At 58.2% G+C, this 43,922-nt stretch carries 40 protein-coding genes (1 of these 40 only partly in view); 22 read left to right on the plus strand and 18 right to left on the minus strand.

Features of this window, described 5'->3' with window-relative positions:
- The 5 genes from pepN to G5182_RS13680 form a co-directional block, all read right to left on the minus strand.
- Positions 1-2,042, minus strand: the 5' portion of a protein-coding gene (gene pepN, locus G5182_RS13660; RefSeq protein WP_421254441.1) for an aminopeptidase N. Its footprint begins 583 nt before the window's first position; 2,042 of the gene's 2,625 nt are visible here — the first part of the coding sequence; its start codon is at positions 2,040-2,042; its stop codon lies beyond the left edge, outside the window.
- A 144-nt stretch (positions 2,043-2,186) separates the two neighbouring features.
- Positions 2,187-4,202 carry a carboxy terminal-processing peptidase gene (gene prc, locus G5182_RS13665; RefSeq protein WP_005351922.1) on the minus strand — a complete coding sequence of 672 codons (2,016 nt, stop codon included), beginning with the start codon at positions 4,200-4,202 and terminating at the stop codon, positions 2,187-2,189.
- 8 nt (positions 4,203-4,210) lie between these two features.
- Positions 4,211-4,849, minus strand: coding sequence for an RNA chaperone ProQ (proQ, locus tag G5182_RS13670; RefSeq protein WP_005351923.1), 639 nt, complete (start codon positions 4,847-4,849; stop codon positions 4,211-4,213).
- A gap of 102 nt (positions 4,850-4,951) precedes the next feature.
- Entirely contained in the window at positions 4,952-5,410 is a 459-nt protein-coding gene (locus G5182_RS13675) for a GAF domain-containing protein (protein ID WP_005336610.1), read from the minus strand.
- A gap of 93 nt (positions 5,411-5,503) precedes the next feature.
- Complete coding sequence (locus tag G5182_RS13680) at positions 5,504-5,965, minus strand: hypothetical protein (RefSeq protein ID WP_216953567.1); 462 nt, start codon at positions 5,963-5,965, stop codon at positions 5,504-5,506.
- 281 nt (positions 5,966-6,246) lie between these two features.
- Here G5182_RS13680 and ccoN point away from each other — a divergent pair, with 281 nt between their 5' ends.
- The 11 genes from ccoN (at position 6,247) to ttcA (ending at position 16,490) form a co-directional block, all read left to right on the plus strand.
- Entirely contained in the window at positions 6,247-7,671 is a 1,425-nt protein-coding gene (ccoN, locus tag G5182_RS13685; protein WP_005336616.1) for a cytochrome-c oxidase, cbb3-type subunit I, read from the plus strand.
- Positions 7,672-7,687: 16 nt separating this feature from the next.
- Entirely contained in the window at positions 7,688-8,302 is a 615-nt protein-coding gene (gene ccoO, locus G5182_RS13690) for a cytochrome-c oxidase, cbb3-type subunit II (protein ID WP_021230095.1), read from the plus strand.
- 10 nt (positions 8,303-8,312) lie between these two features.
- Positions 8,313-8,492: a CcoQ/FixQ family Cbb3-type cytochrome c oxidase assembly chaperone gene (locus tag G5182_RS13695; protein ID WP_005336620.1), complete on the plus strand. Its 180-nt coding sequence runs from the start codon at positions 8,313-8,315 to the stop codon at positions 8,490-8,492.
- On the plus strand, positions 8,492-9,475 hold the full coding sequence (ccoP, locus tag G5182_RS13700) for a cytochrome-c oxidase, cbb3-type subunit III (RefSeq protein ID WP_019446377.1): 984 nt from the start codon (positions 8,492-8,494) through the stop codon (positions 9,473-9,475). The genes G5182_RS13695 and ccoP overlap by 1 nt, the downstream gene beginning before the upstream one ends.
- Positions 9,476-9,615: 140 nt before the next feature.
- Positions 9,616-10,116, plus strand: a complete 501-nt coding sequence (locus G5182_RS13705; protein WP_227342891.1) for a FixH family protein — start codon at positions 9,616-9,618, stop codon at positions 10,114-10,116.
- A gap of 86 nt (positions 10,117-10,202) precedes the next feature.
- Complete coding sequence (locus tag G5182_RS13710) at positions 10,203-12,587, plus strand: heavy metal translocating P-type ATPase (protein WP_227342889.1); 2,385 nt, start codon at positions 10,203-10,205, stop codon at positions 12,585-12,587.
- Between the two features lie 138 nt (positions 12,588-12,725).
- Positions 12,726-12,914 carry a cbb3-type cytochrome oxidase assembly protein CcoS gene (gene ccoS, locus G5182_RS13715; RefSeq protein WP_033138318.1) on the plus strand — a complete coding sequence of 63 codons (189 nt, stop codon included), beginning with the start codon at positions 12,726-12,728 and terminating at the stop codon, positions 12,912-12,914.
- Positions 12,898-13,584 (plus strand): sulfite exporter TauE/SafE family protein, encoded by a 687-nt coding sequence (locus G5182_RS13720; protein ID WP_108613359.1) that lies wholly within the window; start codon positions 12,898-12,900, stop codon positions 13,582-13,584. Before ccoS ends, G5182_RS13720 begins: the two co-directional genes overlap by 17 nt.
- 68 nt (positions 13,585-13,652) lie before the next feature.
- Positions 13,653-14,408 (plus strand): FNR family transcription factor, encoded by a 756-nt coding sequence (locus tag G5182_RS13725; protein WP_005336632.1) that lies wholly within the window; start codon positions 13,653-13,655, stop codon positions 14,406-14,408.
- Positions 14,409-14,559: 151 nt separating this feature from the next.
- On the plus strand, positions 14,560-15,507 hold the full coding sequence (gene uspE / locus G5182_RS13730; protein ID WP_005345417.1) for a universal stress protein UspE: 948 nt from the start codon (positions 14,560-14,562) through the stop codon (positions 15,505-15,507).
- Positions 15,508-15,581: 74 nt separating this feature from the next.
- Complete coding sequence (gene ttcA / locus G5182_RS13735) at positions 15,582-16,490, plus strand: tRNA 2-thiocytidine(32) synthetase TtcA (RefSeq protein WP_227342887.1); 909 nt, start codon at positions 15,582-15,584, stop codon at positions 16,488-16,490.
- A 103-nt stretch (positions 16,491-16,593) separates the two neighbouring features.
- Here ttcA and G5182_RS13740 read toward each other — a convergent pair whose 3' ends face one another.
- Together G5182_RS13740 and G5182_RS13745 are read right to left on the minus strand one after the other, a co-directional pair.
- The gene (locus G5182_RS13740) at positions 16,594-17,280 is read right to left on the minus strand and encodes a DUF2987 domain-containing protein (RefSeq protein WP_227342886.1); all 687 of its coding nucleotides are present in this window, start codon (positions 17,278-17,280) and stop codon (positions 16,594-16,596) included.
- Positions 17,281-17,296: 16 nt separating this feature from the next.
- The gene (locus G5182_RS13745; protein WP_227343048.1) at positions 17,297-18,034 is read right to left on the minus strand and encodes a hypothetical protein; all 738 of its coding nucleotides are present in this window, start codon (positions 18,032-18,034) and stop codon (positions 17,297-17,299) included.
- A gap of 201 nt (positions 18,035-18,235) precedes the next feature.
- Here G5182_RS13745 and potA point away from each other — a divergent pair, with 201 nt between their 5' ends.
- The 4 genes from potA (at position 18,236) to G5182_RS13765 (ending at position 22,129) form a co-directional block, all read left to right on the plus strand.
- Positions 18,236-19,339, plus strand: a complete 1,104-nt coding sequence (potA, locus tag G5182_RS13750; protein WP_227342884.1) for a spermidine/putrescine ABC transporter ATP-binding protein PotA — start codon at positions 18,236-18,238, stop codon at positions 19,337-19,339.
- Positions 19,326-20,213, plus strand: coding sequence for a spermidine/putrescine ABC transporter permease PotB (potB, locus tag G5182_RS13755; RefSeq protein ID WP_042083135.1), 888 nt, complete (start codon positions 19,326-19,328; stop codon positions 20,211-20,213). Before potA ends, potB begins: the two co-directional genes overlap by 14 nt.
- Positions 20,210-20,980, plus strand: a complete 771-nt coding sequence (gene potC / locus G5182_RS13760; RefSeq protein WP_005336644.1) for a spermidine/putrescine ABC transporter permease PotC — start codon at positions 20,210-20,212, stop codon at positions 20,978-20,980. The genes potB and potC overlap by 4 nt, the downstream gene beginning before the upstream one ends.
- A gap of 81 nt (positions 20,981-21,061) precedes the next feature.
- Complete coding sequence (locus tag G5182_RS13765) at positions 21,062-22,129, plus strand: extracellular solute-binding protein (RefSeq protein ID WP_227342882.1); 1,068 nt, start codon at positions 21,062-21,064, stop codon at positions 22,127-22,129.
- Positions 22,130-22,520: 391 nt separating this feature from the next.
- Here the strand turns inward: G5182_RS13765 and G5182_RS13770 are convergent, their stop codons facing one another.
- A complete protein-coding gene (locus G5182_RS13770; protein WP_421251652.1) occupies positions 22,521-23,312 on the minus strand; it encodes a hypothetical protein in 792 nt (263 codons plus the stop codon).
- A gap of 654 nt (positions 23,313-23,966) precedes the next feature.
- Here G5182_RS13770 and G5182_RS13775 point away from each other — a divergent pair.
- From G5182_RS13775 to G5182_RS13805, 7 genes are all read left to right on the plus strand, one after another.
- Positions 23,967-24,584 (plus strand): glutathione S-transferase family protein, encoded by a 618-nt coding sequence (locus tag G5182_RS13775; RefSeq protein WP_201937827.1) that lies wholly within the window; start codon positions 23,967-23,969, stop codon positions 24,582-24,584.
- 233 nt (positions 24,585-24,817) lie between these two features.
- The gene (gene rbsD / locus G5182_RS13780) at positions 24,818-25,237 is read left to right on the plus strand and encodes a D-ribose pyranase (protein WP_227342878.1); all 420 of its coding nucleotides are present in this window, start codon (positions 24,818-24,820) and stop codon (positions 25,235-25,237) included.
- A gap of 18 nt (positions 25,238-25,255) precedes the next feature.
- Entirely contained in the window at positions 25,256-26,788 is a 1,533-nt protein-coding gene (gene rbsA, locus G5182_RS13785) for a ribose ABC transporter ATP-binding protein RbsA (protein WP_227342876.1), read from the plus strand.
- Positions 26,785-27,753, plus strand: coding sequence for a ribose ABC transporter permease (gene rbsC / locus G5182_RS13790; protein ID WP_005336670.1), 969 nt, complete (start codon positions 26,785-26,787; stop codon positions 27,751-27,753). Before rbsA ends, rbsC begins: the two co-directional genes overlap by 4 nt.
- A 30-nt stretch (positions 27,754-27,783) precedes the next feature.
- Complete coding sequence (gene rbsB, locus G5182_RS13795; protein ID WP_042061682.1) at positions 27,784-28,659, plus strand: ribose ABC transporter substrate-binding protein RbsB; 876 nt, start codon at positions 27,784-27,786, stop codon at positions 28,657-28,659.
- 108 nt (positions 28,660-28,767) lie between these two features.
- Positions 28,768-29,700: a ribokinase gene (gene rbsK / locus G5182_RS13800; protein ID WP_227342874.1), complete on the plus strand. Its 933-nt coding sequence runs from the start codon at positions 28,768-28,770 to the stop codon at positions 29,698-29,700.
- A complete protein-coding gene (locus G5182_RS13805; protein WP_227342872.1) occupies positions 29,700-30,704 on the plus strand; it encodes a substrate-binding domain-containing protein in 1,005 nt (334 codons plus the stop codon). The genes rbsK and G5182_RS13805 overlap by 1 nt, the downstream gene beginning before the upstream one ends.
- A gap of 87 nt (positions 30,705-30,791) precedes the next feature.
- Here the strand turns inward: G5182_RS13805 and G5182_RS13810 are convergent, their stop codons facing one another.
- From G5182_RS13810 to G5182_RS13855, 10 genes are all read right to left on the minus strand, one after another.
- Entirely contained in the window at positions 30,792-32,441 is a 1,650-nt protein-coding gene (locus G5182_RS13810) for a GGDEF domain-containing protein (RefSeq protein ID WP_227342870.1), read from the minus strand.
- On the minus strand, positions 32,441-32,917 hold the full coding sequence (locus tag G5182_RS13815) for a hypothetical protein (protein ID WP_227342868.1): 477 nt from the start codon (positions 32,915-32,917) through the stop codon (positions 32,441-32,443). The genes G5182_RS13810 and G5182_RS13815 overlap by 1 nt, the downstream gene beginning before the upstream one ends.
- Positions 32,918-33,008: 91 nt before the next feature.
- Positions 33,009-33,782 (minus strand): Sir2 family NAD+-dependent deacetylase, encoded by a 774-nt coding sequence (gene cobB / locus G5182_RS13820; protein WP_216978766.1) that lies wholly within the window; start codon positions 33,780-33,782, stop codon positions 33,009-33,011.
- A gap of 59 nt (positions 33,783-33,841) precedes the next feature.
- Positions 33,842-34,483 carry a GNAT family N-acetyltransferase gene (locus G5182_RS13825; RefSeq protein ID WP_227342867.1) on the minus strand — a complete coding sequence of 214 codons (642 nt, stop codon included), beginning with the start codon at positions 34,481-34,483 and terminating at the stop codon, positions 33,842-33,844.
- A 3-nt stretch (positions 34,484-34,486) separates the two neighbouring features.
- Positions 34,487-35,731 (minus strand): response regulator, encoded by a 1,245-nt coding sequence (locus G5182_RS13830; protein WP_227342865.1) that lies wholly within the window; start codon positions 35,729-35,731, stop codon positions 34,487-34,489.
- Positions 35,718-39,707: an ATP-binding protein gene (locus G5182_RS13835; RefSeq protein ID WP_421254442.1), complete on the minus strand. Its 3,990-nt coding sequence runs from the start codon at positions 39,705-39,707 to the stop codon at positions 35,718-35,720. The genes G5182_RS13830 and G5182_RS13835 overlap by 14 nt, the downstream gene beginning before the upstream one ends.
- Before the next feature lie 15 nt (positions 39,708-39,722).
- Positions 39,723-40,019 (minus strand): integration host factor subunit alpha, encoded by a 297-nt coding sequence (gene ihfA, locus G5182_RS13840; RefSeq protein WP_005300715.1) that lies wholly within the window; start codon positions 40,017-40,019, stop codon positions 39,723-39,725.
- A 3-nt stretch (positions 40,020-40,022) separates the two neighbouring features.
- Positions 40,023-42,410 carry a phenylalanine--tRNA ligase subunit beta gene (gene pheT, locus G5182_RS13845; protein ID WP_202004652.1) on the minus strand — a complete coding sequence of 796 codons (2,388 nt, stop codon included), beginning with the start codon at positions 42,408-42,410 and terminating at the stop codon, positions 40,023-40,025.
- 12 nt (positions 42,411-42,422) lie between these two features.
- On the minus strand, positions 42,423-43,406 hold the full coding sequence (gene pheS / locus G5182_RS13850) for a phenylalanine--tRNA ligase subunit alpha (RefSeq protein ID WP_005336686.1): 984 nt from the start codon (positions 43,404-43,406) through the stop codon (positions 42,423-42,425).
- A gap of 376 nt (positions 43,407-43,782) precedes the next feature.
- Positions 43,783-43,922: integrase core domain-containing protein (locus G5182_RS13855; protein ID WP_421172929.1), on the minus strand; the 140-nt coding region annotated here is incomplete at its 5' end.

Here is a 43,922-nt window from a genome sequence, read left to right on the forward strand (position 1 = left end):
CGCTTGGCCATGTCAGCATGCACCACCTGATAACCGTTCAGACGCAGACTCTGATAGGTTGCCGCCAAGCGCGCACCAAAGGCCTCGGCAAGACGGGTGTGGATCGCGTCGCGCACCTGATGGATGGCATCGATATCGGCCACCTCGAACAGCTCGGCCAGGGTCGCCTCACCGGGCAGCGCCAGGATCTCCGCCTTGAGGGCCAAATCGAGATCGCTGTCGTCAAGAATGGCGACGAAGGCGGCCAGCAGGGTTTGGGAGAGTTCAACCCCCTGCCCGTGCTGGACCCGCGCCACCCCGTCGATGACCGCCTTGTTGATCAACATCTGGGCCGCATCCCAGCGGGCAAACTCGTTGCGGGCAAAGCGCATCAGGAAGGCGAGCGCTTCGTCGCTGTAGTCATAGTGCAGCTTGACCGGCGCAGAGAAATCCCGAAGCAGAGAAGGAACCGGTTTGACCGGCACCCGATCGAATTCGAAGGTCTGCTCCGCTTCCAGCACGTCGAGCACGTTGCCGATGGCCTTTCCCTGATACTGCAGCGCAATGACGGCACCCCGCTCGTCATAAAGCTCGATGTCGAGGGGAATATGCAGCGGCAGCTTTTGCGGTTGATCCTGAGTCGGCGGGGTGTGCTGGCTCACATGAAGGCGATAGATACCGCTGGCGGCATCATACTCGTCGGTCACGGTCAGCTCGGGGGTGCCGGACTGGCTGTACCAGCGACGGAAACGACCGAGATCGACACCGGAAGCATCCTCCATCGCCTGCACGAAATCATCGCAAGTAGCGGCCGAGCCGTCGTGACGCTCGAAGTAGAGACGCATACCGGCCTGGAAGGCATCTTCCCCCAGCAGGGTGTGCATCATGCGGATCACTTCCGACCCTTTTTCATAAACGGTCAAGGTGTAGAAGTTGTTCATCTCGATCACCACATCCGGGCGGATCGGGTGCGCCATGGGGCCGGCATCTTCGGCAAACTGCGGGCCACGCATGGTACGCACGTTGTTGATGCGGTTGACGCCACGGGAGCCCAGATCGGAGGAGAACTCCTGATCCCGGAATACCGTCAGCCCCTCTTTCAGGCTGAGCTGGAACCAGTCGCGACAGGTGACGCGGTTGCCGGTCCAGTTGTGGAAATATTCGTGACCGATCACCCGCTCGATACCGTGGTAGTCGCTGTCGGTGGCGGTGGCCGGATTGGCCAGCACGAACTTGGAGTTGAAGATGTTGAGCCCCTTGTTCTCCATGGCGCCCATGTTGAAGAAGTCCACCGCGACGATCATGTAGATGTCGAGATCATACTCAAGGCCGAAACGCTGCTCGTCCCAACGCATGGAGTTGATGAGGCTCTCCATGGCAAAACCGGCGCGATCGAGGTTGCCCTTGTCGACGAAGATCTCGAGGGCCACCTTGCGGCCGCTTTTGGTGGTGTAGTGGCTGCGCTCCACATCGAAATCACCGGCCACCAGCGCAAACAGGTAGCTCGGTTTGGGGAAAGGATCCTGCCACTGCACGAAATGCCGGCCTCCATCCAGATCACCGCTATCGACCTTGTTGCCGTTGGAGAGCAGGAAGGGGAACTGAGCTTTGTCGGCGGTAATGCGGGTGCTGTAACGCGCCAGAATGTCGGGGCGGTCCAGATAATAGGTGATGCGGCGAAAGCCCTCCGCTTCGCACTGGGTGCAGTAGGCATCACCTGATTTGTAAAGCCCTTCCAGCGCGGTGTTGGCGGCCGGATCCAGCAGGGTGACGATGGTCAGTACACATTCGGCAGGCAGGTTGAACAGGGTCAGACTGCTCTCGCCTTGCTCGTAGTGGTCACAGGGAATGCCATCAATGGCAACGCTCTTGAGGGTCAGCTGCTCACCATCGAGGACGAGCGGCGCATTGTGCTCGCCGTTGCGACGAATGCGGGTGATGGCGGTGACCTGGGTCAGCGGCTCCTGCAGTTGGAAATCGAGGTCGATGGTGTCGATCCAGTAGAGCGGCGCCTGATAATCCTGGCGATATTTGGCCGTCATGGCCTGGGAGTGATCGGTCATTATTGTCTGCTTCCACGCTTGTTAAAGGCGAGAAAGAGGCTGTCACAACCAACTGGCGGGGTCAAACAATTTGCATTACGTCAGATACGCCAGACAAAAAGAAAGGGCGACCACAGTCGCCCTTGTGCATTACAGGTCGCCTTGTCAGCTGCGTTTGCTGACCTTGGCCAGATCCGCCGTGATATTGGCCGCTTCGATGAGATACTCATCGGGCGCTTCAAAATCAGCGGGCAGTTCATCCAGACTCTTCACCGCCGGCTTGCCAAGACGTGCCAGACGCTCGTTGGTACGTTTGAGCGCTTTCTCATCCTGTTTCGCCTGCTCTGCAACACGCTCCGCCTCATTGAGGGAGACCGACTTCTTGTCTTTCTCCTCCTTGTAGTCGGCGATGTCCTGCATCACATAGGCAAACTCGGGATCCTTGGCGATCCGGGCATCGTGCGCCGCCTGCAACTTGGGCAGTACGCTGGCGAAGTTGCCGAGTTTCTCGTAGTTGGCGGAGGCAATCTTGTCCCACGGCAACGCATTGAACTCACGGCTTTCGCCCGTCTCTTCCGGAGCAACCGGTGTCGGGAAGCTGATATCCGGCGCAACGCCCTTGTTCTGGGTGCTGCCACCGTCGATCCGGTAGAACTTGGCGATGGTGTACTGCACGTGACCGAGCGGCTGCTCGTAGAAGTCATAGACCTTGGCGAGGCTGCGATGCTGCTGCACCGTCCCCTTGCCAAACGAGTTTTCACCCAGAATCAACGCACGGCCATAATCCTGCATGGCGGCAGCGAAGATCTCGGAGGCCGAGGCACTGTAGCGGTCGATCATCACCGACATCGGGCCGCCGTAGTAGACGTTACCATCGTCATCGCCATTGACCGTGATACGGCCCATATGATCACGAATTTGCACCACGGGACCGCTGGCAAAGAAGAGACCGCTGAGGGCGGAAGCTTCGGTCAGGGCGCCGCCGCCGTTACCGCGCAGATCAATGATCAAGCCATCGATCTTCTTCTTGTTCAGGCTGGAGAGCTCCTTGATCACGTCGTCATGCAGATTGACGTAGAAACTCGGGATCTCGATGACGCCAATCTTCTTGCCTTCGGCGTTAATCACCTTGGACTTGGCAGCCCGGTCTTCAAGGCGCACCTTGTCGCGGGTCAGCTCGATCTGCTCGGTCTTGGCAGTTGCGCCCTTGCCGCGCTGGATCTCCAGCTTGACCTTGCTCCCCTTGGGCCCCTTGATGAGCTCGACCACGTCATCAAGACGCCAGCCGATCACATCGACAATCTTGCCATCTTCCTGCCCCACCCCGGTGATCTTGTCATCGGGTTTGAGGTGGTTGGATTTGGCAGCCGGGCCACCGGGCACCAGAGAACGGATGACGGTAAAGTCATCTTCCGCCTGCAACACGGCACCAATCCCCTCGAGCGAGAGGTTCATCTCGGTGTTGAAACGATCGGCACTGCGCGGTGAGAGGTAACTGGTGTGCGGTTCGATGGCGCGAGCGAAGGAGTTCATGAAGAGCTGGAAGACATCCTCACTCTCGGTCTGGGACATCCGCTTGATGGCGTTGTTGTAACGCTTGCCAAGCAGCTCCTTGATCTCGGGCCACTCCTTGCCGCTGAGCTTGAGACTCAGGGCATCGAACTTGACCCGCTGACGCCACAGCTCGTTGAGCTCTGCTTCATCTTTGGGCCAAGCCGCCCCTTCCCGATCAAACACATAGTTGTCGGTCTGGGTAAAATCGAAAGGAGTATCAAGCAGTTTGAGGGCGTATTCGAACCGCTCATAACGCCGCTGCTGACTCAGGTTGAACATCTCGTAGGCGGGAGCCAGACGGCCTCTTTCGAGGTCGGTGTCAAAACCGTTACGGTACTTTTCAAAACGGCTGATATCAGAGGCCAAAAACAGGTTGCGGCTGTAGTCCAGATTCTCCAGATATTTATCGAAAATCACGGAGGAAAAGGCATCGTCCAGCTTGAACTGTTTGTAGTGCGAGCGGGTAAACAGATTGGTAATTCGCTTGCTGGCCGTAGCATGTTGGCTCTCTTGAGCCAACACAGGCAAATCACTCTCCTTGAGCACCGGCTCGATGGCCTGTGCAAGCCCGGCAAGCGCCAGGCTACAGGCAACGAGGGAAAAACGAATTACGCCATGCTTCAACATTTGTCTCCTTAGAGAACCAAGTGCTCTGATTTGACCCGCACCATCATGCCGGTCTGCAGTTGGACCTGTACATCGTCCTTGGTTACTTCCTTGATGGTTGCCGGAACCGGGAATTTACCCATAACGACGCGCACATCCTGGCCCACTTTCAGCGTAGCGGCATCCACTTTAACCAGCGGAGCGTCAGCGACCGGTGCCTTGGCGGCAGCTTTCGGCTTGGCAGCTACATCAGCTTTCTCGGTTTTGCGCACAGCAGGACGACGGGGCTTCTTGGCCTTCTCATCCTTCTCTTTGGTATTGGTACGACGGCTGGCGAATACGCGCTCTTTGCTCTCTTTCAGAGCTTGCTTGGCGTGCTCGATGTGCTCTTCGGTCAGCAGCTCGCCCGGGTTGCCATCCAGATCAACGCGAGCCTGGCCAGCTTTGAGACCGTGCAGGTAGCGCCAGCTGGAGGTGTATTGACGCAGTGCGGAACGCAGCATGGTCTTGGAGACTCTGGCATCGTCAGCAAGACGCTCGGCCAAATCCTGGAAGATGCCAATCTTGAGCGGCTTGGCCTCTCCTTCAGCAACGAAGCAGGCCGGGAATTTCTCGACCAGGTAGGCAACGATCTCTTTACTGTTCTTCAGCTTCTCAGTGTTTTCCATGTATAACCTTGGCTTTCATATAAACGCACGGGCACGTCCCGAGCACAACAAAGGCCCCATTATAGAGAGCTTGGGGCCTTTTGCGAACCATCTAGCAATGACTTAGAGCATGCTTTCCAAAATTTGCACCGTTTCTTCGAGGCCAATCCGGTCTTGCTGGTCGAAACGGTTAAAAATCGGACTGTCGATATCGAGCACCCCGATGATCTCGCCACCACGGCGCACCGGGATCACGATTTCCGAGTTGCTCGCGCCATCGCAAGCGATGTGACCGTCGAACTGGTGGACATCGTCAATGAGCTGGGTTCTCCCCTCTGCCACTGCCGTACCACACACCCCGCGGCCGACCGGGATCCGCACGCAGGCCGGTTTGCCCTGAAATGGCCCCAATACCAGGGTCTCGCCCTGCAACAGATAAAAACCGACCCAGTTGATCTCCTCCAGCTCCTGATTAAGCAGTGCGGAGAGGTTGGCCAGATTGGCAATAAGATCGGTTTCCCCCTCCAGCAGCGCCTTGGCCTGCTGGTTGAGGGTGCGATAAAATGGTTGTTTTTCAATCATGATTAAATGAACTTCACTCCCTGATGGTTTGGGGAAGGTAACGCCTGGCCGGGAAATTTCAAATATTTTTTCCACTCCCCGCTCCTTGCGCCGTTATTCCCGGGCAACGGAAAGCGCCAATTGCTGGCGTTGACCATTACTCCACTCGATATTTAACAACCAGATCATGACGGGTGATGTACAACTCCCCACCTGGGTTACCCCCTGCCACTGTCCGTCTATTTCTTCAAAGCTCACCGGAATGGTGCCCATAAACATATCTTTGCCTTCGAGTGTCGCTTTCACCGGTTTGATGGCCGGATCGCCGCCGGTAATAGCGATGGCAAAGTCATGTTCGGCGCGCAGCGGTAATTCCTTGATGGCGACCGTCAGCGACTTGTCACCAATCAGCGCGCTGCAAGGGGTGTGGGAAAGATCACAAATCTGATCTTTTTTCTGGTCAGCAGAGACGCTGTTATCGGCCGAAAACCAGGTGCGATAAGCCATCAGCGCCAATAACAGCGCCAATACCAGTACGAGGTGCAAAACTTTACGTGCGGTAAGTCTCTCTTTCATCAAAAACAGCCCGATTAAGATGCAATTAAAATAGTTTTTTGTGATCTCGAACAAGGTAAAAAACTGCCATATCGAGACCGGACGGAGCCAAATATATCACTGTTTATACTGTTATTTTACCTGTCACTTCAGTATCATTCCCATGCAGTTTTCATTTAGCCATCTTTTGCTTTTCCTTTCGTTAACAGATGTTAACAACTGGTCGGCGGTGGCTGATGAAGCCAGTCCGGTCCTCCGGATACAAAACCAAACAACAGCAGCATCGGAAGCGGAATATAACGATGAGCCATACAACTAACCATCCTGAGTACAACTACACCGTTGTTCGCCAGTTTACCGTCATGACGATTGTCTGGGGAATTGTCGGCATGTCGGTTGGCGTACTGATCGCAGCCCAGTTGATCTGGCCTGCCCTCAACTTCGAGACCCCGTGGCTGACTTACAGTCGTCTGCGGCCCCTCCATACCAACGCAGTGATCTTCGCCTTCGGCGTCAGTGCACTGATGGCCACCTCGTTTTACGTGGTGCAGCGCACCTGTCAAACCAGACTGTTTGGTGGCCCGCTGGCTACTTTCGTCTTCTGGGGCTGGCAAGCAATCATTCTCTCTGCCGCCATCTCTCTGCCGCTGGGTTACACCTCCGCCAAAGAGTATGCCGAGCTGGAGTGGCCGATTGATATCGCCATCACTGTGGTATGGGTCGCCTATGCCATCGTCTTCTTCGGCACCCTGATGAAGCGCACCACCTCCCACATCTATGTGGCGAACTGGTTCTTCGGCGCCTTCATCATCACCGTTGCGGTGCTGCACATTGTCAACAACATGGAAGTGCCGCTCTCCGGCATGAAGTCCTACTCCATGTACTCCGGCGCCATGGACGCCATGGTGCAGTGGTGGTATGGCCACAACGCGGTAGGCTTCCTGCTGACCGCCGGTTTTCTGGGGATGATGTACTACTTCGTGCCCAAGCAGGCCGGTCGTCCGGTTTACTCCTATCGCCTCTCCATCGTGCACTTCTGGGCGCTGATCTCCCTCTATATCTGGGCCGGTCCGCACCACCTGCACTACACCGCACTGCCTGACTGGGCACAGTCCCTCGGCATGGTGATGTCCCTGATCCTGTTCGTACCTTCCTGGGGCGGCATGATCAACGGCATCATGACCCTCTCCGGTGCCTGGCACAAACTGCGTTATGACCCCATCCTGCGCTTCCTGATCGTCTCCCTATCTTTCTACGGCATGTCGACCTTCGAAGGCCCGATGATGGCGATCAAAACCGTCAACGCCCTCTCCCACTACACCGACTGGACCGTTGGTCACGTTCACTCCGGTGCGCTGGGTTGGGTTGCCATGGTCTCCATCGGTGCGGTCTATCACCTGATCCCGAACCTGTTCGGCCAGGGCCGGATGTACAGCGTCAAGCTGATCAACGTTCACTTCTGGCTGGCGACCGTGGGCACCGTGCTCTACATCGTTGCCATGTGGATTTCCGGCGTGATGCAGGGCCTGATGTGGCGTGCAGTCAACGAAGACGGCACCCTGACCTACAGCTTCGTTGAAGCGCTGCAGGCATCCTATCCCTTCTATTTCGTGCGCTTCCTGGGTGGCTGCTTCTTCGTCACCGGCATGTTGCTGATGGCTTACAACGCCTATCGCACCATCACTGCGCCCAAAGGTTCTCTGGAACCTGTCGCCCAGCCAGCATGATTGAAGAGGTCAACCCATGAGCAACAATAACCGTCACGAAATATTTGAAAAAAGCGTTCCCATGCTGGTGGTCGGCATCATCTTCGCCATCAGTCTGGGGGGCCTGGTTGAAATCACTCCGCTGTTCTTCCAAAAGCAAACCACCGAGCCGGTGGAGGGCCTCAAGCCCTACACCGCTCTGCAGATGGAAGGACGCGACATCTTCATTCGCGAAGGCTGCACCAACTGCCACAGCCAGATGATCCGTCCGTTCCGTGCCGAAACCGAGCGTTACGGTCACTACTCGGTCGCCGGTGAGAGCGTCTGGGAACACCCCTTCCTGTGGGGTTCCAAGCGTACAGGTCCGGATCTGGCCCGTGTCGGTGGCCGGTACTCCGACGAGTGGCACAAGGTTCACCTGATCAACCCGCGCGATGTGGTACCGGAATCCAACATGCCCGCCTATCCCTGGCTTGATACCAATGTGCTGACTGGCGAGATGACCGGCAAAAAACTGGCGCTGTTCCGCGATCACTTCGGTGTGCCCTATACCGACGCCGATATTCAGGGTGCTGGCGAAGCCGTCAAGGGCAAAACCGAGCTGGATGCGCTGGTGGCCTATCTGCAATCACTGGGTCATGCCCTGAAATAAGGAGGCGAAAATGGACTACGGCACATTTCGCGGTCTGTATACCTTGCTGTTGATGGCCATCATGATTGGCATCATCGTCTGGGCCTACAGCAAACGCCGCAAGACCTCTTTCGACGAGGCTGCCAATTTGGTTTTTGCCGATGATGAGCAACCCGGTGCTGATAAAAAGAACGCAGGAGCGAAACAATAATGAGCACTCTGTTTAGCATTTTTGTGACTGTCATCAGTCTGGGAACCATCCTCGGCTGCTTCTTGCTGCTGATGTGGTGCCGCAAGGACAAGATGGGTGTTGAAGAAGGCAAATCGATGGGTCACTCCTTCGATGGCATCGAGGAGATCAACAACCCGCTGCCGAAGTGGTGGACTTACATGTTCCTCTTCTTCATCGTCACCGGTCTGGTTTATTTGATCGCCTTCCCGGGGCTTGGCAACTTCAAAGGCCTGCTGGGCTGGCAAAGTTCCAACCAGGACGTGCGCTCGCTGGCCGAGTCCAAAGCTGCAACCGAATCGGCCAAGGCTGAAGGTCGCGCGGTGGAGTATGACCGTGAGGTCGCCAAGGCTGACGAGATCTACGGCGCCAAGTTCCGTGAACTCACCTACGAAGCGGATGGCAAAACCTATCGTGCCATCACCGAGATCGCCAAGGATCCGGAAGCCCTGAAAGTGGGTCAGCGTCTGTTCCTGCAGAACTGCTCCCAGTGCCACGGCTCTGACGCCCGCGGTGGTCGCGGTTTCCCGAACCTGACCGACAGCGAATGGCAATGGGGCGGCCAGCCTGATCAAATCAAGACCACCATCATGGGCGGTCGTCAGGGGATCATGGCTGCCTGGGGTGAAATCCTCGGCAAAGATGGCGTTCAGGAAGTGGCCTCCTATGTGCTGAGCCTCTCCGGTCGCAAGGTCGACCTGGTGGAAGCGAAGAAAGGTGAAGCACGCTTTGCCATCTGCGCTGCCTGCCACGGGGCCGATGCCAAGGGCGGTGTTGCCGTCGGTGCGCCAGATCTGACCAACAACACCTGGCTCTACGGTGGCTCCCGCGAAGTGGTGGTACAAACCATCACCCACGGTCGTCACGGTGTGATGCCAGCCTGGAAAGACATTCTGGGTGAGGACAAGGTTCACCTGCTGGCCTCCTACGTTTACAGCCTGTCTCATCAACAGTCTGCCAAATAAGGTTCGCCCGTAACGTTGTAACATGTGATAAACACGTGATTACACAGCAAAAAGCCTCGACTCCTCGAGGCTTTTTGTTATCTTGTGTTGCGTAAAAACCATCTTCCACGTTAATCATTCGTTTCATGGCAGTAGCAATCATGACCCAACCTCTATCCAAACCGTGGTATCGCCAATTCTGGCCCTGGTTTATCATCGCCCTCCCCACTGCCGCCGTTGTCGGCAGCATCGCCACCGCCATCATCGCCAGCAAGGATGGGGTCAATCTGGTGGCCGAGGACTATTACAAACAAGGGAAAGAGATCAATCAGGACTTGAGCAAGTTTGACCGCTCCGAAGCACTCAATATCCGCTTTGTGCTGGAGGTTGACGGCAACGAGCTGACCCTCAAACCCATCAGCGGTGACATTCCTGCCGGGCAAGCTCTCTATCTCTCATTGTTCCACCCGACCTTGGCCGGTCAGGACAGCGAACACATGATCACCGCCGATGCGAGCGGCACCTATCGCCTCCATTTCGACAAGCCGCTGGTCGGCAAGTGGCACATTCGGGTCGATGCTTTCGATCACGAGTGGCGATTGCAAGAGACCGTCCAGTTGCCCACCCTGGCCCCTGTCGAACTCGACCCGAAAGGACGCTAAGCCATGACCGGCTGTTCTCACTGTGGCGAGCCGGTGTTCGCCAGCGCCCCTGCAGCTTGCATTCTGCATTCAGGGGGGCATAACGCATGACCCCCTGCTTTCACTGTGGCGAGCCGGTACCCGCTAATAGTGGCTATTCCCTCGAGATAAAGGGGATTGTTCGCCCCATGTGCTGCCCCGGTTGTCAGGCGGTGGCAGAAACCATCATGGAGTGCGGCCTCGCCAGTTACTACGATCACCGCACCGCTCCTGGCACCAAGGGCGATCTGGTGCCCGAAGAGCTGGCCGCCCTCACCCACTACGATCTGGCAGAAGTGCAACAGGAGTTTGTCACCGACAGCGGTACCCTTCGCGAAATCCAGCTGACAGTTGAAGGGCTCACCTGCGCCGCCTGTGCCTGGCTTATCGAACGCCACCTGATGACCCTTGGCGGCTTGCGCTACATCAACGTCAACACCACCACCCACCGGGCCCGCATCAAGTGGGATCCGGACCAACTCTCCCTGAGTGACATCCTCAAGGGATTTGCCCAGATCGGCTATCGGGCCTACCCGTTCCAGACCCATCAACAGGAGGCGCTCTACGCCAAAGAGGTGCGCAGCTATATGTTCCGGCTGGCTCTGGCGGGGCTGGGCTCAATGCAGGTGATGATGTGCGCCGTGGCTCTCTACATGGATCTCTTCATCAGCGTTGAAGATGAGTTCATGGTCTACTTCAAGTGGATAAGCCTGCTGCTCTCCACCCCCATCATGATCTACTCGGCCCAGCCCTTTTACGTGGGGGCCTGGCGCAGCCTAAAGCAGGGTCACCTGTCGATGGATGTGTCGGTGTCGCTGGCGCTGATCGGGGCTTTTATCGCCTCCATGTGGGCCACCGTGTTCAATACCGGTGAGGTCTATTACGACTCCATCACCATGTTCGTCTTCTTCCTGCTGCTGGGGCGCTTTCTCGAGTTGCGGGCCCGGCGCAAGGCGTCGGAGTCGAGCTCCAACCTGGCGCGACTGGTGCCCATCATGGCGACCCGCATCGATGAGGAAGGGGAACATGAGGTAGCGGCCAAGACCTTGCAGGTCGGCGATCGGGTACGGGTGCTGGCTGGCGCCACCTTGCCGGCGGATGGCATCATTGTCGAAGGGCAAGCCAGCCTCAACGAATCCATGCTGACCGGTGAACAGCTGCCCCTGCTCAAACAGCGCGGTGATCAGGTCTATGCCGGCACCATCAACACGGATGCCCCGCTGCAGATCCGGGTCAGCCACCGTATCGAAGAGTCGCGGATCGCCCAGATCATGCGGCTGCAGGATCACGCCCTCGATGATAAACCGGCCATCGCCCAGATGGCGGATCAGCTGTCACGCCACTTTATTCTGGTGCTGCTGATCATTGCCGCCGCGGTCTGGACCTTCTGGCACTTCCATCAACCGGATCAGGCGTTCTGGGTCACCCTCGCCGTGCTGGTTGCCACCTGCCCCTGTGCCCTGTCGCTGGCCACCCCGACGGCGCTGACCTCGGCCACCGCCAATCTGACCCGCAACGGCATTCTGCTGCGCCGTGGTCATGTGCTGGACGTGCTGACCAAGGCCAACCGGATCGTGATGGACAAGACTGGCACCCTGACCACAGGTGAGATCAGTCTGACCGGCACCACCACCTTGGCAGAGATGGACGAGGCGCACTGCCTCGCCATCGCCCGGGCCATGGAGGCGCAATCCGAACACCCCATTGCCCGCGCCTTCCGACTGCCCGCCGACAGCATCGCCGTGTTGCCATCCGTTCGCGAGATCACCCCGGTCATCGGTCACGGCATCACAGCTCTGGTGGATGGCGTACGCTACCGCATCGGCAGTGCCCGCTGGCTTGGGCTGGATCCGGCGCAAGAACGCGGCCGCGGTCTGGCTATCTATCTGGCTGACGAGCAGCAGGTCTTGGCTCGCTTCAATCTGGAAGATACCCTGCGCCCCGATGCCAGGGCGCTGATCGCGGCATTCAAGGCAGCCGGTCTGCAAACTACCGTACTGACTGGCGACAGCTCTTTGCAGGCAGACGAGATTGCCCGCGAGCTGGGCGTGGATGAGCTGGTCAAGGGGGTCTCGCCCGATGGCAAGCTGTCCTACCTCAAGACCCGGGAAGCCCAAGGGGATATCAGCATCATGGTGGGCGATGGCATCAACGACGCGCCGGTACTGGCCGGGGCGCACGCCTCGTTTGCCATGGCTGGTGGTACCGATCTGGCGAAAAACAGCGCCGACGCCATCCTGCTGGCCGATGACCTGAGCCGACTGCTCGAGGCCAGAGTGCTGGCAATGCGTACCCGCAAGATCATCATCGAGAACTTCGCCTGGTCCATCGGTTACAACCTGCTGGTGCTGCCGCTGGCGGCCTGCGGCTGGCTGCCCCCCTATCTGGCGGCGGCGGGCATGTCGCTCAGTTCACTCATCGTGGTAACCAACTCCATGCGCCTCAACCAATGAGACCGGTGGCGAAAAATAGCTGAAAATGTGGCCTGCCTCCGATGCAGGCCACATTTCTCACTGATAGCGGCTGGCCCCCTGCCCGAACAGAGTTACCATAGGGGACGCTTGCCAAGGATGAACGCCAAGGTACCTCCCATGAATATAATTTTTGTCCTGATCCCCATCGCCATCCTATTTGTGATCATCGCCGGGGTCGTCTTCTTCTGGGCCATTCGCTCCGAGCAGTTTGAAGATCTCGACCGGCAGGGTTCCAACATCCTGTTTGACGAAGAGCAACCCACCCACAAACCCGCAAAGCCTGCTGACAATGACCCACAACCTTGACCTGGCCGGCGCCCTGCTGGTCGGACTGGCAGGCTCTGCCCACTGTATCGGCATGTGCGGGGGTGTCTCTGCCGCGCTCTCCATGGCGATCCCCGCCAACAAACAGCATTTTTGGGGGCGACTCGCCTATCTGCTCAACTACAACCTCGGCCGGATCCTGAGCTATGTGATTGCAGGTGCACTGGTGGGCGGCCTGCTCGCCACCACCAGCGAGCTGGGGGCTGGCAAACACGCCATCGCCGGATTGCGCTTGGTGGCTGCGCTATTGATGATTGCACTTGGCCTTTATCTGGCGGGCTGGTGGCAAGGGATCTTGCTGCTGGAGCGGCTCGGCGCCAGACTTTGGCCCCGTATCAAACCGCTGGCGGGCAAATTTATCCCCTTCACCTCACCTGTGCAGGCACTGCCCTTTGGCATGGTGTGGGGTTGGCTGCCCTGCGGGCTGGTCTACTCCATGCTGACCTGGAGCGCGGCGGCGGGTTCGGCCGGCGGCGGGGCGCTCATCATGCTCTTTTTTGGTCTCGGCACCCTGCCCACCTTGTTTGCGTTGGGCGGGCTCGCCGATCGCCTGAGATACTGGCTCACTCTGCGCAGTTTGCGCCTTGGCGGTGCCCTGCTGCTCATTTTGTTCGGGGTACATACCTTCTGGATTGGCATTGCTTCCTTTTGAAACCCTATCCAAAACGGATGAGTTGATGGTAAACTTGTTTGATATAAATCAATTATTCGTATGAGCCTATGATCCCGGAAAAGAAACCTGGCAGACGTATCCAGAGCGGTGGCTGTGCAATTCATTGCCAGGATTGCAGCATCAGTCAGCTCTGTATTCCCTTCACTCTGAACGACAACGAGCTTGATCAGCTGGACAGCATCATCGAGCGCAAGAAGCCGATCCAGAAGGGTGAAGAGCTGTTCAAGGCTGGCGATGAGTTCAAATCGCTCTATGCCATCCGTTCCGGGACCATCAAGTCTTACACCATCACCGAGCAAGGGGATGAGCAGATCACCGCGTTCCACCTCGCTGGCGATCTGGTCGGTTTTGATGCCATCCACAAACAAGCACACCCCTCCTTCGCCCAGGCGCTGGAAACCGCCATGGTGTGCGAGATCCCCTTTGAAGTGCTGGATGATCTCTCCGGCAAGATGCCCAAGCTGCGCCAGCAGATCATGCGTCTGATGAGCAACGAAATCATGGGCGATCAGGAGATGATCCTGCTGCTCTCCAAGAAGAATGCCGAAGAGCGCCTCGCCGCCTTCCTGCACAATCTGTCGGTACGCTTCTCCGAACGCGGCTTCTCCGCCAAGGAGTTCCGTCTATCCATGACCCGTGGTGACATTGGCAACTATCTGGGGCTGACCGTTGAGACCATTAGTCGTCTGCTCGGCCGTTTCCAGAAGTCCGGTCTCATCAGCGTTAAAGGCAAATACATTACCGTACTGGATCAGGTCGCGCTGGGCATGATGGCCGGTGCAACTCGCCCGCCCTGCGGCTGATTTTTCCGCTTACCCTCTCACTTTTTTCCTGCTTTCCCTGCCGGATCCTTTCCTCTGGAATGTGATCCGGTACGTTCCCCATACCCTCCTCCTGCGCTAAGCTGTAATGGCTAAGATTCTGCTGTCATTGGACTTTTCCAAGGAGGAGAAGATGGTCAAATATCAGAATATTCTGGTGGTTATCAATCCAGAAGAGGAGCGCCAAATCGCCCTCGAACGGGCAGTCAAAGTCGCCGAGCTGGACGAAAACGCCCATCTGACCCTGCTGCTCACCATCTATGACTTCTCGTATGAAATGACCGCCATGCTCTCGGTGGACGAGCGGCAAGAGATGCGCGACGGCGTCATTTCACAGCGACGTGAGTGGCTGGACGAGATCCTGACCCCCTATCGGGCACAGGGGATCGAGTGCGAAGTGAAAGTGGTCTGGCACAATCGTCCCTTCGAGTGTGTCATTCAGGAGGTGCTGGAGCAGCGCCACGATCTGGTGGTCAAAGCCACTCACCATCACAGCTTCCTGCAAACCTTCATCTTTACCCCCACCGACTGGCACCTGCTGCGCAAATGCCCCTGTCCGGTGCTGCTGGTCAAAGAGGGTCACTGGCAACGGGGCGGCAACATCATCGCCGCCATCAACTGCTCAAGTGACGATCCGGATCAGAAACTGCTCAACGAACGGATCACCCAGGAGGGAAGCGACATCGCCGAGCTGCTGGGCTCCAATCTCTATCTGGTCAACACCTACCCGGGCACCCCGGTCAACGTGGCCATCGAGCTGCCAGAGTTTGATCCCAACGCCTACAACGAAGCTATCCGCAAGCACCACGAAAGCCTGCTGCTAAGCCATGCCGACAAGTTCGGTATCGGTCATCTCTGGACCCGGGTTGCAGAGGGGCTACCGGAAGAGGTGTTGCCGGATATGGCCGAAGAGCTCAAGGCGACCCTGATGATCATGGGCTGCGTCGGCCGTACCGGGCTTTCTGCAGCTTTGCTCGGCAATACCGCCGAACATGTGATTGACCGCCTCTCCTGCGACATCCTGATCCTCAAACCGGCGGACTACAGCTGCCCGGTCGACAGTCGTCGCAATCAATCATAAGGTGCCTGGCACCTTGCCCTCCCCCGGGACATGGCTATAATAACGCGCTTATTTGTGTCCCGGGTTTTACGAGCATGCTAGAAGAGCTGAACGCCAAAGAAAAATACAGTTTTAACAAACTGCAGAAGCGCCTGCGGCGCAACGTGGGTCAGGCCATTGCCGACTTCAACATGATTGAAGAGGGCGACAAGGTCATGGTCTGCCTCTCAGGCGGCAAGGACAGCTTCGGTATGCTCGACATACTGATGAGCCTCAAAGCCAGCGCCCCCATCCATTTCGATCTGGTTGCCGTCAACCTGGATCAGAAGCAGCCCGGTTTCCCCGAGCATGTGCTGCCCGAGTATCTGGATTCCCTCGGCATCGAGTACAAGATTGTTGAAGAGGATACCTACTCCATCGTCAAGGAGAAGGTACCGGAAGGCAAAACTACCTGCTCTCTTTGCTCACGGCTGCGCCGCGGTATTCTCTACCGCACCGCCCAAGAGCTGGGTTGCACCAAGATTGCCCTTGGCCACCACCGCGACGACATCCTCGAGACCCTGTTCCTCAACATGTTCTACGGTGGCAAGCTCAAGTCCATGCCGCCCAAGCTGGTGAGCGACGATGGCAAGAACGTGGTGATCCGCCCGCTGGCCTACTGCAAAGAGAAGGATCTGATCCGCTACGCCGACGTCAAAGCCTTCCCCATCATTCCGTGCAACCTGTGCGGCTCGCAGGAGAACCTGCAGCGTCAGGCCATCAAACAGATGATACAGGATTGGGATCGCCGCTTCCCCGGTCGTATCGAAACCATGTTCACCGCCATTCAGGACGTGATCCCGAGCCACCTGCTCGACCACAAGCTGTTTGACTTCAAGAGCATCAACCGCGACTCCGGCATCATCGATGGCGGCGACAAGGCCTTTGATCCGCCCGATATGCCAAAGGCGCCGCTGCTGGATATCGACGAGATGGACATGCTGGATGTGATTGAAGTGCGCTAAGCCGCGCTCACATGGCAAACGCCACACAATAAAAAAGGAGCGATAATCGCTCCTTTTTTGCTTTCTTGACCTGCCTGTTACCAACGTGACAACACCATCGGCATCAGTCCTTGTGCAGCCAGGGGGTCAGTCGCAGCACGTCACCCTGCAGGCGCAGTTGCCCGGCAGCGAACGCGGCCAGTTGCTCATTGCTTAGCAGCAGGTGGCCTTCCTGCCAGGGCAGCGCTTCCTGACGGGCGCCATCAATCAGATAAGCAGTGCCGCTCTGCTGCACCAGGGTAATGCGTACCCCTTCCATCTTCGGCAGGAAGTGCTTGCCGACCATGCCCGCCATCTTGTCGAGCAGCGACTGCATCTGCTGCTGACGGGCCGCCAGCTCCGCCAGCGGCAGTTCGGGGCCATTCGGTGCGTCGGCCATCACCTGTACCGTCATATCGCAAGTGGCGTGCTCTTCTTTCAAGCCGACGGTCACGATCCCCTTGTCGAGGTTGAGATCCTCATCAAAAGGCAGGCGCAGTTCGCTATCGACCGTTACCTCGCCCGCCACTTCCTTGCTGTCGGTTGCAACCCGGGCAAAGGTGAGGCCGCAGCGCTGACCATTTTGCGGATCGGTCAGATAAAACCCCAGTCTGGCGTGACCAAACTCCCCTTTGGCAAAGGTCTTCATCTGGCTGTAGAAGGTGCTGTATTGCAGATCCAGCACCGGCTCAGCCAGCGCCAGCCCTGGCAGCAAGAGCGTGGCCAGCAGACTCTGGCGCAAAACCTTGGTCACTCCATATCGACGGGTCATTCAACGTCCTTTTGCATCATGCATTGAAATGGTTGGGGCCTTCTGTCACCTCGTTAACCTCTACCCCCACCCCGCAGAGATCCCGATAGAGGATCCCCTTGCAGTTGAAATAGAGCGGTGCCACCCAGATAAGCCCCAACCCCATGGGGATCAGAGCCAGGAAGAAGAGCGCGGTCATCACGCCGTGGAACAACACAATGCTGGGCCAGCCGCGCGCAAAGAGCTTGAGAGAGACCAGAATGGCCTGGGGCGGCGTCAGGCCGCGCTCCAGCACCAGAGGTACGGTAAAGAGCAGCCCCATGCCGATCAGGGCCGAGGGAATGAATGAGAGTACGGCGGGCAATCCCAGCAGATCGAATAGCGGGCCAAACAGGCTGGTGAGCAGACTGCCAAGCAGGCTCAACATGCCGAGGCGTACAAAGTGGCGGAAGAAGTCGAACACCTGGTTGGCACGGGCGCGCACCCCGACCGACTGCTGCAACCCCAGCATATCGAGGGAGCTGGTCATGGGGGCCATCACCACCGTCATCAGCAGGCTCAGCACCATGGCCACATTCATCTGGCTGTCATCCCCCAGATAGGGCAACAGCAGCACATTGCTGAGCAGGATCCAGATCGCCGTCACCCCGACAATCGCCAGCAGCAGGCCAAATCCGGTACGGCGGGTCTGTTGCCATCCCTCCTGGATGACCCCTTTCAGATCAAGGCGGTAGCCATGGTTCAGAGACTGCTCAAGGGAGCCGCCAATACGCATTTTATTACTCAATTGACTATCCAATATCGAAAACGACCAAATCAGGTGGCACATTATAGCGATTTGGTCTGCTATTCGTAGCCGTTTTTCCTGCACACTTGCGGCTAATTCGGGCCAAAAAGCCTTTAATTTCATGTGTCGGCTGCATAGAATGCGGCCCTCTTTCAACACGATGGCCACTGGCTGGGGTGAGACTGGCGGATGATGAACAATCCACAGGTAATTGTCGCGCTGAACAAGATCAGCAAAAAATACGATGGCAAGGTGATCCTGAGTGACCTTGACCTTGAAATCTATGACGGTGAATTTCTTACCCTGCTGGGCCCCTCCGGCTGTGGCAAGACCACCCTGCTGCGCCTGCTGGCCGGGCTCGAATCGGTCGACGGCGGCACCATCCATCTGGCCGGTGACGAGATCACCCATATCCCCGCCGAACACAGGCACATCAACACCGTGTTCCAGAGCTATGCGCTCTTCCCTCATATGACGGTGTTTGAAAACGTCGCCTTTGGCCTCGAGATGCAGAAAGTACCGGCCAGCGAGATCCGCCAGCGGGTCGAGGAGACCCTCGCCATGGTGCAGCTCACCGAGCTGGCCAACCGACGCCCGGATCAGCTCTCCGGCGGCCAGCAGCAACGGGTCGCCATCGCCCGCGCCGTGGTCAACAAGCCCCGCTTGCTGCTGCTCGATGAATCCCTCTCGGCGCTCGACTACAAGCTGCGCAAGCAGATGCAGAGCGAGCTCAAGGCGCTGCAGCGTCGCCTTGGCATCACCTTTGTCTTCGTTACCCATGATCAGGAAGAGGCGCTCACCATGTCTGATCGCATCCTGGTGATGGAGGGCGGCAAGATCATCCAGCGCGGCACCCCGCGCGATATCTACGAATCGCCAGCCAACCTGTTCGTGGCCCGCTTTATCGGAGAGATCAATGTGATGGATGGCAAGCTGATCAATCAGCGCGATCCCGGTATCTGGCAGGCTGAGGTGGAGGGGCGCGAATGCCTGCTTCATACCACACTGCCGTTCCAACCAGACGACAAGGTGCTGGTGCTGCTGCGCCCGGAAGATCTGCGCATTCTCGATCAGGATGACGATCAGAGCGGCGCGCTGCGGGGCAATATCCGCGAGCGCAACTACAAGGGGGCGACGCTGGATTCGGTGATCGAACTCGAAAGCGGCAAACAGCTGCTTATCTCCGAGTTCTTCGACGAGGATGACCCCGACTTTGACTACCGTCTGGGTCAGGAGGTGGCGATCCACTGGGTCGACAGCTGGGAGGTGGTGCTGCCCTATGAGCCTCACTAATCTGCGGGTACCGCACAGCTTTGCCCACAATGGCTTTCGCAACGGGGCCATCGCGCTGATCCTCGGCTGGCTGACGCTGTTTGTCTTCCTGCCCAACCTGATGATCATCGGCGTCAGCTTCCTGACCCGTGACGAGTCCGAGCTTATCGCGCCGCTCTTTACCCTGAGCAACTATGGCCGCCTGCTGGACCCCCTCTATTTCGAGGTGCTGCTCCACTCCCTCTGGCTGGCGTTGCTCGCCACCGCCATCTGCTTGCTGGTGGGCTACCCCTTTGCCTGGCTGCTGGCTCATCTGCCAGCGCGTATCCGCCCGCTGCTGCTGTTTCTGGTGGTGGTGCCGTTCTGGACCAACTCCCTGATCCGCACCTATGCGCTGAAAGTGCTGCTCGGCACCCGGGGGCTGATCAATGGCTGGCTGCTGGATCTGGGGCTTATCGAGCGACCTCTGCAGATGATGTATACCGAGGTGGCAGTCATCATCGGGCTGGTCTATGTGCTGCTCCCCTTTATGGTGCTGCCGCTCTACTCCAGCATCGAGAAGCTGGATGGCCGTTTGCTGGAGGCGGCGCGTGATCTTGGCGCCAACGGCTGGCAGCGGCTGGTGCGGATCATTCTGCCCCTCACCCTGCCCGGCATCATCGCCGGTTGTCTACTGGTGTTCCTGCCCGCCATGGGGATGTTCTATGTCTCCGACTTGCTGGGGGGCGCCAAGCACCTGCTGATCGGCAACCTGATCAAGACCCAGTTCCTCAACAGCCGTGACTGGCCCTTTGGTGCGGCCATCAGCGTGATGCTGACGGTGCTGATGGCGCTGTTGGTCTACTGCTACTGGCGGGCAGGCAAGCTATTGAGCAAGAAGGGGGAGCTGGCATGATGCGCGCACTGAAAGCTCTGTTCCTGCTGCTGGTGTTTGGCTATCTCTATGTGCCCATCGGGGTGCTGATCGCCAACTCCTTCAACCTGTCGAAATATGGCATCGACTGGCGCGGCTTTACCCTGGGCTGGTATGAAAAGCTGTTTGCCAGCGCCAGTCTGATGCAGGCGGCCCAGCACTCCCTGACCATCGCCGCCCTCACCGCCACCGCGGCCACCCTGATCGGCACCCTCACCGCCGTGGCGCTGTTTCGCTACCGTTTTCGCGGTAAGCAGTACGTGAGCGGCATGCTGTTCGTGGTGATGATGTCCCCCGATATCGTGATGGCCATTTCGCTCCTGACCCTGTTTGTGGTGACCGGCATTGCGCTGGGCTTCTGGTCGCTACTGATCGCCCACATTACCTTCTGCCTGCCGTTTGTGGTGATCACCGTCTACTCGCGGCTGTGCGGTTTTGATGTGCGGATGCTGGAAGCCGCGCGGGATCTGGGGGCTGGCGAGTGGATCATCCTGCGCCGCATCATACTGCCGCTGGCGCTGCCGGCGGTGATGGCGGGCTGGCTGCTCTCCTTTACCCTGTCGCTGGACGACGTGGTGGTGAGCTCCTTTGTTACCGGCCCTGCCTACGAGATCCTGCCGCTCAAGATCTACTCCATGGTCAAGGTGGGCGTCTCCCCCGAGGTCAACGCCCTGGCCACCCTGATGCTGGTCGCCTCCCTCGGGATGGTGCTGCTGGCGCAACTGTTACTGCGTAAACGGCAGGGTTGATCCTGCCCGTTTCGTCCCCGCCACCTTTGGCGAACTCTGTCACGGTGGGCCGCAAGGCCCCATAACCCCAAGGAGTTGTTGATGACAATCCAACACAAGGCCGGCGCCATGCTGGCAGCCGCCCTCACCCTCACCACCCCGCTGCTGAGCCAGAGCGCTCACGCGACCGACGACAAGGTGGTCTACTTCTACAACTGGTCGGAATATGTGCCGGATGGCCTGCTGGAGCAGTTCCAGCAAGAGACCGGTATCAAGGTGATCTACTCCACCTACGAATCCAACGAGACCCTCTACGCCAAGCTGAAAACCCATGGTGACGGCTATGACGTGGTGGTGCCCAGCACCTACTTCATCTCGAAAATGGCCAAAGAGGGGATGTTGCAGCCGCTGGAGCGCGCCCAGCTGCCCAACTTCAAGCACCTTGACCCGACCCTGCTCAACCACGAGTACGACCCGGACAACCGCTACTCCATCCCCTATATCTGGGGCGCAACCGGCATCGGCACCAACACCGACATCATCGAGCAGCCGGTTACCAGCTGGAAGCAACTCTGGGCACCGGAGTGGAAAGAGAGCCTGCTGCTGATGGACGATGCCCGCGAGGTGTTCCATATCGCGCTGGTGCAGCTGGGCTACAGCCCCAACACCCAAGACAAGGCGCAAATTGCCGAAGCGTTCGAATACCTGAAAAAGCTGATGCCCAACGTCAAGGCGTTCAACTCCGACAACCCGGCCGACCCCTTTATCGCCGGTGAGGTCAATATCGGTATGCTGTGGAACGGCTCGGCCTACGGCGCCCAGCGCGAATACCCCTCCATCCAGATGACCTACCCCGAAGAGGGTGCGGTACTCTGGATGGATAACCTCGCCATCCCGGCCAAGGCCAAGCATGTCAAAGAGGCCCACGCCCTGATCAACTTCCTGATGCGCCCCGATGTGGCCGCCAAGGTGGCCGAGGCGATTGGCTACCCCACCCCGGTCAAGGATGCCATTCCCCTGCTCACCCCGGCGTTTCGCAACAACCCCATGGTCTTCCCGAGCGACGAGATCAAGCGCAAGGGCGAATTCCAGTCCGATGTGGGTGATGCCTCCCGCCTCTACGAGCAGTACTTCCTGCAGCTGAAAGCCATGGTGGCCAAGGCCGGTTAAGTCGGCGGTTAATCGGCCCTTATGGGCTTAATGGATTAAGGGGGCAATATTTGCCCCCTTCTCTTTTTAACCACCAGCGCAATTTTTAAGCACAACAGTCATAGACACTGAGAGGCACAGGCGCGCATCGATTAACAGCAAAATATATAGATAGTCATCTTTAAGCCAGACAGACCACAATTTTTGTAAGTGCTCCACTGCAGCCGACTTCAGAGCAAATTTGTAGGGAAATATGAGGGGGGCGATGTATTTCTCCATTTAGAAGGGAGGGACTCATAGCGACCCCACTGTGGAGATATAGGCAAAACGGATGTGTTTATGGGGAATAACTGTGCAATTTTATCGAAACAGCTAACGTCCGATTACGATTCGCTAATCTAACTAACAGTCTTTATACCCCCTTTTCATAGGACAAATTATTATTTAGTGGATCGCCATATGCACTCTCTAAAACAGTATTTTGTTTAGCGCTTGACATTTTGTCCTCCATAACGAATTTAAAATTAACTATCGATGGTAGCGGTTTATTATGAACTTTATAGTTACGTCTATATGTATTTACTTCTCTTTGATTCAGTCGCTTACAAACAACACCACCTTTTAATTTTTTAAGACCAACATCTGGTCGGCACGAAATATTTATACTCCCCAGTTTTAACTCACTCCAATTGCTGTATGCTGAAGATAAAAAATACCCTTGACGATTATGTTGATCTGAAGGGTTAGCTTTCAAATTAGCCTCCAACTCGGAACCTGCCTTCACTATAAAATAGCCAACAGAATCTAACACCCAATTACATCGGTCAGGCAATAAATAGTCTTTTGACACTTTTACACTGAATCTGTTTGATTGATATTTCTTAATGGGGTTATCTATTTGCCATCCCCTGAGTCTAGTATTTGCAGGTATAACACCGAACGCATAAAAAGTTTTGCTGCAAGTAGAGTCAGTTTTATTAGATGCAATGAAAGTACTATGAACAGCTAATTGATAGCCCTTATCAAAAGGAAACTCACCCTGAATAGTAAACAATTCTGTTGGGGTGGGATTAATCTCTGGCTCAATATAGGGCTCTTTAAGCCACCAGTACCACCCTCCGCCTATCACGGCCAAAGCTACAAAACCCGATATCAGTTTGGTTTTATTTTTGATATTGCTTGAGTTTCCCTTTTCATCATCCATTGATCACCTCTTTATTTTCCTTAACCTACTTCCTACCTTTCCTTAAGACTCTCAATTTCGCTGAGTTTCACTCCCCTTCTCTTAGTAAACAACATGGCTACTGCATATATATTTCCAACTACCTACATGCTGTTTTATAACCGGATTAAAGCATGATAAAACATTATAGCCACCATGAAAGCCGTGGAAAGTTTGTAGAAGAACATGGTATCAAACACAAACGATTGCAGTCATCAAAAAGTTATCTAAAAAGGCCGTTTTCTGTTTGATGATCTAAATGAAGATCAGTCTTGTTAGATAGGATTCATTGTAACGACCCAAAAATTAGAATATCTGATGACGATCATATCGTGCAAGAGCGGGAGAACAACCAAGGACGCTATTGTGCCCCAGTCCTTTCAGTACCAACCGCCCATCCTCAGGTATCAACTATCCCATCAAGTTCAACACCATCTGATTTGCACCCTTAGCCGAGGAATTTATGAAATGGTCAAACAAACCGATTAATTCTGCGCTTTTTCATCACCTCTAAGGGGTGTAGATTGGTTGAGGGGGCAAACGTTGCCCCCTCTCTTTTTTCATGACCCCTCGAGGTATCACGAAAACACATTTTTCGCCGATATCGCGGGTGGCCTGAGCCAATCAGGAGTATTCATGTCCGATCTGACCCTCTATTTCGCTCCCGGCACCTGTGCCATGGCCGTGCAGATTGCCCTGCTGGAAGCGAATGCCCCGTTCCAACCCCGTCTCGTCAACCTCGCCGCAGGGGAGCAGCGTGATCCTGCGTATCTTGCCATCAACCCCAAAGGGCGGGTGCCTGCCCTTGTCACCGAGCAGGGCACCCTGACCGAGACCCCGGCACTGCTGCTCTATGTGGCGCAGCGCTTCCCCGATGCCAAACTGGCGCCGCTGGACAACCCGTTCCTGCTGGCCCGCATGCAGGAGGTCAACAGCTTCCTCGCCTCCACAGTGCATGTCTCCCACGCCCACGGTCGCCGTGGCAGCCGCTGGGCCGATGACGAGCAGGCCATTGCCGCCATGCAGCAGAAAGTCGCCAGCAATATGCGTGACGGCTTTGCCCAGATTGAGCAGCACTATCTGGCAGGCCCCTGGGTGCTGGGCGAGCAGTTCAGCGTGGCGGATATCTATCTGTTCGTGGTCGCGGGCTGGCTGAAAAGCGATGAGGTCGAGATCAGTGAATTCCCCAAGGTTGCCGATCATTATCAGCGCATGCTGAGCCGTCCGGCGGTCGCCAAGGCACTGGCCAACTAACCATAAAATCAATAGCTCGATAAATAACAAGGGTGTCAGGGCTCTGCTGACACCCTTCCTGCCGCCTCCCCTGCACTTCTTCTCCCGCCTTTGAGATCGTTTTCACATTTCCGTGGTTTTGCCGTGGCCCTTCCTTAGTAAAAAGCCTATCTTTGCGCCATGACGCAACCGGTTGCGTAACCGGTTGCCTAACGGTTCACAGATTGACGGGCCAAGGCCTGATGAGGTGCTGTATGAAACGAGGCGTACTGCTCAATGCTCCCCTGAGTGCCCTGGTGGCACGGATGGGTCACACCGACGAGATCACCGTCTGCGATGCCGGCCTGCCCATTCCGACGGGACCGGAGCGGATCGATCTGGCGCTGATGGCGGGGACGCCGAGCCTTGAAACCGTGCTGACCGCCCTGCTCACCGACTTGGTGGTGGAGAAGGTGATCATGGCAAGCGAGATCAAGCAGATCAGCCCCGCCGCCCATCAGGCGCTTGTGGATCAGCTGGAGGCGCACGCCGCCGCCCAGGGCAAGCCCATCACCATCGAGTACTGCCTGCACGAAGCATTCAAGGCTCGCTCCCAGCAGAGCAAGGCCATCGTGCGCAGCGGCGAGGTGACCCCCTACGCCAATCTCATTCTCTGCGCCGGCGTGGCGTTTTAAATTCCCAAGGAAGCAGCTATGAGCAACGCCAATATGCTCCCCTCGCCCATTCTGGCTCTTTCCGGAATCGTCAAGACCTTCCCCGGGGTGCGCGCCCTCGATGAGGCGGGCCTCAAAGTCTATCCGGGTCAGGTGATGGCCCTGCTCGGTGAAAATGGCGCCGGCAAATCCACCCTGATGAAGGTGCTGACCGGCATCTATCAGGCCGATACGGGCAGCGTCAGCTATCGCGGTCAACCGGTTCACTTCAAGGGGCCGCGCGACTCTCAGGATCAGGGGATCAGCATCATCCATCAGGAGTTGAACCTGCTGCCGGAGTTGTCGATTGCCGCCAACATCTTCCTCGGGCGCGAACCGCGCACCCGTTTTGGCAGCATCGACCACAAACAGCTGCGCGAGCGGGCGAGCGGCCTGCTGGCGCGACTTGGCGTCAAGCATGGCCCGGATACTCGGCTCGGGGATCTCTCCATCGGCGAACAGCAGATGGTGGAGATTGCCAAGGCGCTGTCGTTCGATGCCAGCGTCATCATCATGGACGAACCCACCGATGCGTTGACCGATACCGAGACCGAGCAACTGTTCAAGGTTATCCGCGAGTTGCGTGAGCAGGGTTGCGGCATCGTCTATATCTCCCACCGCCTCAAAGAGATCTTCGAGATCTGCGATCGGGTCACCGTGCTGCGCGATGGCAAGTGGATCGGCGAGAAGGCGGTGAGCGATCTGGATGAAGACAGGATCATAGAGATGATGGTGGGTCGCCGTCTGGAAGAGCAGTATCCGCGCCTTGAACGCGAGCTTGGCCCTGTCAGTCTGCAGGTGAAGGATCTGACCGGTCCCGGCGTGCGCGGGGTGAGCTTCTCCCTGCGTCAGGGGGAAATTCTGGGCTTTAGCGGCCTGATGGGCTCCGGCCGTACCGAGCTGATGAAGCTTATCTATGGCGCCAGCCCCGTCAGCAGCGGTGAAATCACGGTCGATGGCCACGCGCTGGTGCCAACCAGTCCGGCCGATGGTCTTGCCGCCGGTATCGCCTATATCTCCGAAGATCGCAAAGGTGATGGACTGGTGCTGGAGCTCTCGGTACGGGAGAACATGAGTCTGTGCGCCCTCGACGAGTTCATCAGCAACGGCAAGATTGACGGCAAGGCCGAGCGGCAGGCGGTGAGCGACTATGTGCGCCTGTTCAACATCAAGACCCCGAGTCAGGATCAGCTGATCAAGCTACTTTCCGGCGGCAACCAGCAGAAGGTGGCCATCGCCAAGGGGCTACTGACCCGGCCCAAGGTACTGATCCTCGACGAGCCGACCCGCGGCGTCGACGTGGGGGCGAAAAAGGAAATTTATCAGCTGATCAACCAGTTCAAGAAGGAGGGGATGAGCATCATTCTGGTCTCCTCCGAGATGCCGGAAGTGCTCGGCATGAGTGATCGCATCATGGTGATGCACGAAGGGCGCATCAGCGCAGAGTTCAACACCCGCGATGCCAATCAGGAGAAGCTGATGGCGGCGGCAGTCGGTAAACAGTGGCAAGCAGAGCAAGAGGCATCCCAATGACAACCCAAACCCTTTCCCGCCGTGGCGTCATGAGCAAGGCGTGGTGGATCGAGAACAAATCCCTGGTCGCGCTGCTGGTCCTGATTGGTGTGGTCTCCTTTCTGAGCCCCAACTTCTTCACCGCCGACAACCTCCTCAACATCCTGCGCCAGACCTCGGTCAACGCCATCATGGCGGTCGGTATGACGCTGGTTATCCTTACCGCCGGTATCGATCTGTCGGTCGGCTCGGTACTGGCCCTGTGCGGCGCGCTGGCCGCCACCATGGTCGCCATGGAGCTGCCGATCTGGCTGGTGGTGCCCCTCACTCTGGGTGCCGGTGCCCTGCTGGGCGGCGTCAGCGGCCTCATCATTGCCAAGGGCAAGGTACAGGCATTTATCGCCACCCTGGTCACCATGACCGCTCTGCGCGGTATCACCATGGTCTATACCGAGGGTCGCCCCATCTCCACTGGTTTCAGTGACGGTGCCGATCACTTCGCCTGGCTCGGGACCGGTTACCTGTTCGGTCTGCCGGTGCCCATCTGGCTGATGGCCATCGTCTTCCTGCTCGCCTGGTTCATGCTCAACCACACCCGTCTCGGTCGCTATATCTACGCGCTGGGCGGCAACGAATCGGCTACCCGCCTCTCCGGTATCAATGTGGATCGGGTGAAGCTGGCGGTGTATGGTCTGTGCGGCGCGCTCTCGGCACTGGCAGGGCTTATCGTTACCTCTCGTCTCTCCTCTGCCCAGCCGACGGCGGGCATGGGTTACGAGCTGGATGCCATCGCCGCTGTGGTGCTGGGTGGTACCAGCCTGATGGGCGGCAAGGGCCGCATCATGGGGACCCTGATCGGTGCCTTGATCATCGGCTTCCTGAACAACGCCCTCAACCTGCTCGATGTCAGCTCCTATTACCAGATGATCGCCAAGGCCAGCGTGATCTTGCTTGCCGTGATGATCGATAACAAAAGCAATCGTTGATAAGACAAGCCACACACAAGGAATGAAATGATGAAAAAGCTCAATACCCTGCTCGCTGCCGCCATCATGTCCGTGCTGGGCACAGCCCAGGCCGCCGATCAAACCCTGGCCATGGTGGTCTCCACCCTCAATAACCCCTTCTTCGTCACCATGAAAGAGGGTGCCGAAGCCAAAGCCAAAGAGCTTGGCTACGAGCTGGTGGTACTGGACTCCCAGAATGACCCGGCTAAAGAGCTCTCCAACATGGAAGATCTCACCGTACGCAAGGTCGGCGCCATCCTGATCAACCCCACCGACTCCGAAGCGGTCGGCAACGCCATCCGTCTGGCCAACCGCGCCAACATCCCGGTACTGACTCTGGACCGCGGCGCCGCACAGGGTGAGGTCAAGGCCCACATTGCCTCCGACAACGTGGCGGGCGGCAAGCTGGCCGGTGACTTTATCACCGAGAAACTGGGTACCGGTGCCAAGGTGATCCAACTGGAAGGGATTGCCGGTACCTCCGCCGCCCGCGACCGTGGTGAAGGCTTTGCCCTGGCCGTGGCGGCCAACAAGCTGCAGGTACTGGCTTCCCAGCCCGCCGACTTTGACCGCACCAAGGGTCTGAACGTCATGGAAAACCTGCTGGCGGCCCACCCGACCGTTCAAGCTGTGTTCGCCCAGAACGACGAGATGGCGCTGGGTGCCATCCGCGCGGTGCAGGCTGCCGGTAAAGAGGTGATGATCGTCGGCTTCGATGGCACTGACGATGGCAAAGCCGCCGTAGCCAAGGGTAAACTGGCCGCCACTGTGGCTCAGCAGCCCGCGCTGATCGGTGCCATTGGCGTCGAGACTGCCGACAAGGTGCTGAAAGGTCAGCCGGTGGAGAAATCCATTCCGGTACCGCTGCAAGTGGTCAGCAAGTAAGTGCTCGAGGGGAGGTTCGCCTCCCCTTTTCCCTCTCGTTCAGGTGCCTCCCGGCTTGGGCTCACTCCATCACAGTGTTCAAGCCAAGATGCATCAGGAGTAGTCAACATGAATCGTCTCGTCGTTCTGGGCAGTGTCAATGCAGACCATGTGCTGCGCGTTCCCCACTTTCCTCGCCCGGGTGAAACCCTGACCGGCCACAGCTATCAGGTAGTCCCGGGTGGCAAGGGGGCCAATCAGGCAGTCGCAGCTGCCCGCCTCGGCGCCCCCGTCTCCTTTATCGCCCGCATCGGTGATGACGCCATCGGCCACCAGATGAAAGCCGGCTTTGCCAAAGACGGCATCGACGTCAGCGCCGTCGAACTCGATCCCAAGCTCCCGACCGGTATCGCCATCATCTATGTGAGCGATGAGGGGGAGAACAGCATCGGTATCTCTGCCGAAGCCAACGGGGCCATCACTCCGGCTGTGGTGAAAAACCACGAAGCCATGATTGCCGACGCCCACACCCTGCTGTTGCAACTGGAAGTACCGCTCGAGAGCGTCCATGAGGCTGCACGGCTGGCTCGCGCCCACGGCACCCGGGTGGTGCTCAACCCCGCCCCCGCCCGCCCGCTCTCAAGCGAACTGCTGGCGCTGGTGGATCTTATCACCCCCAACCAGACCGAAGCCGAGCTGTTGACCGGCGTCAAAGTCACCGACGAAACGAGTGCCCGCGAGGCGGCCGCCCGCTTCCACCAGATGGGCATTGCGGATGTGATGATCACCCTGGGCGCACAAGGGGTCTATTGCAGCAACGCCCAGCAGCAACAGCTGATCCCGGGCTTTCGGGTCAAGGCGGTGGATACCACTGCCGCGGGCGATACTTTCAACGGTGCCCTGCTGGCGGCGGAACTGGCGGGTGCCGATTTCCACAGCGCGGTGCGCTTTGCCCACGGGGCGGCGGCGCTCTCCGTCACCCGGTTCGGTGCCCAGAGTTCCATCCCGAGCAAGCAGGAGGTCGACACCTTCCTGCTTGAGCAGACTGCGCAGGGGCACTGATGGCCAATATCAAGGAGGTGGCGGCGCTGGCGGGGGTGTCGACCACCACCGTCTCCCACGTCATCAACGAGACCCGCTTCGTCGCCAAGGAGACCCGCGAGCGGGTCTTCAGCGCCATGCGCGATCTCAACTATGCCCCGAGTCTGGTGGCCCGCAGCCTCAAGGTTAAGGAGACCAACAGTATCGGCATGCTGGTCACCACCTCCAGCAACCCCTTCTTTGCCGAGGTGGTGCGCGGAGTGGAGCGTTACTGCTTCGAGCAGGGTTACAACCTGATGCTGGGCAACACCGAGGGGCAAGCCGAGACGGCCCTCTCCTACCTCAAGATGATGCTGCGCAAGCGGGTCGATGGCCTGCTCATCATGTGTAGCGAAGGACAGCAAGAGGTGTTCAACCAGCTCGACTGGCTCAAGAGCCTGCCGGTGGTGGTGATGGATTGGGGGCTGGTCAGCGAAGATGTGGATCTTATCGCCGACAACTCCTTCCATGGCGGTTATCTCGCAACCCGCCACCTGATTGAGCTCGGCCACACCGCCATCGGTTGCATCACAGGGCCCCACAGCCGCGCCCCCGCCAACCAGCGCCAAGCTGGCTTTGAGCAGGCGTTGCAGGAGGCCGGGCTCACTGTCAATCCCAACTGGATTCAGGAGGGGGACTTTGACTGCGCCAGCGGCCATCAGGCGATGACCCGTCTGCTGGCATTGCCCGAGCGGCCCACCGCCCTCTTTGTCTGCAACGACATGATGGCAATGGGGGCCATCAGTGCCGCTCATCAGGCGGGTCTGGTGATCCCGCGGGATATCTCCATCGTCGGCTATGACAATGTGGCGCTGGCTGAATTTATGTCGCCGCCGCTCACCACCGTCAACCAGCCCAAAGAGGAGCTGGGACGCCTCGCCGTCACCCGCCTGCTGGCCCGCATCAACGGTGAGACGGTTGCAGACCACCTGATCACGGTTGACCCGGATTTAGTGATCAGGCAATCCTGCGCCCCTCGCACCTGACGCTCAGGGGCAATAAATGAAACAAGGCGACCCCGAGGTCGCCTTGTTTCATTTTGTCTCTTGCCGGTGCAATACCGCTTTTTGCCCTCAGGCCAGCGACCGGGTCTCCCTGGCCGCCAGCACTTGCAGTGGCACCAGCCCCAATCGTCTGGCCAGAGGCTGCAACAGCTCGCCATCTTCATCACCCTGCGGCAGCCAGTAGCGAACGGGCCAGCCTGCTGCCAGCTGCGCCGCGGTGGTACTACCAATCTCTCTTAGCGCCAGAGTGCAACCCTGTTGCCGCAATCCCGCCAGCAAGGCACCATCCTGCTGCAGCATCGGCACCAGCAACACCAGCGGCGTACGGGAAGCCTCCGGCAGATAGGCCAGTAAATGGGTCAGCTGGGCCTGGTTGTCGAGCGGGACCAGCAGTGCCCGACCATCGGCATACTGCGCCTCGTGCGCTTGCAGCACACGGGCCAACACGGGCCCCAGCACGCCGCACTCCTGCAGCCAGCGCATGTGGCAGGGCACTCCCTGCTCACCCCATTCAAGCGCCAATTGCCATATCTCGTTGCCCTGTCCGTCCGTCAGCGCCTGCAATGCCACTCGCAGCGGTGCAGGCTCGCGCCCCGCCAGCCACTCTCGCAGCTGATGAAGCTGCTGCTGACTCAACTGCAACTGCTGCAGCATGGCAGGCTCAAACCAGCTGATCGCCCCCTCCTGGCTACGCTTGGCCTGGTTAAGGGCCAGGATCGCCTGATCCAGCAGCCGGGCGGCATCCTGTTGCTGCGCCTTGGCGACCCCGAGCCGACAGGCCAGATCGAAGCTGCACTCCCGGGTCACGAACTCGAAATGGAGCTGATCCACCAGCTCATGAATGGCGGTTTCCAGCGCATCATCCGCTTTGGTCAACACCACGGCAAATTCATCTCCGCCGAGCCGGTAAGCGTGGCTGCCATGGGCCTGCTGCAGCTTGTTGGCCACCATCTGCAACAGCCGATCACCGACCTGATAACCCAGCAGATCATTGACCTGCTTGAAGCGCTTGAGATCGAGCACCACCAAAGCGCTCACATCATCAGCATGCAGAGCGCGAGAGAGCTGCTCCTGCAGGGCACGGCGGTTGCCAAGCTGGGTCAGGGGATCGAGCAGGGCAAGCCGACGGTTCGCCAGATTGGCGCGAATGAGGGCTGCGACCAGAGCGCCACCGGTCAGCAACAGGATCAGTTGCCAGATCTGCAGCCAGAACAGGCTGTTGCGGATCTGGCTGACCGAATGCTCCCGCTCCTGGCCGGAGAGGATCTGATCCCCTATCTGTTCGATGAGACGGGTCTGGCTGGCGATCGCCTCCTGCAAGCGGGCAAGCTCAACCCCCTCGCGCAGCGCACCGGCCTCCATCTGGGGTTCGAGCTGCTTGATCTGCTCGAACAGGGTAGCCAGCACCTTGCCGAGCCCGTGCCGCTGGCGCATCTCGGCGGTTTCACTGCTGATGAGGAAGATGTCGAGCCGGTTCCACAGCAGATCGTAATCGAGGCTCAGGGTCTCCATCGACAGTCTGCCAGCCCGATAGAGCTGCAGATCGTAGAGGAAACGCTGGGATTCGAGCATCACCTGGCTGATGTTCCAGTGGACATTGCGGTAGAAGGTATCGACCAGCTGCTCCTGCCGATACTGCAGATAGAGGCTGCTGCCGGACGAGAGCAGAAACAGCAGCGACACCGCAACCAACAGCAGATTTTGGCGGGATAGCCCCATCAATCGACGATCTCGATGCGGGTCACCTGCCACACCATGCAGTTGTGAATGGCAGGGACGTCCAGCTTGGGATAGGTGGTGAACGGGATGAGCAGCCAGAGCGGCCCCTTGTTGCGCCGGGTCAGCGGTTTGCCGTCCTCCTGACGCACCAATGTCAGCGGCACGCCGTCGAACAGGGCCAGATCCACCACCTGCTGATAGCCGTTGAGGGCCGAAATGGCGATCTTGCGAGCATCCGGGATCCCTTGCGCCGCCAGCACGGCTGACAAGGTCGGCCCGCGATAGTGGTGGGTGCCCTGAGTCCAGGGGGTAGTCGTGGTGAATTCGGTCTGTGGCAAGGCAGAGATGGCCGCATCATCGAGGGTCACCTGCTGGCCATCTGGCAGTACCAGAGTCATCAGGGGGATGGAGGCCGATGCGCTGGCACTGGCCAGCATCAGGAGAAAAAAAGCGATCCATTGCTTGACTGCGGTCATGGTAATTTGCGCCAACTGCGTCCCATTTTTTAAATGGTTGCCAGTGTGGCGATTTCACCGAACCATTGCAACTGTCCCGTCGCACAGTAGCTCAGGGACCGCGCATCTCCATCCAGTTGTGCCCCTCGACTTGCCTCGGTTGATGAATGCCGCACGCCTCCAGCAACTCATCGACATAGGCGGGCACCAGCAAGGAGGCCGGCCCATAGCGTTTTTCGTCAAACTGGCTACCTACCTCGCTCGGCTCGAGATTGAGCTCGATGGTGTGCGCCCCGTTGAGGCCCGCCTCATGGACAAACCCGGCCGCCGGATAGACAGCGCCAGAGGTGCCGATGGAGATAAAGAGATCGCACTGGGCCAGCGCACTGTAGATGCGATCCAGCCCGAGCGGCATTTCGCCAAACCAGACCACATGGGGGCGCATCGGCTGAGGGAACTGGCAGCAGGAGCAGAGCTCGTCCTGATGGAGATCCCCGCGCCACTCGATCACCTGACCGGACTCTGGGCAGCGGGCCTTGAGCAGCTCCCCGTGCATATGGATAAGGTTCTTGCTACCCGCGCTCTCGTGCAGATTGTCGATGTTCTGGGTGACCAGGGTGACCGTGCCGGGCAAAAGCCGCTCGAGACGGGCCAGCGCATAGTGGGCCGGATTGGGATGAACCTGGGGCTGTTGCAGCTGTTTGCGGCGGGAGTTGTAAAAGCGCAGCACCAGATCGGGATCACGGGCATAACCCTCGGGGGTCGCCACGTCCTCGACCTTGTGCTCTTCCCACAAACCGTCGCAGGCACGAAAAGTCTTGATGCCGGATTCGGCAGAGATCCCCGCTCCGGTCAGGATCACGATATGTTTGTATGACTGCGCCATAAGCTGCTCCGTCTATCCCCGCATAATAGTGTGACCTTAGCACAGGGAAAAAAGCGCCACTATTCGCCCTTGGTCTTAAAAGCTTGGCGTGGCTGTGCGGGCAACCACTCATCCAGCACGGTCAGATCGAGCCTGACAAAAACCATCTCCCGCCCGGTTACCAGGGTCAGCGGCAGACCAAGGCGCTTGAGCAAAGTGAGCATGGGACGATTCTGGGCCAGCACCTCCGCGGTCCACTCACAGATCCCCTCAGCTCGGGCCAGCAGTGCCAGCGCCAGCAGAATGCGCCGTCCCGCCCCCTTGTGCTGGAAATGATCTGCCACGATGCAGGAAAATTCGGCACGCTCCGGATGGAGTCGACGCCGGATGGACTGAGCCTGAGCCAGCGGCTCACCGGCAAGATCGGTCAGCAACAGCGAGATCTGGTGTTCGCGATGGTAATTGAGAAACTGGGCCACCTGCTCCGGCGGTGGCCTCCGTTTGGGGCGCATAAAACGCAAGTAGATGCTCTCCTCACTGAGCGCATCATAGGCGGCCAGCATACGGTCAGGATCCACCCCCTGCAGCTCTCGTAGCAGACAAGGTTGGTCGGCGACCTGCATCGTCAGTGGCAGTACCGACCGCGAAGCCGGATGGGGCCAGCCTGCCAGCCCCTTGCAGAGACGCTCCCGATGGATGGGCCAGCAGAGATAACGGGGCACGGGTTACCAGCGCCCCGCAATACCCTGCTCCCGCCACACCTCGACATCGAGCAGGTTGTAAGGATCATCCAGATAGACGGCGATCCCCAGCTCCCGAACCCGGGCCATAAAGCGTCCCAGCAGGGAGTCACCGGTCAAGGACTCCATCTCCGGCAAGATCCCCTGCCCCAGCAGCAAGGCTTGCAGCGGCAAACGCTCCAGCAGATCGAATGGCAGATGCTGGCTGTTATCGAGCAGCAGCGCCAGCTTGCTCCCCGCCAGACTGGCTTGCAGCACCAGTGCGAAGCGATCGGCATTGCCGAGCAGGTGGTCTCGACGGTGGATCAGCAGAGTCAGTTCGGCTGGGGTGCGCGACTGCTCCGTCAGCCAATCCTTGAGCGCCTCCCAGCGGCTGGGTAAACCCGTTACCGCCAGCCAGACCGGATGAGGGGTCGCGGGACTGGAGAGCAGCCCAAGCTGACCCTGCACTTCCCCCTGCCAACGACGAATTGTTCGACGTTGGCCACTCAGCCGACGCTGACGCAGAGGCCCCAGATAGAGTCCGCGCAGCAACCTGAGCAGCTCGTTGCCATCGAGTGGCTTGGCCAGTGCAGCCAGCACATTGAAACCGGCATCGTGCAGCAGACGGCGGGCACCGTCGATCAATGTCTGCTCGTGCGCCGACAAGAGAATGATCGGCAACCCGCTGCGCTGAATTTGCGGCTGGCTCATCAGCAGGCTGATGGCATCCTGCTCCACCAGACTGAGATCACACACCAGCAGACTGATGTCGCCAGCCTCCAACGCAGCAAGACAGGCAGTTTCATCCTGTACCCACTGGCAGGAGAGCCCCAGTTCGGCGATAGCCTGCTGCAACTGCATCCCCTGAAACGGGTGATCTTCTAGCAGCAGCACCCGCTTGGCCGCCAGCCAGTTGTTCCAGTCACGGTAACTGGCGGCAAGTCCTCCCAGCCAATCTTCACCAATGGCATAAATTCCCTGATGATGCTGCAACTCGGGGAAATAGTCCGCCTGCTGGTGAGCGGCAGGATCGTAAAGGGCAATGGCACCGGCCGCAAACAACCCTTCCCACTGCCAGCAGGCGTCCGGTTGGGTGCGCTGCAAAGTGACATAAGAGGGGAGTGTCGTGCTATTTGCCAGCTCATGGGAGGCCCGATCAAGCGCATACAGCAAGACAGGGCAAAAATCTGCCGCCTCGTGCTCTTCCGAGTCGAGCAACGCCAGCAGTTCTTCATCAGTAATGATCATCTTGGGTCCTTTTCGAGAAATGCTGGCTGAACTCATCCAACGCCCGGTTCAAACTGCTCTGGAGAGCTGGATGGGGGGCTTGTTGCCACTCGTCAATCACCGTCACCAGCGCCGTGGCTCCTACCATTCTGGCGGCCCCCTTCAGCTTGTGTAAAGCAGCATTCACGCCAACTTCATCTTCTTCTGTGCAGCAGCGTTCAAGTTCGGCCAAATCATCACGGGTAGCCTTCAGATAAAGGGCGGCCAGTTCATCGGTCAGCAACGAGGCAACCGGTGTCGGGGCGACAGCATTGCTCCCCTCTTTGGCAATATGGCGCAGCAAGGTCGCCAGCACCTTGAGGGCGACCGGCTTGTCCAGATGGCCATCGCAACCGCAGGATTGCAGCTCCCTTGCCGCTTGCTCACTGAGATCTGCGGTGATCACATAGACCGGAAGACGGGCCCAACGCGCGGATTGGCGCAATTGCCTGCACAGTTCGGCCCCGTTCATCACCGGCATCTGCAGGTCTGTCAACACAAGATCCACCTGATGCTTCACCAGCATCTCCAGCGCCAGCTGCCCGTTGGCGGCACTGACTACGCTTGCACCGAGTTGCCCCAGTTGCATACAGATCAGCTCCCGGTTGACATCGTGATCCTCAACCAGCAGTACCCGCATACCAAGCCCGGGCTGCATCTCACCCACAGGTTGCTCTGATGTCATCCGTGGCTGGAACAGGCTGATCATGGTGCCCGGCACCCAGGACTCCCCCTGCCATGACCAGTGATACAGACTATCCTCGTCTCTCTCGGCCTGCAGCAGATCAACCGCACGACTGGCAACATGAATACCGAGCCTGGACAACCAGGGCGTGACCCCCAAAACCTCATCGTGAGGCAGTGAGAGGGATAACTGGCGTACTCTTGGCTGCCAATCGATATCTTGCTGAACCTGTTGCAACGGCAACTCGCAGAAGAAGCGGCTACCACCGCCCGGGCGTCCCTCGACATCGATCAACCCGCCCATCTGCTCGAGCAGCTGCTTGCAGATCGCCAGACCAAGGCCGGTGCCCGGCGCCCGCAACTGCCCTTCAACAGCAAACTGTTCGAATGGCATAAAGAGAGTAGGACGCATCTTGGCGGTGATCCCCGGCCCTTCATCATCGACCCCGAAGCGCAAGGTCGATGCGACTACCTCGACCCACAGCACCACTTCCCCACGCAGGCTGAACTTGATGGCATTGGAGAGCAGATTGTGGAGCACTTGCCGTACCCGATGGGGATCGAGAGTCAGCAAGGCTGGCAAGGCGGGGTCAAGCCGCAATCGTAATTGCAGCCGTTTGGATCTGGCCTTGCTCCAGTGCACCGCCGCCACGTGCTCGCACAGCTCGGCGAAATCGGTGGGCTGGGGCGAGAGGGAGAGTTTGCTGTTTTCGTTGCGACTAAAGTCGAGTACATCGTTGAGCAGGCCGAGCAGCTCATCCCCCGCCTGACGCACCCGCGCCAGCGCCGAATCCTGTTCTCTCGACAAAGGGGTGCTGGCCAGCCACTCAAGCAAGCCGAGCATGGCGTTCATCGGTGTACGGATCTCGTGGCTAATCGCCGCCAGGAAACGGCCCTTGGCCTGCACCGCCTGCTGCGCCTGTTCATGGGAGTGCTGCAATGCTTGATCCTGCTCGACCCGGGCAGTGGCATCCTGCATCACCGCATAAATTCGCCAACCATGCGGTTGACTGCGGCCACGGCCATAGAGCTGCAACCAGCGCAGACCCTTGGTCGGATGGTGATAGCGCAGGGTGAATGCGAAGGGTTTGCCAGCCTGCAACATGGCGAACATCTCACGGCTTACCCGGCGGCGATCCTCGCGCTCCAGCATAATGAGCACACGTTTGGGCTCACGGCGGATCTGCTGGCTCGCCAGCCCCAGCAGCTCGTAACAGCCTCGGCTGATAAACTCGATGGCCCCTACCCGTCCCCGCTCGAACATAAACTGCAGCACCACGCCGGGGACTGTATTGGTCAGGGCACGCAGGCGGCGCTCTGCCTGACGTAGAAAACGGGCCTGCTCACGCAGCACACTGATATCCGACAGGGCGATGAGATCGGTGGCAGGTGCTTGCTTGTCCAGCCGCAGCGGATGCTGGGCATAGGCGAAGACCTGATCCCCCAGCACCAGCTCCCCTTCGCTCTTTTGCGGCTGAACCGGCGGCAGCATCAACTGCTGAGAGTAGCGCAGGGCCAGACGTCGCCCCTGTTTATTGGATTTGATCACCTTGCCCTGGCTGTTGCGCAGATAGACGGGCACCGGCAACGCCTGAAACATGGTTTCCCGCAGCTCGCTCTCGATGGCCAGCGCCTTCTCGGCGGCGTGACGCTGGGCCACTTCCCTTGCCAGTTGCTGGCGGGAACGCCAGATCCCGCCGATGACAATGCCGCTGATCAGCAGTGCCATGGCAATGGAGCCAAACCAGGCGGCGTAGCTCACACCGGGTTGCTGCACGACGAGCAAGCGGCGCCAGCGCTGGTTAAGTTCGTCGATCTGGGTGCTGGTCAGCGCCATCAGGTTGCGATCCATCACACCGGCTAGCTCGGTCTGACTCTTGTTGATGGCAAAGCCTAGGCCGAAACGATCTTCCAGCTCCTCGATATCGAGCCCTTCCAGCAAGTTGGTACGCTGGGGATATTGCAGCTGATATAGCTCGCTCAGCATGGCGTCAGCCTTGCCTTGCTTGATCGCTGCTAACCCCTGCTCGAGGCCGTCGGTGCGAAGCCACTCCTGATCACCAAGCAGGGCGAGCAAGGAGGGATCGTAGAGGGATTCAGGCACCAGAATACGCTGCCGCTTGAGCTGGGTGATGCTATCGGCAGCCAGCTTGCGCTTGCTGATCAAGGCAAACCGATTGGTGGAGATCGTCCGACTGAAAATGAACTGATCCGTCAATGCCGGGGATTCCGGCAAACCGGCCATCATATCCGCCTCACCAAGGCGCAGCTTTTCTACGGCCTCCGCCTTGCTGGCTGCAGGTACCAGCTTGTATTTCAGGCCGGTCTCCTGGGTGACCCAGCGCAGCACATCCGCGCTCCACCCTTTCGGCTCCCCCAGATCATTGACACCGCTATAGGGCATCAACTCGGGATTGACCACAAGACGAATGGTGCGCCCGCGGCCGGATAACCAGGCCTGCTCGGTATCGCTGAAGTGGGGTTGGTTGACGTAGAGCGACCCCTGATCGAGATAACGGGCCAGATCGGTATAGATAGTACCGGCGGGCATATGACGGATCAGGGTGTCCACCAGATTGGCCAACTCAGGCTGATCACGCATCATCAAGCGATAGCTGATGATCCGATCCTCACCAAACAGGCGGCGCAGGCGCAAACCATCGGCAGGAAACTCGCGCATCAGATAGCGCAGTTGCAGATAGTCCCCCAGATAGGCATCACCCTTGCCACTCTGCAGCGCGTCGTAGACCTTCTCTCCGCTTTTTAGGGAAATAATGCGTGCCTGGGGATAGAGCTCGTGCAGCAGGCGGGCAGAGTCTGCCAGCGAGTAGACCAGAAAGCGGGCCTGTTTGAGATTTTCTCCCTTGTAGAGGATGGCGGCATCGGTCTCCATCATCGGACGACTTAACCGCATGCCCTCCACGGCCTTCTTGCGGGTTCCGACATAGGGAATGATGTCGCAGTCACCCTCTGCGAGCCCATTGCGCAATGTCTGCCAATCGGGCAACTCTTTGAGCACCAGCGGAATCGGGAACAGCTCCTGCAACCGGGCGAGACGATCCTTGAGCAGTCCCCCCTCGGCCATCAGGTATGGTGGAGGAAGCGTCGCAGGATAGCAGAGCGAAAGCTGACTCAGTGAATTTACATAAGCTTGGGTCACCGGTGCCAACGGCAGCACTGTGGTCTGCAAAGGCTTGGCGTGCAATGGCAGTGCCAGCACGGCACCCAGAAGAAAAATGGGGAATTTGGTCATCTGAAAACAAAAGCCAGGCATCTGCCTGGCTTTTTATCACTCGTTGGGTTCAACATTTTCTACCCTGGCCTTGAGCTTCTGGCCAGGCCGGAAGGTCACCACACGGCGGGCGCTGATAGGAATATCCTCGCCCGTCTTGGGGTTGCGTCCGGGACGCTGATTCTTCTCACGAAGGTCAAAGTTACCGAAGCCTGAAATCTTGACTTGTTCACCACGCTCAAGCGCCTGTCGGATTTCCTCAAAGAAGGCTTCCACCATATCTTTGGCTTCACGCTTGCTCATCCCGAGCTGGGTGAACAGGTGCTCTGCAATGTCGGCTTTGGTAAGCGCCATAGATCAATCCCTCAAGGATGCATTCAACTCTTCACCAAGGGCCCGCACGACATTGTCTACGGTCTCGGCAATCTCTTTCTCCTCCAGGGTGCGCTGGGTGTCTTGCAATACAAGACTGATGGCCAGGCTCTTCTTGTCCTCTGCCATACCAGCACCCTGGTATACGTCAAACAAGTTTATTCCAACTACCTGATTTCCGCCAACTTTTTTAATTACCGCAAGCACATCACCTGCCAGAACCTGACGATCGACCACCACGGCGATGTCGCGACGGTTCGCCGGGAACTTGGAAACTTCGGCAGCCACAGGCACCTTGGCCGGGGTCAGCTTGTCCAGCTCCAGCTCAAACATCACCGCGCGGCTCTTGAGGCCCAGCTTCTTCTCGAGGCTCGGGTGGATCACGCCGATGTGGCCGATGATCTCGCCATTGCGCAGGATGGCTGCGCTCTGGCCCGGGTGCAGGGCGCTGTGCTCGGTGCGCTCGAAGGTAAAGGTGGCCCCTTCGGCGGTCAAATCCAGCACCGCTTCCAGATCCCCTTTCAAATCAAAGAAGTCGGCGGCGCGGGTTTTGATGTCCCAGTGTTCGTCGCTCTGGTTGCCAGTGATGATACCGGCCAGCATCGGCTCCTGACGGATACCGTTCTCGGCGCTTTCATCCTTGATGAAACGCAGACCCTGCTCGAACAGACGCACACGCGGCTGCTGACGATTCTGGTTGTAAACAACGGCTTGCACCAGACCCGGGAACAGAGAGACACGCATCGCGGACATTTCGACCGAGATCGGGTTCGGCAGTACGATGGCATCGCTCTGCGGGAACAGGGTTTGCTGGGTCTTGGGATCAACGAAGCTGTAGGTGATCGCTTCCTGGAAACCGCGGTCAACCAGCAGGTCGCGTACGCGCTTCAAGGTCACCTGCCCTTCTGCCTGCTCAACCATCGCCAGAGAGGCGGCCGGTTTCAGGTTCGGAATGTTGTTGTAGCCGTAGATGCGAGCCACTTCCTCGATGAGGTCTTCCTCGATGGCGATATCGAAACGCCAGGAGGGCGCCAACGCAGTCCAACCGTCAGCATCCACAGTCACCTGCATGCCGAGGCGAGTCAGGATCTCGACCACCTGAGCATCCGCCACGCTGATACCGATTACCTTGTCGAGCTTGGCGCGACGCAGCTTGATGGGTGCCGCTTTCGGCAGATGGGCATCGGATTTGACCTCGATAACCGGACCCGCGTCGCCGCCGCAGATATCCAGCAGCAGGCGAGTTGCACGGTCCATCACCTTGGCTTGCAGCTCCGGATCCACCCCGCGCTCGAAGCGATGGGATGAGTCGGTGTGCAGACCGTAAGTACGGGCACGGCCTGTGATGGAGAGCGGCGCGAAGAAGGCACACTCCAGCAAAATGTCGGTAGTGGTCTCGGATACACCAGTGCGGTTGCCGCCGAAGATACCGGCCATGCAGGCAGGACCTTTGGCATCGGCAATCACCAGGGTGGTATCTTTGAGCTTCACTTCGTTGCCGTCGAGCAGGGTCATCGGCTCGTCAGCGTGGGCGCGACGTACCACCAGTTCCCCTTCCAGGGTAGCCAGATCGAAGGCGTGCATCGGCTGACCGTATTCCAGCAGCAGATAGTTGGTGATGTCGACGATGGCGTCGATGGAGCGAATGCCGCCACGGCGCAGCTTCTCTTGCATCCAGAGCGGGCTCTGGGCCTGCAAGTTCAGCCCCTTGATGACGCGGCCCAGATAACGGGGGCAATCAGCTGGTGCTTCAACCCGGATCGGGAAAGTTGCATCAATAGTGGCAACAGCTGGTGCCCAGGTCGGCTCGACCACGTCGACGCTGTTGAGCACGCCGATTTCACGGGCCAGACCGGCGATACCGAGACAATCGGCACGGTTCGGAGTCAGATCAACATCGATGGAGACGTCGTTCAGATTGAGGTAGTCACGAATATCGGTACCGATGGGGGCATCGGCCGGCAGCTCGATGATGCCATCGGCTTCAACGTCGATACCCAGCTCACTGAAAGAGCAGAGCATGCCGTGGGACGGCTGACCACGCAGTTTGGCTTTCTTGATGGTGAAATCACCCGGCAGGGTCGCCCCTACTTTGGCCACACACACTTTCAAGCCCTGACGGCAGTTTGGCGCGCCGCAGACGATGTCCAGCAACTCGGCCTCACCCACGTTGACCTTGGTCACCCGCAGCTTGTCGGCGTCAGGATGTTGGGCGCACTCGACCACTTCACCCACCACCACATTGTTGAACTGGCCAGCCACCGCTTCCACGGCGTCCACTTCCAGACCGGCCATGGTGATCTGCTCGGCCAGCGCGTTGTCACTCAACTCGGTGCGGACCCACTCCATCACCCAGGATTTACTGAATTTCATGTTCTCTCGCCCTTACTTGAACTGCTTGAGGAAGCGCAGGTCGTTTTCGAAGAAGGCACGCAGGTCGTTGACCCCGTAACGCAGCATGGTCAGGCGCTCAACGCCCATGCCGAAGGCAAAGCCCGAGTATTTTTCCGGATCGATGCCGACCGAACGCAGTACGTTCGGGTGAACCATGCCGCAGCCCAGCACTTCCAGCCACTTGCCGTTCTTGCCCATTACGTCCACTTCAGCGCTCGGCTCGGTGAACGGGAAATAGGAAGGACGGAAGCGAATGGTCAGGTCTTCCTCGAAGTAGTTGCGCAGGAAGTCGTGCAGAATGCCCTTCAGCTCGGTAAAGCTGGCATGCTCGTCAACCAGCAGGCCTTCAACCTGATGGAACATCGGGGTGTGGGTCATGTCGTAGTCGTTACGATAGACGCGGCCCGGTGCAATGATGCGGATCGGCGGCTGCTGATGCTCCATGGTGCGGATCTGCACACCGGAGGTGTGGGTACGCAGCATCAGATCAGGATTGAAGTAGAAGGTATCGTGATCGGTACGCGCCGGGTGATGAGCCGGAATATTCAGCGCATCGAAGTTGTGAAAGCCATCTTCAATCTCGGGACCACGGGCAACCTTGAAGCCCATCTCGCCAAACAGGCGCTCGATGCGCTCGATGGTGCGGGTTACCGGGTGCAGACCGCCATTCTCGATGCGACGGCCCGGCAGGCTGACATCGATGGTCTCGGCAGCCAGCTTCTGGTTCAGCACAGCAACTTCGAGCGCTTCACGACGCTCGTTCAGCGCATCCTGAACCTGCTGTTTGGCCTGGTTGATCACGGCGCCCGCGGCGGGACGCTCTTCGGCAGACAAGGCACCCAGGCCCTTCATCTGCTCGGTAAAAAAGCCCTTTTTACCCAGATATTTGACCCGGATTTCGTCGAGGGTCGCGATATCGCTCACGCCCTCAATTTCGGCTCTGGCTTGGCCGACTACTTCTTCAAGCTGTTGCATGTCTTCCTCGTCACCACTCCCGATACAGGAGCCTTTAGGCTAAATAAGGTCAAGAGGGGAATAATACAAAAAAAGCCCCTTCGCTGACCATAGTTAAGGTGGGCTTTTCTCCCTACAAATCATTTTGTTATATCAAGCGAGTCTCATCGATTTACCGTCACTCTTTAAATAGTAGAATAAAGACATGGTTTGTTGGCATACAATCCATTTATAGAACTAGTGATCTCCCACATGTCACTTTGTATGGAGAAAACTGTAGCGCGTGTAAAACAGTGGACAAAACGTGGACGGGAGAAAGAAAAACGTGATGTAAAACCGTGAATGACATGTCTAGTCCTGAAATAGGTTTACACATTTTCAACTAGCATTTTTCTACTCAGAACCCCCTATGTACCGCATCGGGGGTTCTGTATTTCAACGCATGATGCGGCCGCTCCATGTTGTAAATATCCACCGCTTCACGCACCATTTCCCGCGCTTGCGTCAAATCCTGCGGGCTTTGCAACAATAACTCTC

Source organism: Aeromonas sp. 600948 (assembly GCF_049174875.1).
In the GTDB taxonomy this organism is placed as follows: domain Bacteria; phylum Pseudomonadota; class Gammaproteobacteria; order Enterobacterales; family Aeromonadaceae; genus Aeromonas; species Aeromonas veronii_A.

What these genes read in the sequence shown, in the direction of transcription:
- prc (WP_005351922.1), bottom strand. Translation starts at nt 4,202, where the DNA reads ATGTTGAAGCATGGCGTAATTCGTTTTTCCCTCGTTGCCTGTAGCCTG.
- proQ (WP_005351923.1), bottom strand. Translation starts at nt 4,849, where the DNA reads ATGGAAAACACTGAGAAGCTGAAGAACAGTAAAGAGATCGTTGCCTAC.
- G5182_RS13675 (WP_005336610.1), bottom strand. Translation starts at nt 5,410, where the DNA reads ATGATTGAAAAACAACCATTTTATCGCACCCTCAACCAGCAGGCCAAG.
- G5182_RS13680 (WP_216953567.1), bottom strand. Translation starts at nt 5,965, where the DNA reads ATGAAAGAGAGACTTACCGCACGTAAAGTTTTGCACCTCGTACTGGTA.
- ccoN (WP_005336616.1), top strand. Translation starts at nt 6,247, where the DNA reads ATGAGCCATACAACTAACCATCCTGAGTACAACTACACCGTTGTTCGC.
- ccoO (WP_021230095.1), top strand. Translation starts at nt 7,688, where the DNA reads ATGAGCAACAATAACCGTCACGAAATATTTGAAAAAAGCGTTCCCATG.
- G5182_RS13695 (WP_005336620.1), top strand. Translation starts at nt 8,313, where the DNA reads ATGGACTACGGCACATTTCGCGGTCTGTATACCTTGCTGTTGATGGCC.
- ccoP (WP_019446377.1), top strand. Translation starts at nt 8,492, where the DNA reads ATGAGCACTCTGTTTAGCATTTTTGTGACTGTCATCAGTCTGGGAACC.
- G5182_RS13705 (WP_227342891.1), top strand. Translation starts at nt 9,616, where the DNA reads ATGACCCAACCTCTATCCAAACCGTGGTATCGCCAATTCTGGCCCTGG.
- G5182_RS13710 (WP_227342889.1), top strand. Translation starts at nt 10,203, where the DNA reads ATGACCCCCTGCTTTCACTGTGGCGAGCCGGTACCCGCTAATAGTGGC.
- ccoS (WP_033138318.1), top strand. Translation starts at nt 12,726, where the DNA reads ATGAATATAATTTTTGTCCTGATCCCCATCGCCATCCTATTTGTGATC.
- G5182_RS13720 (WP_108613359.1), top strand. Translation starts at nt 12,898, where the DNA reads ATGACCCACAACCTTGACCTGGCCGGCGCCCTGCTGGTCGGACTGGCA.
- G5182_RS13725 (WP_005336632.1), top strand. Translation starts at nt 13,653, where the DNA reads ATGATCCCGGAAAAGAAACCTGGCAGACGTATCCAGAGCGGTGGCTGT.
- uspE (WP_005345417.1), top strand. Translation starts at nt 14,560, where the DNA reads ATGGTCAAATATCAGAATATTCTGGTGGTTATCAATCCAGAAGAGGAG.
- ttcA (WP_227342887.1), top strand. Translation starts at nt 15,582, where the DNA reads ATGCTAGAAGAGCTGAACGCCAAAGAAAAATACAGTTTTAACAAACTG.
- G5182_RS13740 (WP_227342886.1), bottom strand. Translation starts at nt 17,280, where the DNA reads ATGACCCGTCGATATGGAGTGACCAAGGTTTTGCGCCAGAGTCTGCTG.
- G5182_RS13745 (WP_227343048.1), bottom strand. Translation starts at nt 18,034, where the DNA reads ATGCGTATTGGCGGCTCCCTTGAGCAGTCTCTGAACCATGGCTACCGC.
- potA (WP_227342884.1), top strand. Translation starts at nt 18,236, where the DNA reads ATGATGAACAATCCACAGGTAATTGTCGCGCTGAACAAGATCAGCAAA.
- potB (WP_042083135.1), top strand. Translation starts at nt 19,326, where the DNA reads ATGAGCCTCACTAATCTGCGGGTACCGCACAGCTTTGCCCACAATGGC.
- potC (WP_005336644.1), top strand. Translation starts at nt 20,210, where the DNA reads ATGATGCGCGCACTGAAAGCTCTGTTCCTGCTGCTGGTGTTTGGCTAT.
- G5182_RS13765 (WP_227342882.1), top strand. Translation starts at nt 21,062, where the DNA reads ATGACAATCCAACACAAGGCCGGCGCCATGCTGGCAGCCGCCCTCACC.
- G5182_RS13770 (WP_421251652.1), bottom strand. Translation starts at nt 23,312, where the DNA reads ATGGATGATGAAAAGGGAAACTCAAGCAATATCAAAAATAAAACCAAA.
- G5182_RS13775 (WP_201937827.1), top strand. Translation starts at nt 23,967, where the DNA reads ATGTCCGATCTGACCCTCTATTTCGCTCCCGGCACCTGTGCCATGGCC.
- rbsD (WP_227342878.1), top strand. Translation starts at nt 24,818, where the DNA reads ATGAAACGAGGCGTACTGCTCAATGCTCCCCTGAGTGCCCTGGTGGCA.
- rbsA (WP_227342876.1), top strand. Translation starts at nt 25,256, where the DNA reads ATGAGCAACGCCAATATGCTCCCCTCGCCCATTCTGGCTCTTTCCGGA.
- rbsC (WP_005336670.1), top strand. Translation starts at nt 26,785, where the DNA reads ATGACAACCCAAACCCTTTCCCGCCGTGGCGTCATGAGCAAGGCGTGG.
- rbsB (WP_042061682.1), top strand. Translation starts at nt 27,784, where the DNA reads ATGAAAAAGCTCAATACCCTGCTCGCTGCCGCCATCATGTCCGTGCTG.
- rbsK (WP_227342874.1), top strand. Translation starts at nt 28,768, where the DNA reads ATGAATCGTCTCGTCGTTCTGGGCAGTGTCAATGCAGACCATGTGCTG.
- G5182_RS13805 (WP_227342872.1), top strand. Translation starts at nt 29,700, where the DNA reads ATGGCCAATATCAAGGAGGTGGCGGCGCTGGCGGGGGTGTCGACCACC.
- G5182_RS13810 (WP_227342870.1), bottom strand. Translation starts at nt 32,441, where the DNA reads ATGGGGCTATCCCGCCAAAATCTGCTGTTGGTTGCGGTGTCGCTGCTG.
- G5182_RS13815 (WP_227342868.1), bottom strand. Translation starts at nt 32,917, where the DNA reads ATGACCGCAGTCAAGCAATGGATCGCTTTTTTTCTCCTGATGCTGGCC.
- cobB (WP_216978766.1), bottom strand. Translation starts at nt 33,782, where the DNA reads ATGGCGCAGTCATACAAACATATCGTGATCCTGACCGGAGCGGGGATC.
- G5182_RS13830 (WP_227342865.1), bottom strand. Translation starts at nt 35,731, where the DNA reads ATGATCATTACTGATGAAGAACTGCTGGCGTTGCTCGACTCGGAAGAG.
- G5182_RS13835 (WP_421254442.1), bottom strand. Translation starts at nt 39,707, where the DNA reads ATGCCTGGCTTTTGTTTTCAGATGACCAAATTCCCCATTTTTCTTCTG.
- ihfA (WP_005300715.1), bottom strand. Translation starts at nt 40,019, where the DNA reads ATGGCGCTTACCAAAGCCGACATTGCAGAGCACCTGTTCACCCAGCTC.
- pheT (WP_202004652.1), bottom strand. Translation starts at nt 42,410, where the DNA reads ATGAAATTCAGTAAATCCTGGGTGATGGAGTGGGTCCGCACCGAGTTG.
- pheS (WP_005336686.1), bottom strand. Translation starts at nt 43,406, where the DNA reads ATGCAACAGCTTGAAGAAGTAGTCGGCCAAGCCAGAGCCGAAATTGAG.